Origin of the sequence: Citrobacter sp. Cf088 (genome assembly GCF_030334295.1) — a bacterium.
GTDB lineage: Bacteria > Pseudomonadota > Gammaproteobacteria > Enterobacterales > Enterobacteriaceae > Citrobacter > Citrobacter freundii.
In genome coordinates, this window is sequence record NZ_JAOWEE010000037.1 from 1 (window position 1) to 57,671 (window position 57,671).

General features: G+C 52.0%; 50 protein-coding genes, 2 pseudogenes and 1 other annotated feature (1 of these 53 running past the window's edge). Of the genes and pseudogenes, 31 read left to right on the top strand and 21 right to left on the bottom strand.

Features of this window, described 5'->3' with window-relative positions; all coding sequences use genetic code 11:
• Positions 1-7 precede the first annotated feature (7 nt).
• Both OGV71_RS04200 and OGV71_RS04205 read right to left on the bottom strand, forming a co-directional pair.
• Positions 8-1,159 carry an IS30-like element IS30 family transposase gene (locus OGV71_RS04200; RefSeq protein ID WP_001254932.1) on the bottom strand — a complete coding sequence of 384 codons (1,152 nt, stop codon included), beginning with the start codon at positions 1,157-1,159 and terminating at the stop codon, positions 8-10.
• Positions 1,156-1,236 (bottom strand): annotated as a pseudogene (locus tag OGV71_RS04205) (hypothetical protein); the annotation flags it as partial. The gene OGV71_RS04200 and the pseudogene OGV71_RS04205, both read right to left, overlap by 4 nt.
• On the opposite strand from OGV71_RS04205, the gene yjjY reads away from it, so the two are divergent.
• The 6 genes from yjjY to thrC all read left to right on the top strand — a co-directional run bounded on the left by yjjY (position 1,215) and on the right by thrC (position 7,471).
• Positions 1,215-1,346: a YjjY family protein gene (yjjY, locus tag OGV71_RS04210; protein WP_137348086.1), complete on the top strand. Its 132-nt coding sequence runs from the start codon at positions 1,215-1,217 to the stop codon at positions 1,344-1,346. The pseudogene OGV71_RS04205 and the gene yjjY sit on opposite strands and share 22 nt — an antisense overlap.
• Positions 1,347-1,744: 398 nt before the next feature.
• On the top strand, positions 1,745-2,431 hold the full coding sequence (locus OGV71_RS04215; protein WP_003018988.1) for a tRNA/rRNA methyltransferase: 687 nt from the start codon (positions 1,745-1,747) through the stop codon (positions 2,429-2,431).
• A 206-nt stretch (positions 2,432-2,637) separates the two neighbouring features.
• Positions 2,638-2,764, top strand: a sequence feature (Thr leader region).
• Positions 2,643-2,708, top strand: coding sequence for a thr operon leader peptide (thrL, locus tag OGV71_RS04220; RefSeq protein ID WP_032337689.1), 66 nt, complete (start codon positions 2,643-2,645; stop codon positions 2,706-2,708). It overlaps the preceding feature by 66 nt.
• A 23-nt stretch (positions 2,765-2,787) precedes the next feature.
• On the top strand, positions 2,788-5,250 hold the full coding sequence (gene thrA, locus OGV71_RS04225; RefSeq protein ID WP_204584141.1) for a bifunctional aspartate kinase/homoserine dehydrogenase I: 2,463 nt from the start codon (positions 2,788-2,790) through the stop codon (positions 5,248-5,250).
• 1 nt (position 5,251) lies between these two features.
• Positions 5,252-6,181: a homoserine kinase gene (thrB, locus tag OGV71_RS04230; RefSeq protein ID WP_048219758.1), complete on the top strand. Its 930-nt coding sequence runs from the start codon at positions 5,252-5,254 to the stop codon at positions 6,179-6,181.
• A gap of 3 nt (positions 6,182-6,184) precedes the next feature.
• Positions 6,185-7,471, top strand: coding sequence for a threonine synthase (gene thrC / locus OGV71_RS04235; RefSeq protein ID WP_204584139.1), 1,287 nt, complete (start codon positions 6,185-6,187; stop codon positions 7,469-7,471).
• Positions 7,472-7,555: 84 nt separating this feature from the next.
• Here the strand turns inward: thrC and yaaA are convergent, their stop codons facing one another.
• Positions 7,556-8,329, bottom strand: coding sequence for a peroxide stress protein YaaA (gene yaaA, locus OGV71_RS04240; protein ID WP_003018978.1), 774 nt, complete (start codon positions 8,327-8,329; stop codon positions 7,556-7,558).
• Positions 8,330-8,406: 77 nt separating this feature from the next.
• Complete coding sequence (locus tag OGV71_RS04245) at positions 8,407-9,837, bottom strand: alanine/glycine:cation symporter family protein (RefSeq protein WP_003018976.1); 1,431 nt, start codon at positions 9,835-9,837, stop codon at positions 8,407-8,409.
• Between the two features lie 274 nt (positions 9,838-10,111).
• On the opposite strand from OGV71_RS04245, the gene tal reads away from it, so the two are divergent.
• From tal to OGV71_RS04260, 3 genes are all read left to right on the top strand, one after another.
• Positions 10,112-11,065, top strand: coding sequence for a transaldolase (tal, locus tag OGV71_RS04250; protein ID WP_003018974.1), 954 nt, complete (start codon positions 10,112-10,114; stop codon positions 11,063-11,065).
• A gap of 110 nt (positions 11,066-11,175) precedes the next feature.
• Positions 11,176-11,763 carry a molybdopterin adenylyltransferase gene (gene mog, locus OGV71_RS04255; protein ID WP_003018973.1) on the top strand — a complete coding sequence of 196 codons (588 nt, stop codon included), beginning with the start codon at positions 11,176-11,178 and terminating at the stop codon, positions 11,761-11,763.
• Between the two features lie 124 nt (positions 11,764-11,887).
• A complete protein-coding gene (locus OGV71_RS04260; RefSeq protein WP_204584137.1) occupies positions 11,888-13,195 on the top strand; it encodes an MFS transporter in 1,308 nt (435 codons plus the stop codon).
• Positions 13,196-13,229: 34 nt separating this feature from the next.
• On the opposite strand, the gene satP is transcribed toward OGV71_RS04260, so the two are convergent.
• From satP to OGV71_RS04275, 3 genes are all read right to left on the bottom strand, one after another.
• Positions 13,230-13,796 (bottom strand): acetate uptake transporter, encoded by a 567-nt coding sequence (satP, locus tag OGV71_RS04265; protein ID WP_003018969.1) that lies wholly within the window; start codon positions 13,794-13,796, stop codon positions 13,230-13,232.
• A gap of 185 nt (positions 13,797-13,981) precedes the next feature.
• The gene (msyB, locus tag OGV71_RS04270; RefSeq protein ID WP_204584135.1) at positions 13,982-14,695 is read right to left on the bottom strand and encodes an acidic protein MsyB; all 714 of its coding nucleotides are present in this window, start codon (positions 14,693-14,695) and stop codon (positions 13,982-13,984) included.
• 33 nt (positions 14,696-14,728) lie between these two features.
• Positions 14,729-15,133 carry a DUF2541 family protein gene (locus OGV71_RS04275; protein WP_003018965.1) on the bottom strand — a complete coding sequence of 135 codons (405 nt, stop codon included), beginning with the start codon at positions 15,131-15,133 and terminating at the stop codon, positions 14,729-14,731.
• Positions 15,134-15,516: 383 nt separating this feature from the next.
• Here OGV71_RS04275 and dnaK point away from each other — a divergent pair, with 383 nt between their 5' ends.
• From dnaK to nhaR, 8 genes are all read left to right on the top strand, one after another.
• A complete protein-coding gene (dnaK, locus tag OGV71_RS04280; protein WP_003018959.1) occupies positions 15,517-17,439 on the top strand; it encodes a molecular chaperone DnaK in 1,923 nt (640 codons plus the stop codon).
• 85 nt (positions 17,440-17,524) lie between these two features.
• Positions 17,525-18,658, top strand: coding sequence for a molecular chaperone DnaJ (gene dnaJ / locus OGV71_RS04285; RefSeq protein WP_003018956.1), 1,134 nt, complete (start codon positions 17,525-17,527; stop codon positions 18,656-18,658).
• A 352-nt stretch (positions 18,659-19,010) separates the two neighbouring features.
• Positions 19,011-19,775 (top strand): outer membrane protein OmpK, encoded by a 765-nt coding sequence (locus tag OGV71_RS04290; protein WP_071696564.1) that lies wholly within the window; start codon positions 19,011-19,013, stop codon positions 19,773-19,775.
• A 20-nt stretch (positions 19,776-19,795) separates the two neighbouring features.
• Complete coding sequence (locus tag OGV71_RS04295; RefSeq protein ID WP_286532711.1) at positions 19,796-21,289, top strand: sulfatase family protein; 1,494 nt, start codon at positions 19,796-19,798, stop codon at positions 21,287-21,289.
• A gap of 102 nt (positions 21,290-21,391) precedes the next feature.
• Positions 21,392-22,591 carry an anaerobic sulfatase maturase gene (locus tag OGV71_RS04300; RefSeq protein ID WP_071696634.1) on the top strand — a complete coding sequence of 400 codons (1,200 nt, stop codon included), beginning with the start codon at positions 21,392-21,394 and terminating at the stop codon, positions 22,589-22,591.
• Positions 22,592-22,617: 26 nt separating this feature from the next.
• The gene (locus OGV71_RS04305; RefSeq protein WP_286532714.1) at positions 22,618-23,877 is read left to right on the top strand and encodes an IS1/IS1595 family N-terminal zinc-binding domain-containing protein; all 1,260 of its coding nucleotides are present in this window, start codon (positions 22,618-22,620) and stop codon (positions 23,875-23,877) included.
• Between the two features lie 131 nt (positions 23,878-24,008).
• The gene (gene nhaA, locus OGV71_RS04310) at positions 24,009-25,175 is read left to right on the top strand and encodes a Na+/H+ antiporter NhaA (protein ID WP_003018952.1); all 1,167 of its coding nucleotides are present in this window, start codon (positions 24,009-24,011) and stop codon (positions 25,173-25,175) included.
• Between the two features lie 38 nt (positions 25,176-25,213).
• Positions 25,214-26,113: a transcriptional activator NhaR gene (gene nhaR / locus OGV71_RS04315; RefSeq protein ID WP_204584133.1), complete on the top strand. Its 900-nt coding sequence runs from the start codon at positions 25,214-25,216 to the stop codon at positions 26,111-26,113.
• A gap of 49 nt (positions 26,114-26,162) precedes the next feature.
• On the opposite strand, the gene OGV71_RS04320 is transcribed toward nhaR, so the two are convergent.
• The 3 genes from OGV71_RS04320 to rpsT all read right to left on the bottom strand — a co-directional run bounded on the left by OGV71_RS04320 (position 26,163) and on the right by rpsT (position 30,343).
• Positions 26,163-28,202, bottom strand: coding sequence for a glycoside hydrolase family 31 protein (locus tag OGV71_RS04320; RefSeq protein WP_204584131.1), 2,040 nt, complete (start codon positions 28,200-28,202; stop codon positions 26,163-26,165).
• A 40-nt stretch (positions 28,203-28,242) separates the two neighbouring features.
• Positions 28,243-29,616, bottom strand: a complete 1,374-nt coding sequence (locus tag OGV71_RS04325; RefSeq protein ID WP_204584129.1) for an MFS transporter — start codon at positions 29,614-29,616, stop codon at positions 28,243-28,245.
• 463 nt (positions 29,617-30,079) lie between these two features.
• Positions 30,080-30,343, bottom strand: a complete 264-nt coding sequence (rpsT, locus tag OGV71_RS04330; RefSeq protein ID WP_003018940.1) for a 30S ribosomal protein S20 — start codon at positions 30,341-30,343, stop codon at positions 30,080-30,082.
• A gap of 117 nt (positions 30,344-30,460) precedes the next feature.
• On the opposite strand from rpsT, the pseudogene OGV71_RS04335 reads away from it, so the two are divergent.
• From OGV71_RS04335 to OGV71_RS04375, 9 genes and pseudogenes are all read left to right on the top strand, one after another.
• Positions 30,461-30,664: pseudogene (locus OGV71_RS04335) on the top strand (DUF2575 domain-containing protein).
• Positions 30,665-30,671: 7 nt separating this feature from the next.
• Positions 30,672-31,610 (top strand): bifunctional riboflavin kinase/FAD synthetase, encoded by a 939-nt coding sequence (gene ribF, locus OGV71_RS04340; RefSeq protein WP_003837336.1) that lies wholly within the window; start codon positions 30,672-30,674, stop codon positions 31,608-31,610.
• 37 nt (positions 31,611-31,647) lie between these two features.
• A complete protein-coding gene (gene ileS, locus OGV71_RS04345) occupies positions 31,648-34,464 on the top strand; it encodes an isoleucine--tRNA ligase (RefSeq protein ID WP_016149528.1) in 2,817 nt (938 codons plus the stop codon).
• Positions 34,464-34,961, top strand: coding sequence for a signal peptidase II (lspA, locus tag OGV71_RS04350; protein WP_003018932.1), 498 nt, complete (start codon positions 34,464-34,466; stop codon positions 34,959-34,961). Before ileS ends, lspA begins: the two co-directional genes overlap by 1 nt.
• A 117-nt stretch (positions 34,962-35,078) precedes the next feature.
• Positions 35,079-35,528: an FKBP-type peptidyl-prolyl cis-trans isomerase gene (gene fkpB / locus OGV71_RS04355; RefSeq protein WP_003018929.1), complete on the top strand. Its 450-nt coding sequence runs from the start codon at positions 35,079-35,081 to the stop codon at positions 35,526-35,528.
• A gap of 1 nt (position 35,529) precedes the next feature.
• On the top strand, positions 35,530-36,480 hold the full coding sequence (gene ispH / locus OGV71_RS04360; protein ID WP_032948486.1) for a 4-hydroxy-3-methylbut-2-enyl diphosphate reductase: 951 nt from the start codon (positions 35,530-35,532) through the stop codon (positions 36,478-36,480).
• 65 nt (positions 36,481-36,545) lie between these two features.
• Entirely contained in the window at positions 36,546-37,460 is a 915-nt protein-coding gene (rihC, locus tag OGV71_RS04365; protein WP_003018923.1) for a ribonucleoside hydrolase RihC, read from the top strand.
• A 97-nt stretch (positions 37,461-37,557) separates the two neighbouring features.
• Entirely contained in the window at positions 37,558-38,121 is a 564-nt protein-coding gene (locus OGV71_RS04370; protein WP_003837342.1) for a glucose-6-phosphate isomerase family protein, read from the top strand.
• Positions 38,114-38,896 (top strand): glucose-6-phosphate isomerase family protein, encoded by a 783-nt coding sequence (locus OGV71_RS04375; RefSeq protein WP_286532724.1) that lies wholly within the window; start codon positions 38,114-38,116, stop codon positions 38,894-38,896. The genes OGV71_RS04370 and OGV71_RS04375 overlap by 8 nt, the downstream gene beginning before the upstream one ends.
• A 40-nt stretch (positions 38,897-38,936) precedes the next feature.
• Here the strand turns inward: OGV71_RS04375 and OGV71_RS04380 are convergent, their stop codons facing one another.
• The 5 genes from OGV71_RS04380 to OGV71_RS04400 are packed head-to-tail and all read right to left on the bottom strand — an operon-like array spanning position 38,937 to position 43,250.
• Positions 38,937-39,755, bottom strand: a complete 819-nt coding sequence (locus OGV71_RS04380) for a PTS system mannose/fructose/sorbose family transporter subunit IID (protein WP_003837346.1) — start codon at positions 39,753-39,755, stop codon at positions 38,937-38,939.
• Complete coding sequence (locus OGV71_RS04385; RefSeq protein WP_286532727.1) at positions 39,755-40,555, bottom strand: PTS mannose/fructose/sorbose/N-acetylgalactosamine transporter subunit IIC; 801 nt, start codon at positions 40,553-40,555, stop codon at positions 39,755-39,757. Before OGV71_RS04385 ends, OGV71_RS04380 begins: the two co-directional genes overlap by 1 nt.
• Positions 40,556-40,565: 10 nt before the next feature.
• Positions 40,566-41,060, bottom strand: coding sequence for a PTS sugar transporter subunit IIB (locus OGV71_RS04390; protein WP_003837349.1), 495 nt, complete (start codon positions 41,058-41,060; stop codon positions 40,566-40,568).
• A gap of 11 nt (positions 41,061-41,071) precedes the next feature.
• The gene (locus OGV71_RS04395; protein WP_286532730.1) at positions 41,072-41,500 is read right to left on the bottom strand and encodes a PTS sugar transporter subunit IIA; all 429 of its coding nucleotides are present in this window, start codon (positions 41,498-41,500) and stop codon (positions 41,072-41,074) included.
• Between the two features lie 4 nt (positions 41,501-41,504).
• A complete protein-coding gene (locus OGV71_RS04400; RefSeq protein ID WP_286532733.1) occupies positions 41,505-43,250 on the bottom strand; it encodes a class I mannose-6-phosphate isomerase in 1,746 nt (581 codons plus the stop codon).
• Between the two features lie 189 nt (positions 43,251-43,439).
• Here OGV71_RS04400 and OGV71_RS04405 point away from each other — a divergent pair, with 189 nt between their 5' ends.
• From OGV71_RS04405 to caiF, 5 genes are all read left to right on the top strand, one after another.
• The gene (locus OGV71_RS04405; RefSeq protein ID WP_286532735.1) at positions 43,440-44,447 is read left to right on the top strand and encodes a LacI family DNA-binding transcriptional regulator; all 1,008 of its coding nucleotides are present in this window, start codon (positions 43,440-43,442) and stop codon (positions 44,445-44,447) included.
• Positions 44,448-44,580: 133 nt separating this feature from the next.
• Complete coding sequence (dapB, locus tag OGV71_RS04410; RefSeq protein WP_003018920.1) at positions 44,581-45,402, top strand: 4-hydroxy-tetrahydrodipicolinate reductase; 822 nt, start codon at positions 44,581-44,583, stop codon at positions 45,400-45,402.
• Between the two features lie 456 nt (positions 45,403-45,858).
• A complete protein-coding gene (carA, locus tag OGV71_RS04415) occupies positions 45,859-47,007 on the top strand; it encodes a glutamine-hydrolyzing carbamoyl-phosphate synthase small subunit (protein WP_003018918.1) in 1,149 nt (382 codons plus the stop codon).
• A gap of 18 nt (positions 47,008-47,025) precedes the next feature.
• Positions 47,026-50,253 (top strand): carbamoyl-phosphate synthase large subunit, encoded by a 3,228-nt coding sequence (carB, locus tag OGV71_RS04420; RefSeq protein ID WP_204584127.1) that lies wholly within the window; start codon positions 47,026-47,028, stop codon positions 50,251-50,253.
• 273 nt (positions 50,254-50,526) lie between these two features.
• A complete protein-coding gene (gene caiF / locus OGV71_RS04425) occupies positions 50,527-50,922 on the top strand; it encodes a carnitine metabolism transcriptional regulator CaiF (protein ID WP_003018912.1) in 396 nt (131 codons plus the stop codon).
• Positions 50,923-50,997: 75 nt separating this feature from the next.
• On the opposite strand, the gene caiE is transcribed toward caiF, so the two are convergent.
• From caiE to caiT, 6 genes are all read right to left on the bottom strand, one after another.
• Positions 50,998-51,594, bottom strand: coding sequence for a carnitine operon protein CaiE (gene caiE / locus OGV71_RS04430; RefSeq protein WP_003018909.1), 597 nt, complete (start codon positions 51,592-51,594; stop codon positions 50,998-51,000).
• A gap of 6 nt (positions 51,595-51,600) precedes the next feature.
• The gene (gene caiD, locus OGV71_RS04435; protein ID WP_048233926.1) at positions 51,601-52,386 is read right to left on the bottom strand and encodes a crotonobetainyl-CoA hydratase; all 786 of its coding nucleotides are present in this window, start codon (positions 52,384-52,386) and stop codon (positions 51,601-51,603) included.
• A 54-nt stretch (positions 52,387-52,440) separates the two neighbouring features.
• Complete coding sequence (caiC, locus tag OGV71_RS04440; RefSeq protein ID WP_204584125.1) at positions 52,441-53,994, bottom strand: crotonobetaine/carnitine-CoA ligase; 1,554 nt, start codon at positions 53,992-53,994, stop codon at positions 52,441-52,443.
• A gap of 61 nt (positions 53,995-54,055) precedes the next feature.
• The gene (caiB, locus tag OGV71_RS04445; RefSeq protein WP_204584347.1) at positions 54,056-55,273 is read right to left on the bottom strand and encodes an L-carnitine CoA-transferase; all 1,218 of its coding nucleotides are present in this window, start codon (positions 55,271-55,273) and stop codon (positions 54,056-54,058) included.
• Positions 55,274-55,379: 106 nt separating this feature from the next.
• The gene (caiA, locus tag OGV71_RS04450) at positions 55,380-56,522 is read right to left on the bottom strand and encodes a crotonobetainyl-CoA dehydrogenase (RefSeq protein ID WP_003018898.1); all 1,143 of its coding nucleotides are present in this window, start codon (positions 56,520-56,522) and stop codon (positions 55,380-55,382) included.
• Positions 56,523-56,556: 34 nt separating this feature from the next.
• A protein-coding gene (caiT, locus tag OGV71_RS04455) for an L-carnitine/gamma-butyrobetaine antiporter (protein WP_003018896.1) crosses the window boundary here: on the bottom strand, positions 56,557-57,671 show its 3' portion. The gene runs 403 nt beyond the window's last position; the window shows 1,115 of its 1,518 coding nt (coding positions 404-1,518); its start codon lies off the right edge, out of view; its stop codon occupies positions 56,557-56,559.

A 57,671-nucleotide genomic window follows, 5' to 3' on the forward strand; every position in this document is an offset into this window, starting at 1 on the left:
TGTAGATTCAATCTGTCAATGCAACACCCCTTTCAATTATCTCTTTCGGTGTTTTGAACTTCAGTGTCTTTCTCGGTCTGTTGTTTAGCTGAGCAGCAACCAGATCTAGTTCATGTTGAGTATATTGGGCAAGACATGTCTTTTTAGGAAAGTACTGCCGAATTAGCCCATTTGTGTTCTCATTTGTTCCCCGCTGCCAAGGACTCTGAGGATCGCAGAAGTAAACTTTAACGCCGGTGCTGACAGTAAATTCTAGATGTCTGGCCAGTTCCATTCCTCTGTCCCATGTCAGTGATTTTCTGAGTTCTGACGGTAAACTCAGGAATTTGTCGGTAAGAGCCTGATTTACTGAGACAGAATCTTTGCCCCTGAGTCTAAGGATGATCGTATAACGTGATTTTCGGTCTACAAGTGTGGCTATATGAGAGTTTTTTGTACCTGAGACTAAATCGCCCTCCCAATGCCCCAGAGAGCGTCTGTTATCGATATTTCGGGAACGTTCGTGAATTGGTGTTCCGTTCACTATGTTAATCGTACCTCTTTCGCCTTTGCGGGTATGACGCCTGCCATGGCGAAGGCTATGCGACCGTCGCAGATGCTGTATATTCAGGTGGTGTAGCGCTTCACGGCTACGAAAGTACAGCGTTTTATAAATTGTCTCAGGTGATATTCGCAGCGTTTTTTGACGTGGTTTTGTTCGCCTTAACCATCCTGATATTTGCTCTGGAGACCATTTCATCTCCAGCTTTTCCAGAACAAGCTTTCGCAATGGTAAATTTTGATCCAGTAAGCACGGTTTTGGCCTTTTCGCCATTCTGTTGGCTCGGTTATTAGCATCAACAGCTTTGTAATAGCGTCTGCCCCGATTACGCTGAACTTCACGTGAGATCGTCGAAGGACTGCGATTCAGCGCAGTAGCTATCGCACGAATGCTCATTTTGGCTGACAAACCAGCTCGTATCTCCTCGCGCTCAGACAGTGTCAGGTGAGCTACAGCCCGCTTACGCTCATGGGGTTTTATGCCGCCAGTATCCCTTAACATAGTGAAGATCGTTCCGGGTTTTGAACCCAGGATATTCGCTATTTCACTGAAGCCTGTTCCGTTCTTCCATAGTTCAAAAACAGAGGCTTTTTCCTCTGCTGTAAATGTTCGTCTCATTCAAAAAACCTCCGCAACCCCATGTTTTCACATAACTGTTGCGTTGACCAATTGAATCTACAATTGCGTTCTTGATGCACTTTCCATCAACGTCAACAACATCATTAGCTTGGTCGTGGGTAGTTTCCCTCTGGACCCGACAGTGTCAAAAACGGCTGTCATCCTAACCATTTTAACAGCAACATAACAGGCTAAGACATGCCGGACACCCAATAAAACTACGCTTCGTTGACATATATCAAGTTCAATTGTAGCACGTTAACAGTTTGATGAAATCAACGTATCCAAATGTTTGCTTTCATCACAAAATTGCAATATTACAACTAGTTGCACGCGCTAATTAATAAATGTAATGAATCCAACCAATGCGATCCATTTTAAATTAAATTATCATGGATAAACAGAAGGATATGCAACTTTTGTTAACATAAAGGGCAATAGTTCAGTCTGGAAATAGTTTAGCATTTTTTACCGGATGCGAAATGCTTTTTCAGTGATTCCTGTTAAAAATATGTAAATTCGCGCTGCGTAATATGTTGATGCATGTCACATTATTACCTGCACACAGGCCAAAAGAGTATCGAAATGCGTTTAACAATTATTCTGGTTGCCCCCGCCAGAGCGGAAAATATTGGTGCGGCAGCCCGTGCGATGAAGACCATGGGATTCACCCAGTTGCGAATCGTTGACAGCGAGGCCCACCTGGAACCCGCCACGCGATGGGTTGCGCATGGTTCGGGTGATATTATTGATAATATTAACGTTTTTCCAACGTTAGCCGAGGCGCTTCACGACGTGGATTTTACCGTCGCGACCACGGCGCGCAGCCGCGCGAAGTTTCATTATTACGCTACGCCGGTCGAACTGGTTCCCCTGTTGCAGGAAAAATCAACGTGGATGGATCACGCCGCGCTGGTTTTTGGTCGTGAAGATTCGGGGCTGACCAACGAAGAATTGGCTCTGGCGGATGTCCTCACCGGGGTACCTATGGTGGCTGACTATCCATCACTCAATTTGGGGCAGGCGGTGATGGTATATTGCTATCAATTAGCAGGTTTAATACAACAACCGGCCAGAAACATTGAGATGACGGATGAGCATCAGCTACAGGCATTGCGCGAACGTGTTTTGCGTTTATTAGCCACGCTGAACGTTTCTGACGACATTAAGTTGACGGACTGGCTGCAACAGCGAATGGGTCTGTTAGAGCAGCGAGACACGGCAATGTTGCACCGTTTTTTACATGATATAGAAAAAAATCTAACAAAATAAAGTATTGATAAATGTTTGTTGTGTGGTGTTTTACTCTGGTTTCAAGTGGGCGAGACATACTGTATTGGTTGAAAGTAAAAGGGCAAGCAGTCGCTCATGAACAAGTGTCGGAATGTGATCAATTTAAAAATTTATTGACTTAGGTCAGCAGATACTTTAACCCTAAAAGAATACAAGACAGACAGATAATAATTACAGAGCACACAACATCATGAAACGCATCAGCATCACTATTACCACAACCATCACCATTACCACAGGTAACGGTGCGGGCTGACGCGTACAGGAAACACAAGAAAAAGCCCGCACCTAAACAGTGCGGGCTTTTTTTTCGACCAAAGGCAATGAGGTAAACCATGCGAGTGTTGAAGTTCGGCGGTACATCAGTGGCAAATGCAGAGCGCTTTCTGCGGGTTGCCGATATTCTGGAAAGCAATGCCAGACAGGGGCAGGTCGCGACCGTGCTCTCTGCCCCCGCAAAAATTACCAACCATCTGGTGGCGATGATTGAGAAGACCATCGGTGGTCAGGATGCTTTAGCCAATATCAGCGACGCCGAACGTATTTTCTCTGAGCTGTTGGTGGGTTTGGCCGCTGCGCAGACGGGTTTTCCGCTGGCTCCGCTCAAAGCCTTTGTTGAACAAGAGTTTGCCCAGATTAAACACGTCCTGCATGGCATCAGCCTGTTGGGACAGTGCCCGGACAGCATCAATGCCGCGCTTATCTGCCGCGGCGAAAAAATGTCGATCGCCATCATGGCTGGCCTGCTGGAAGCGCGCGGGCACAACGTGACGGTCATCGATCCGGTGGAGAAATTGCTGGCAGTCGGCCATTACCTCGAATCTACCGTTGATATCGCCGAATCTACGCGCCGCATTGCCGCCAGCCGTATTCCTGCGGACCACATGATTTTGATGGCCGGATTTACCGCCGGGAATGAGAAAGGTGAGTTAGTGGTGCTGGGGCGTAATGGCTCCGACTACTCTGCCGCCGTACTGGCCGCCTGTTTGCGCGCGGATTGTTGTGAGATCTGGACCGATGTTGACGGCGTATATACTTGCGATCCGCGTCAGGTACCCGACGCCCGACTGCTGAAGTCGATGTCTTATCAGGAAGCGATGGAGCTTTCTTACTTCGGCGCCAAAGTGCTGCACCCGCGCACCATTACCCCTATTGCCCAGTTCCAGATCCCTTGCCTGATTAAAAATACCGGGAATCCACAAGCGCCTGGCACGTTGATTGGCGCCAGCAGTGATGACGACGATTTGCCGGTAAAAGGTATTTCTAATCTCAATAACATGGCGATGTTTAGCGTTTCCGGCCCAGGAATGAAAGGCATGGTGGGTATGGCGGCACGCGTTTTTGCCGCAATGTCGCGTGCGGGCATCTCGGTAGTGCTGATCACCCAATCCTCTTCCGAATACAGCATCAGCTTCTGCGTCCCGCAGGGCGACTGCGCGCGTGCGCAACGCGCGATGCAGGATGAATTCTACCTCGAACTGAAAGAAGGCCTGCTGGAGCCGCTGGCGGTGACTGAGCGTCTGGCTATCATCTCTGTTGTTGGCGATGGTATGCGTACTCTGCGTGGCATTTCGGCGAAATTCTTTGCCGCGCTGGCTCGTGCGAACATCAATATCGTGGCGATCGCCCAGGGTTCGTCTGAGCGTTCTATTTCAGTGGTGGTGAACAACGACGACGCGACTACCGGCGTTCGCGTGACCCATCAAATGCTGTTCAACACCGACCAGGTGATTGAAGTGTTTGTGATTGGTGTAGGCGGCGTGGGCGGTGCGCTACTGGAGCAGCTTAAACGTCAGCAAACCTGGCTCAAAAAGAAGCATATCGATCTGCGCGTGTGCGGCGTGGCGAACTCGAAGGCCCTGTTGACCAACGTCCACGGACTGAATCTGGAAAACTGGCAGTCGGAGCTGGAAAGTGCGAAAGAGCCTTTCAACCTTGGGCGCTTAATTCGCCTGGTGAAAGAATATCATCTGCTTAATCCGGTGATTGTCGACTGTACGTCAAGCCAGGCGGTGGCAGATCAGTATGCTGATTTCCTGCGCGAAGGCTTCCATGTGGTTACGCCGAACAAAAAGGCCAACACCTCGTCGATGGATTACTACCATCAGCTGCGTTTTGCCGCCGCGAAGTCCAGGCGTAAATTCCTCTACGACACCAACGTGGGCGCAGGCTTGCCGGTAATTGAAAACCTGCAAAACCTGCTCAGCGCAGGTGATGAATTGCAGCGTTTCTCCGGTATTCTTTCCGGCTCGCTGTCGTTTATTTTCGGCAAGCTGGATGAAGGCATGAGCTTCTCGCAAGCCACCACCATGGCGCGTGAGATGGGCTATACCGAGCCCGATCCGCGTGACGATCTTTCCGGCATGGATGTGGCACGTAAGCTGTTGATCCTCGCCCGTGAGACCGGTCGTGAGCTGGAGCTTTCAGACGTGGTCATTGAACCAGTTCTGCCAAAAGAATTTGATGATTCCGGTGATGTATCCGCGTTTATGGCGAAATTACCGCAGCTGGATGACGTGTTTGCCGCGCGCGTGGCGAAAGCCCGTGATGAGGGAAAAGTATTGCGTTATGTTGGCAATATCGAAGAGGACGGCGTTTGTCGCGTGAAAATTGATGCAGTAGACGGCAACGATCCGCTGTTTAAAGTGAAAAACGGTGAGAACGCGCTGGCATTCTATAGCCACTACTATCAGCCGTTACCGTTGGTTCTGCGCGGATATGGCGCGGGTAACGACGTGACGGCAGCGGGCGTCTTTGCCGACCTGCTACGCACCCTTTCATGGAAGTTAGGAGTCTGACATGGTGAGAGTTTATGCCCCGGCTTCCAGTGCCAATATGAGCGTCGGGTTTGATGTGCTCGGTGCGGCGGTAACTCCGGTGGACGGTTCGCTGTTGGGCGATGTGGTGACCGTTGAGGCGGCTGATCAGTTCAGCCTGAACAACCTTGGGCGCTTTGCCAACAAGCTGCCGTCAGAGCCGCGCGAAAATATTGTCTATCAGTGTTGGGAGCGATTCTGCCAGGAGCTGGGTAAAACGGTTCCGGTGGCGATGACGCTGGAAAAAAATATGCCGATTGGCTCCGGGTTAGGCTCCAGCGCCTGTTCCGTCGTGGCGGCATTAGTCGCTATGAACGAACACTGCGGTAAGCCGCTCAACGATACGCGCCTGTTGGCGATAATGGGCGAGCTGGAAGGGCGTATCTCCGGCAGTATTCATTACGATAACGTTGCCCCGTGCTTTTTGGGCGGCATGCAGTTAATGATTGAAGAAAACGGCATTATTAGCCAGCAGGTGCCAGGCTTTGATGAGTGGCTATGGGTACTGGCGTATCCGGGGATTAAAGTGTCCACGGCAGAAGCGCGGGCGATTCTACCTGCGCAGTATCGCCGTCAGGACTGTATCGCCCACGGGCGACATCTGGCTGGATTTATCCATGCCTGCTATTCCCGTCAGCCTGGGCTTGCCGCGAAGCTGATGAAGGACGTCATTGCTGAGCCGTATCGTACCCGCTTGCTACCAGGCTTTAGTCAGGCGCGTCAGGCGGTAACAGAAATTGGCGCGCTGGCCAGCGGGATCTCCGGGTCAGGGCCGACGCTGTTCGCCTTGTGCGATAAGCCGGATACGGCGCAGCGCGTAGCAGATTGGCTGAGTAAAAATTACCTGCAAAATCAGGAAGGCTTTGTTCATATTTGCCGGCTGGACACGGCGGGCGCACGGGTACTGGGATAATCAATGAAACTGTATAATCTGAAAGATCATAACGAGCAGGTCAGCTTTGCGCAGGCCGTCACGCAAGGGCTTGGCAAGAATCAGGGATTGTTTTTTCCGCACGATCTACCGGAATTCAATCTGACAGAAGTGGATGAGATGCTGAACCAGGACTTCGTTAGCCGCAGCGCGAAGATCCTGTCCGCATTTATTGGTGATGAGATCCCTCAGGAAATTCTGGAAAAACGCGTGCGTGCTGCATTTGCTTTTCCGGCACCGGTTGCTCAGGTTGCTGCAGATATCGGTTGTCTGGAACTGTTCCACGGCCCTACGCTTGCATTTAAAGACTTTGGCGGACGCTTTATGGCGCAAATGCTGACGCACATCAGCGGCGACAAGCCGGTAACCATTCTGACGGCGACCTCAGGTGATACTGGCGCGGCGGTTGCACATGCCTTTTATGGCCTGAAAAACGTGCGCGTGGTGATCCTCTACCCGAATGGCAAGATCAGCCCATTACAGGAAAAATTGTTCTGTACGCTGGGCGGCAATATTGAAACTGTCGCCATCGACGGTGATTTTGATGCCTGTCAGGCGCTGGTTAAACAGGCGTTTGATGACGAAGAGCTGAAGGTGGCTCTGGGACTGAACTCGGCTAACTCAATCAACATCAGCCGTCTGCTGGCGCAAATTTGTTACTACTTTGAGGCCGTGGCGCAACTGCCGCAAGAGGCGCGGAATCAGCTGGTGATTTCTGTTCCCAGCGGTAACTTTGGCGATTTGACCGCCGGGCTGCTGGCGAAATCACTGGGCCTGCCGGTGAAGCGTTTTATCGCCGCGACCAACGTCAACGATACGGTTCCACGCTTCCTTGCACAAGGCGAGTGGGCACCGAAAGCAACCCAGGCGACGTTGTCGAATGCGATGGATGTCAGTCAGCCGAACAACTGGCCGCGCGTGGAAGAACTGTTCCGCCGTAAAATCTGGCGTCTGAATGAGCTGGGTTACGCCGCCGTTGACGATGTCACGACACAGGAAACGATGCGCGAGCTGCATGAGTTAGGCTACACCTCTGAACCGCATGCGGCGGTGGCTTACCGTGCGCTGCGTGATCAGCTAAACCCTGGCGAGTATGGCCTGTTCCTCGGTACTGCGCATCCGGCGAAGTTTAAAGAAAGCGTTGAGGAGATTCTTGATCTGAAGCTGGCTCTGCCAAAAGAGCTGGCGGAACGCGCAGACTTGCCGCTGCTTTCGCATCATCTGCCAGCTGATTTTGCGCAACTGCGTAAGCTGATGATGACCCGCAGTTAACGGTGGTGCCCGCTGGCGCTTTGCTTAGCGGGCCTACAAAACCTGTAGGCCGGATAAGGCGTTAGCCGTCATCCGGCATGTAAATTATTGCTCGTGGCGTTTAAACACCAGTTCGCCGTTTCCTGACGCTTCTTCATCAAAGAAATAGCCTTCGCTGTTAAATGCGGTCAGCTGTTCCGGCTGCGTTAAGCGGTTCTCAATGATGTAGCGGCTCATCAGGCCGCGCGCTTTCTTGGCATAAAAGCTGATGACTTTGAACTTGCCGTTTTTCTCGTCGAGGAAGACTGGTTTAATCAGCTCGGCATTGAGCTTTTTCGGCTTCACGGATTTAAAATACTCATCCGAAGCGAGATTAATCACCACGCTGTCGCCTTGTGCTTCAAGTGCTTCATTAAGTTTATCGGTGATGATATCTCCCCAGAACTGGTAGAGATCTTTACCCTTCGCATTGGCCAAACGAATGCCCATCTCCAGACGATAAGGCTGCATCAAATCCAGTGGACGTAGAACGCCGTACAGTCCTGACAACATCCGTAAATGCTGCTGAGCGAAGTCGAAATCCGCCTCGCTGAAGGTTTCAGCCTGCAGCCCGGTATACACGTCGCCCTTAAATGCCAGAATGGCCTGGCGCGCATTGTCCGGCGTGAAGTCAGGCTGCCAGTCATGGAAACGCGTGGCATTCAAATCCGCCAGTTTGTCGCTAATTCCCATCAGCTTGCCAATCTGCGGCGCAGAGAGCTGGCGCGCCACATGGATAAGCTGCTGAGAGTGATCCAGCAGTTCGGGTAGCGTATGGCGTGTTGTTGCCAGCGGACTTTGGTAGTCGAGCGTTTTTGCAGGTGAAATCAGAATCAGCATATCCAGTCCTTGCAGGAAATTTACTGCGACTTTAGCAAAAAAAACGACAGATTTGATCGATGGTTGTGATTGCCGCGCTATCCGCGCGGCGTTTCATCCCAGCTTTCGGGGGCAAGCTGTTGTCTGATATCAGGATAACGGTGCGGATCGAATTCCGGGCGCACCCCGAGTTTACGCTGGCGCAGATAGTCGCTGGCGATGGTATGGACAACCGGAGAAAGCAGCAGAATCGCTGTCAGGTTAGTAATGGCCATACAAGCCATAATGATATCGGCCAACTGCCAGACCAGCGGGAAGCTGACAAACGTTCCGCCGATAATGGTGCTAATGGTAGCGATTCGCAATAGCCAGATGACGCGCATATTGTCCAGTTTCAGAAAGACGAGATTGTTCTCCGCATAGATGTAGTTGGCGACGATCGAGCTAAAGGCAAAGAGAATCACAATAAAAGCCACGAATCCGGCTCCCCATTCTCCCGTCAGCGTTACCATTGCTTTTTGAAGTAACTGGATGCCTTCCATTGGCACATAGCTGGTGCCATTGCCTGCCAACAGAATAATCATCGCGCTAGCCGTACAGACCACGAGAGTGTCGCCTAATACCCCAATCATTTGCACAATGCCTTGTGCCGCAGGATGCGGTGGCCAGGAGGCGGCCGATGCGGCTGCATTCGGCGTAGATCCCATTCCGGCTTCGTTAGAAAACATGCCGCGTTGAAAACCGTTGGCAATAGCCTGGCTTAGCGTATATCCGGCCGCACCCGCTGCTGCTTCCTGCCAGCCAAAGGCGCTTTTTATAATGGTGACGATAATGTCGGGAAGCTGCCCGATATGCCACAGACAGATGATGATGCTACTTCCAACCCACAGCAGTGCCATCATCGGAACGAACCATTGCATCAGGCGTGCGACGCCTTTAATACCGCCGACGATGACCAGTAATGACACTATTGCCAGTGCGATACCGGAGAAGAGGGGAGGGATGTCAAAAGCAAAGGTCAACGCACGAGAGACCGAGTTCGCCTGAACGCTGTTAAAAATCAGTCCATAGGCAATCAGTAAAAAGATGGCAAAAAGGACGCCCATCCAGCGCATGCCCAGACCACGTGCCATATACCACGCAGGACCACCGCGGAACTGTCCTTTGCTATCGCGTTCTTTATACAGTTGGGCAAGTGAGCACTCGGCGAATGACGTTGCCATACCAATGACCGCTGAGACCCACATCCAGAAAATGGCTCCAGGGCCGCCAGCGGCGATCGCCAACGCTACGCCGGCCAGGTTCCCGCTACCGATACGCGCGGCAAGGCTGGTGCACAGAGCCTGAAAGGAAGTTAAACCGCCCGGCTGCGGGCTAATGCTGTTTTTAAGACTTGTGCCAAACTGGCGAATGTAGCGGAACTGCACGAACCCTGTACGCCAGGTGAACCAACATCCTGCGCCAAGCAGGAGGTAGATCATCACCGATCCCCAGAGTATTTCATTAATAAATGAGAAAAAATCAGGCATTAACATCCCTCTTGTTGATGCCGGTAAGCGCGAAGATTTCCGTGTAAGCGCTACCAATAATCGACCAGTATATACCTTGTCATGAGAGTGATTGCGGGAGTTTATCATAACAATCGTTATATCCCGCAATTGCGCATCACAGGCTTTGAGATGCGTAATCAGGGCTGAGCAGCGGGTCGGACAATCCAGGCGGTTGCGCTGAGAGTGCGTCGTGCTATCATCAGGGAAGATCGGTTACATCCCCCTAACAAGCTGTTTAAAGAGAATCGCTATCATGACGGACAAATTGACCTCCCTTCGTCAGTTCACCACAGTAGTGGCCGACACCGGAGACATCGCGGCAATGAAGCTGTATCAGCCTCAGGATGCCACAACTAACCCTTCTCTCATTCTTAACGCAGCGCAGATCCCAGAATACCGCAAGCTGATTGATGACGCTGTAGCCTGGGCTAAGCAGCAGAGCAACGACCGCGCACAGCAGATCGTCGACGCGACCGACAAACTGGCAGTAAATATCGGTCTGGAGATCCTGAAACTGGTCCCGGGTCGTATCTCTACTGAAGTTGACGCTCGTCTGTCTTACGACACCGACGCGTCCATCGCGAAAGCAAAACGTCTGATCAAGATGTACAACGACGCTGGCATCAGCAACGATCGCATTCTGATTAAACTGGCTTCAACCTGGCAGGGCATCCGTGCCGCTGAGCAACTGGAAAAAGAAGGCATCAACTGTAACCTGACTCTGCTGTTCTCCTTCGCGCAGGCACGTGCATGTGCAGAAGCTGGCGTATACCTGATTTCTCCGTTCGTTGGTCGTATTCTTGACTGGTACAAAGCCAACACCGACAAGAAAGAGTATGCACCGGCAGAAGATCCAGGTGTGGTTTCCGTAACGGAAATCTACGAGTACTACAAACAGCACGGTTACGAAACCGTGGTGATGGGTGCGAGCTTCCGTAACATCGGCGAAATCATTGAGCTGGCAGGCTGCGATCGTCTGACGATTGCTCCGGCACTGCTGAAAGAGCTGGCGGAAAGCGAAGGCGCTATCGAACGTAAACTGTCCTTCTCCGGCGAAGTGAAAGCGCGTCCTGCACGCATCACCGAAGCTGAGTTCCTGTGGCAGCACAACCAGGATCCGATGGCTGTAGATAAACTGGCGGACGGTATCCGTAAGTTTGCTGTAGACCAGGGTAAACTGGAAAAAATGATCGGCGATCTGCTGTAATCATTTAAGCGTGGCCCTGATATGGGTCACGCTACCTCTTCTGAAACCTGTCTGTCCTTCCTTTCGCAGTGTATCATTCTGTTTAACGAGACTGTTTAAACGGAATAATCATGAATACTTTACGCATTGGCCTGGTTTCCATTTCTGACCGTGCTTCCAGCGGCGTTTACCAGGATAAAGGTATCCCGGCCCTTGAAGAGTGGCTGGCATCTGCCCTTACCACCCCTTTTGAGCTGCAAACGCGACTGATCCCGGATGAACAGGCGATCATCGAACAGACCTTATGCGAGCTGGTGGATGAAATGAGCTGTCATCTGGTGCTGACTACCGGCGGAACGGGTCCGGCACGTCGCGACGTGACCCCCGATGCTACGCTTGCCGTCGCTGACCGCCAGATGCCAGGCTTTGGCGAACAGATGCGCCAGATAAGTCTGCACTTTGTGCCAACGGCTATTCTCTCCCGCCAGGTCGGTGTGATTCGCAAACAGGCGTTGATCCTGAATCTGCCTGGGCAGCCGAAATCGATCAAAGAAACGCTGGAAGGCGTGAAAGATGCCGACGGTAAGGTTATCGTACCGGGTATTTTTGCAAGTGTACCGTATTGTATACAGTTGCTGGATGGGCCGTATGTGGAAACCGCACCGGCTGTTGTAGCATCTTTTCGTCCTAAAAGCGCAATTCGCGACACAAACGCCTGAAAGTAGCCCGATCGTGACATAAGTGCCAATCACAGTGGAGTATTGAATTGTTTACGATATAGTAATTTTTGCTTTACATGTATCGACAGACAGATTTAATAATTCCACTGACTGATGGTTTGCTATGTCACAACACACTCGACCGCTGAATCGCCAGGATTATAAAACTCTTACGCTTGCTGCCCTCGGCGGTGCGTTTGAGTTTTATGATTTCATTATCTTCGTCTTCTTTGCCGCTGTTGTTGGTGAACTGTTCTTTCCGGCAGATATTCCTGAGTGGCTACGTCAGGTGCAAACCTTCGGCATTTTTGCCGCCGGATATCTGGCGCGTCCGCTGGGTGGCATCATCATGGCGCACTTTGGCGATCTGGTCGGGCGTAAGAAAATGTTCACCCTGAGCATTTTGCTGATGGCGATACCGACGCTGGCGATTGGTCTTTTGCCTACCTACGCCTCAATGGGGATCCTCGCACCGCTGCTGTTACTGCTGATGCGCATTTTGCAAGGCGCTGCCATCGGCGGAGAAGTGCCGGGCGCGTGGGTGTTCGTGGCGGAGCATGTACCGGAGCGCCGCATCGGCATTGCCTGTGGCACGCTGACCGCCGGGCTGACGGTGGGGATTCTGTTGGGATCGGTGGTTGCGACGCTGGTGAATACCAACCTGACGCAACAGGCGGTGCATGACTACGGCTGGCGTATCCCGTTCCTGTTGGGGGGCGTTTTTGGGCTGGTGGCGATGTACCTGCGTCGCTGGTTGCAGGAAACGCCCATCTTCCTAGAAATGCAGCAGCGTAAAGCACTTGCGCAAGAGCTACCGGTGAAGTCGGTGGTGAGTAAGCATAAAAAAGCGGTGGTTATTTCAATGCTGCTGACCTGGTTGTTATCGGCCGGGATTGTGGTGGTGATCCTGATGTCACCAGTCTGGTTGCAGAAGCAGTATGGCTTTGCACCCGCGCTAACGCTACAGGCCAACAGTGTCGCTACCATTATGCTGTGCGTCGGCTGTCTGCTGGCTGGATTTATTGTCGACCGGGTCGGCGCCAGCAAAACCTTTATTGTCGGCAGCCTGCTGCTGGCCTGTTCGAGCTGGTTTTTCTATCACCTGACCGGCGGCCATCCTCAGCACTTGTTCCTGTTATACGGGCTGGTGGGATTATGCGTTGGCGTGGTCGGCGCAGTGCCTTATGTCATGGTGCGGGCGTTTCCGGCGGAAGTCCGTTTTACCGGTATTTCCTTTTCCTATAACGTCTCATATGCCATTTTTGGTGGTCTGACGCCAATCGCCGTGACGATGTTAATGAGTGTGTCGCCAATGGCTCCGGCCTGGTATGTGCTGGCGTTATCGCTGGTGGGGTTAGGTCTGGGGATTTGGCTGCGACAGGATATTTATCATCGCGATACGAGCGTACAGGGAGAGTTACAGCGTTTGTAAGGAATATCCCCCCTGAAGGGGGGATATTGTCAGATTAGTGCGCTTCACCAATCGGCAGGATGGTACGGCCAAACTGTTCGTTCAGCACTTCACCCATCGCCAGGTAAATGGCGCTTGCACCACACACTAAGCCAACCCAACCCGCTACGTGAATGATTGCTTCGTTACCTGCAATGTTGCCAACGGCCAGCAGGGCGAACAGCACTGTCAGGCTCAGGAACACGAACTGCAGCATGCGCGCGGCTTTCAGCGTACCGAAGAACATGAACAGAGTGAACACGCCCCACAGACCCAGGTAAGCGCCCAGGAACTGACCATTGGTTGCATCCGCGAGGCCCATTTTCGGCATCAGCAGAATCGCAACCAGCGTCAGCCAGAACGAACCGTAGGAGGTAAAGGCGGTTAAACCGAAGGTGTTGCCTTTTTTATATTCCAGAAGACCGGCAAAAATTTGCGCGATACCGCCGTAGAAAATGCCCATCGCCAGAATAATAACGTCTAAAGCGAAGAAACCCGCGTTATGCAGGTTAAGCAGAATGGTGGTCATGCCAAAGCCCATCAGGCCCAGCGGTGCCGGATTAGCCAACTTAGTGTTGCCCATAATTCCTCAAAATCATCATTGATTGAATGGTGAAATAGTTTCCCCGAATAACGATCGCTGTCTTCGGGGCGCGGCATAATAATCAGGGGAGAGGGCACTGTCTATGATCTAACGAAGGGAAAACGAATTATTTTCCCTGTGATGCCCATCACAGGGAAAACGAATTATTTTCCCTGTGATGGGCATCACGCTTGTGCGTGGTTGAGCATTCTGCGCAGGCAGGCAATGTGGAGTACAACCGGGATCGTCACGCGATAAGCGCTGCCGCTCACCGCTTTAACCCCGTTTAAAGCCGCACCTACCGGGCCGCCAAGTCCGGCTCCGCGCAGTAATCCGTGCCCTATTACGCTGACGGCGGCGTGGGTTCGCAGAATTTTGGTTAACTGGCCGGAGAGCAGGTGAGAGACGCCTTTTGCCAGGTGACGATCCTTCAATAATAACGGTAGCAGTTCTTCCAGTTCAGAAACTTTTGCATCGACAGCCTGCAGAAATTCCTGCTTTTGTCCGGCATCCATTTTTTGCCAGGCGTTGCGTAAAAAGTGCTCCAGCAGAGACTGTTCAATTTCGAACGTGGACATCTCTTTATCAGCTTTAATCTTCAGACGCTTCGAAACGTCCAGCAAAATCGCCCGATACAGTTTTCCATGTCCACGGAGTTTATTGGCAATGCTGTCGCCCCCATAATGCTGCAGTTCGCCAGCAATCAGTTGCCAGTTGCGGCGGTGCTGTTCCGGATGTCCTTCCATCGATTTAAATAAATCGTTGTGGTTGAGAACGCTCGACAGACGGGCTTTCCCCTTTTCATTATGTGTAAGCAGGCGGGTAATATTGGCGAGCTGCTCCTCGCTGCAATGCTGAAGAAAATCGAGATCGTCGTCATTCAAATAGGTGACATTCATGTTTCTATGGCTTTTGAATAAAAGTATGGGGAATTAGTCGTCGCCGATGATTTTCAGCGTCGCCATATCAGAAGAGTTCACCGTATGGCCGGAGAAGGTAATTTTTTTCACGCAGCGCTTATTGTCGTTGTCGCTATTGATGTTGATCCAATTGGTCGTTTGCCCTTCTTTGATGGAGGAAGGCACGTTCAGACTCTGGCTGGACATGCGGGCAGCTTTGAAATAAACCGATGCACCACTGAGCTGTAAATCACCATGATCGGCCGTAAGTTGAATGCGTTTCACCACGCGGCAAACGGGAAGTTTCAGCGTCAGATCGTTGGTTTCATTACGGGGCATGGCGATCACGCCGAGGACTTTATGATCGTTAGCGTGTGCGGCGCTGCTCAGCAGCAGGCCCATAAGCAGGCTGGCGGAAAGGGTTAATACGGATTTCATGGAATTTCTCTTTGACGGCTGTAAAAGTGTGTCGTTTCAGACCATCTTACCGCTGTCAGAATCATGATTCATGCTTGTAATCTTTTCTTTTTATTACAATTTTTATGTGAATGGCTGTGCTGAATTTATCTGTTTTATGAATTAATTTTGATTTGAGACTATTCATTTTTTAATCTTTTAGCCTTTTTTCTGCGATTTTATTGCCACAAGGCTAAAAAAAATTTTCATGCCCCCCTTGATGACGTGGGTTACGACCCCATCTTGTAAGCAACCGCAGTGGTGAGTCTGAAAAAAAACGATTCAGGGTAGTTGAAACCGCACGTTTCGCCCTTATTACAGATTCACAACCACATGATGACCGAATTTTTAGTGGAGACGTTTAGATGGGTAAAATTATTGGTATCGACCTGGGTACTACCAACTCTTGTGTAGCGATTATGGATGGCACTACTGCACGTGTGCTGGAGAACGCCGAGGGCGATCGCACCACGCCTTCTATCATTGCTTATACCCAGGATGGTGAAACTCTGGTTGGTCAGCCGGCTAAACGTCAGGCAGTGACAAACCCGCAAAACACCCTGTTTGCGATTAAACGCCTGATTGGCCGCCGCTTCCAGGACGAAGAAGTACAGCGTGATGAAGCCATCATGCCGTACAAAATCATCGGTGCTGACAACGGTGATGCATGGATTGACGTAAAAGGTCAGAAACTGGCACCGCCGCAGATTTCTGCTGAAGTGCTGAAAAAAATGAAGAAAACGGCTGAAGATTACCTGGGTGAGCCGGTAACTGAAGCAGTTATCACCGTACCTGCATACTTTAACGATGCTCAGCGTCAGGCAACTAAAGACGCCGGTCGTATCGCAGGTCTGGAAGTAAAACGTATCATCAACGAACCAACCGCAGCTGCGCTGGCTTACGGTCTGGATAAAGAAGTTGGCAACCGTACTATCGCGGTATATGACCTCGGTGGTGGTACTTTCGATATCTCTATTATCGAAATCGACGAAGTTGACGGCGAAAAAACCTTCGAAGTTCTGGCAACCAACGGTGATACCCACCTGGGTGGTGAAGACTTCGACAGCCGTATGATCAACTACCTGGTTGACGAGTTTAAGAAAGATCAGGGTATCGACCTGCGTAATGACCCGCTGGCGATGCAGCGTCTGAAAGAAGCCGCTGAGAAAGCGAAGATCGAGCTGTCTTCCGCTCAGCAGACCGACGTGAACCTGCCGTACATCACTGCAGACGCGACCGGTCCGAAACACATGAACATCAAAGTGACCCGTGCGAAACTGGAAAGCCTGGTTGAAGACCTGGTTAACCGTTCTATCGAGCCGCTGAAAGTTGCTCTGCAGGATGCTGGCCTGTCCGTATCTGATATCAACGACGTTATCCTCGTTGGTGGTCAGACGCGTATGCCGATGGTGCAGAAGAAAGTCGCTGAGTTCTTCGGTAAAGAACCGCGTAAAGACGTTAACCCGGACGAAGCCGTAGCAATCGGTGCTGCTGTTCAGGGTGGTGTATTGACCGGTGATGTTAAAGACGTGCTGCTGCTGGACGTAACCCCGCTGTCTCTGGGTATCGAAACCATGGGTGGCGTAATGACTCCGCTGATCGCGAAAAACACCACTATCCCGACCAAGCACAGCCAGGTGTTCTCTACCGCTGAAGACAACCAGTCTGCGGTAACCATCCACGTGCTGCAGGGTGAACGTAAACGCGCTGCTGATAACAAGGATCTGGGTCAGTTTAACCTGGATGGCATCAGCCCGGCTCCGCGCGGTATGCCGCAGATCGAAGTTACTTTTGACATCGATGCCGACGGTATCCTGCACGTTTCCGCGAAAGACAAAAACAGCGGTAAAGAGCAGAAGATCACCATCAAGGCTTCTTCTGGTCTGAACGAAGAGGAAATTCAGAAAATGGTTCGCGAAGCAGAAGCGAACGCAGAATCTGACCGTAAGTTTGAAGAGCTGGTTCAGACCCGTAACCAGGGTGATCATCTGCTGCACAGCACTCGCAAGCAGGTTGAAGAAGCAGGCGACAAACTGCCGGCTGACGACAAAACTGCCATCGAGTCTGCACTGACCGCGCTGGAAACTTCTCTGAAAGGTGAAGATAAAGCGGATATCGAAGCGAAAATGCAGGCGCTGGCACAGGTTTCCCAGAAACTGATGGAAATCGCTCAGCAGCAGCACGCACAGCAACAGGCTGGTGCAGCAGGCGCTGATGCTTCTGCAAATAATGCGAAAGATGACGACGTTGTCGACGCCGAGTTTGAAGAAGTGAAAGACAAAAAATAATCGCCCTTTGAACGGGTAATTACTGGCACGGGCGAAGAGGTTTCCTCTCCGCCCGTGCACGCATGTTAGGGGCAGATAAAAAGAGATGGCTAAGCAAGACTATTACGAGATTTTAGGCGTTTCCAAATCAGCGGAAGAGCGTGAAATCAAAAAGGCCTACAAGCGCCTGGCCATGAAATATCACCCGGACCGCAACCAGGGTGATAAAGAGGCCGAAGCCAAGTTTAAAGAGATCAAAGAAGCGTACGAGATCCTGACCGATGCGCAAAAACGTGCGGCCTACGATCAGTACGGTCATGCTGCGTTTGAGCAAGGCGGCATGGGCGGCGGCGGCGGTTTTGGCGGCGGGGCTGATTTCAGCGATATCTTTGGTGACGTGTTTGGCGATATCTTTGGCGGCGGTCGTGGTCGTCAGCGCGCCTCACGTGGTGCTGATTTACGTTACAACATGGATCTCACTCTGGAAGAAGCCGTGCGTGGCGTCACCAAAGAGATCCGTATTCCGACTCTGGAAGAGTGTGACGTCTGCCACGGTAGCGGCGCGAAGGCGGGCACTCAGCCGCAGACCTGTCCAACCTGTCACGGTTCTGGTCAGGTACAGATGCGTCAGGGCTTTTTTGCCGTACAGCAGACCTGTCCACACTGTCAGGGCCGCGGTACGCTGATCAAAGATCCGTGCAACAAATGCCACGGGCATGGTCGCGTTGAGAAGAGCAAAACGCTGTCTGTTAAAATCCCGGCAGGGGTTGATACCGGCGACCGTATCCGTTTGTCTGGTGAAGGCGAAGCCGGTGAGCATGGCGCGCCAGCAGGTGATTTGTACGTTCAGGTGCAGGTAAAACAACACCCAATTTTCGAACGTGAAGGCAATAACCTCTACTGCGAAGTGCCGATTAACTTTGCGATGGCTGCTCTGGGCGGCGAGATTGAAGTCCCGACGCTGGATGGTCGCGTGAAGCTAAAAATTCCGGGCGAAACGCAGACCGGCAAACTGTTCCGCATGCGTGGAAAGGGCGTCAAGTCTGTACGCGGTGGCGCTCAGGGCGATCTGCTGTGCCGTGTAGTTGTTGAAACCCCGGTTGGTTTGAACGACAAGCAGAAGCAGTTGCTGAAAGATCTGCAGGAAAGCTTCGGCGGTCCTACCGGCGAAAACAACAGCCCGCGTTCCAAAAGCTTCTTCGACGGTGTGAAGAAGTTCTTTGACGATCTGACTCGCTAACGACAAGCCAAAAAACTTTCTCGTTTGAAAAAACCGGTATTCCCTTTTAAGGGAATACCGGTTTTTTATTGTCAAGGATAAAAGTGAGTTGAATGGTCTTGAATGTGAGTTTTCTAACATGTCAGGTAAATATATTAGGGGTGGTTTAGTTAGAAGATATTGATGCGCTTACTAACAAATATGAACTTATCATATCTACAGCAACATTATTTGACACATTATTTTAAGCAGTCATTATCTATTCTGATGTGAGATTTACATCACTATCTTGTAATTACATTTGTTTAATATTTATCACCGCAGCGAACCTTCATTCATTGATGAAAAAATATAATTATGGGGAATAAATTCAATGCCTCGGATAAAGGAAATACTACTGGCTAGTCTTGTATTAGCCACTCCAGCTCTTTTTAGCCAAAATGTACAAGCTCTGGAATATAAAAACTCTTTTGGGTCAATTAACGCTGGTTATGCAGACTGGAATAGCGGTTTTGTGAATGTGCACCGCGGTGAAGTTTGGAAAGCAACGGCTGATTTTGGCGTCAATTTTAGAGAAGCTGAATTCTATTCTTTTATTGAAAGCAACGTATTAAACCATGCAGTGGCGGGCCGTAACCATACCGTCTCTGCTATGACCCATGTGCGTCTTTTTGATTCTGACTATACCTTCTTTGGCAAGATATACGGTCAATGGGACAACTCATGGGGTGACGATCTGGATATGTTTTATGGACTCGGTTATCTGGGGTGGAGTGGAGATTGGGGTTTCTTTAAACCTTATATCGGCTTGCATAACCAATCAGGTGACTATGTATCACCGAAATATGGACAGACCAGTGGATGGAATGGATATGTTATTGGTTGGACTGCTGTTTATAACTTCTCTTTATTTGGTGAAAGCTTTGTTTTATCTGACTGGAATGAAGTCGAGATTGATAGAAATGATGCTTACACGGAGCAGCAATTCGGTCGAAATGGTTTAAATGGAGGATTAACGCTGGCATGGAAGTTTTATCCACGATGGAAGGCATCTGTAACGTATCGTTATTTTGAGAACAAATTAGGTTATGACGGATATGGGGATCAGATGATTTATATGGTCGGATATTCATTTTAATTAAAATTAAAGGAACTGAAATGAAAAGAACAGTCATTGCCAGCATGATTGGGCTGGCACTGTGCGCCGGGAGCACATTACAAACCGCGCAGGCTGCTGCGGATAAACGCCCTAATTTAGTCATCATTCTTGCGGATGATTTGGGTTATGGCGATCTGGCGGTTTATGGTCATCAAATCGTTAAAACACCGAATATCGATAAATTGGCTCAGGATGGTGTGAGATTTACGGATTACTATGCGCCAGCTCCGCTGTGCTCCCCTTCTCGTGCTGGGTTATTGACTGGACGTATGCCGTTCCGCACGGGGATCCGTTCTTGGATCCCGGAAGGGAAAGATGTGGCATTGGGCCGTAATGAGCTGACGATTGCTAATCTGCTGAAAGCGCAAGGCTACGACACGGCGATGATGGGTAAATTACACCTCAATGCCGGCGGTGATCGAACAGACCAACCGCAAGCTAAGGATATGGGGTTTGACTATGGCCTGGTGAATACAGCCGGATTTGTGACCGATTCCACTTTAGATAACGCGAAAGAGCGCCCACGCTATGGCACCGTGCATCCGACCGGATTCGTGCGTAATGGCAAACCGATTGGCAGAGCAGAAACATTTAGCGGTGAACTGGTTAGTTCAGAGGTTGTTAACTGGCTGGATAACAAGAAAGACGATAAACCGTTCTTCTTATACGTTGCATTTACCGAGGTCCATAGCCCGCTGGCCTCACCGAAAAAGTACCTCGATATGTATTCGCAATATATGAGTGTCTACCAGAAACAGCATCCGGATCTGTTCTACGGTGATTGGGCTGATAAACCTTGGCGTGGCACAGGTGAGTATTACGCCAACGTCAGTTATATGGATGCTCAGGTTGGTAAAGTAATGGATAAGATAAAGGCAATGGGTGAAGAAGATAACACAATTGTTATCTTTACTAGTGATAACGGACCTGTCACTCGTGAAGCGCGTAAAGTGTATGAGTTAAACCTGGCGGGTGAAACGGATGGTCTTCGCGGTCGTAAAGATAATCTGTGGGAGGGCGGGATCCGCGTTCCGGCAATTATCAAATATGGTAAGCATATTCCGCAGGGAATGGTGACAGATACGCCTGTCTATGGCCTCGACTGGTTGCCGACGCTGGCAAACATGATGAACTTCAAGCTCCCTACCGATCGCACCTATGATGGGCAGTCTTTGATTCCATTGCTGGAACAGAAAACCTTAAAACGTGAAAAACCGCTGATTTTCGGTATCGATATGCCATTCCAGGATGACCCTACTGATGAATGGGCTATTCGTGATGGCGACTGGAAAATGATCATCGATCGTGAGAATAAACCCAAGTACCTCTATAACCTGAAAAAAGATCGTTTCGAGACACTGAACCAGATCGGCAAACAGCCTGATATTGAGAAACAACTCTACGGTAAATTCCTGAAATATAAACAGGATATTGATAACGACTCGTTAATGAAAGCACGCGGTGATAAGCCTACGCCGGTCACCTGGGGCTAATCGAATAATTATAAGAAATACCATGTATGCCACTTAGGGCTCTGCCCGCCTGGCTCAGCGTTTTAGCTCTGAGCCAGGTTCTTTTATTTATAGGCTTGAATGATGATGAGCAGGAAAAGTTGCCAGGTCATGATTAAACCGACGGGTTCGGTATGCAATCTGGATTGTAAATACTGTTTTTACCTGGAGAAAGAGAAGCTCTATCCCCAGAGAAAAGCCAATTACAGGATGTCTGAAGATACGCTTGAATTGTTTATCAAACAGCATATCGCCGCGCAGGATGTGGATGAGGTGATTTTTGCCTGGCAAGGAGGGGAGCCAACGTTGATGGGGCTGCCATTTTTTCGACGGGCGGTCGAACTTCAGCAGATATACGCGGGTGAAAAGACAATAATCAATACGTTCCAGACCAACGGTATTTTGATTGATAACGAATGGGCTATTTTTTTTAAGCAACACGCCTTCCTGGTGGGCGTTTCTATTGATGGTGATGCCGCGTTACATGATGAATGGCGGGTTACTCGTTCGGGTAAACCAACGCATGAGAGAGTTGAACGGGCCGTTAAATGCCTGGTACGCCACGGTGTGGAATTTAATACGCTGACGGTAGTGAATCACACGAATATGCATCACCCATTGCAAGTCTATGACTATCTGAAAAGCATCGGCAGTCGTTATATGCAATTTATTCCGCTTGTCGAAAGAAGCGCTGAAGGAGACGGTATTGGTCTGACGCATCCTGAAGACGGACAAACGAGAATGATGCCGTGGTCGGTTGATTCACTGCAATTTGGTCATTTTCTCAACGCTATTTTTGATGTCTGGATCCGTAACGATATTGGCGATATCGGCATACAGATGTTTGAGCAGACGCTTGCCGCGTGGTGTGGTTTACCGCCGCAGGTATGCGTGTTTGCATCAACCTGCGGTAGCGCATTTGCCATGGAAATGAATGGCGATGTGTATAATTGCGATCATTTTGTCTATCCGCAGAACAAGTTGGGGAATATTCAAGATTCGACGCTGCGCGCGATGAACAATAGCGAACAAAACCGGCAGTTTGGCGAAGATAAAAATCGCACAATGGCACAAGAATGTTACTCCTGCCAATGGCAGTTCGCCTGTTATGGCGGCTGCCCTAAGCACCGCTTCTTGCCGTCAACGTCAGGTAAAAGAAATCACAACTATTTGTGTGCGGGTTATAAGGCGTTTTTCTCTCATACTGCAATGACGATGAGCGCCATGAGAACACTCTATGAAAATGGTTTTTCACCTGTAGAAATAAAATCAGTATTTGCTTGAACGTATCGTATTCGCAGGGAGTGAATATGTTTTCTTGGGTTAATGTCGATAGCTGCAAAACGCCTGGTTGCAAAAATGTGGGCGTGTTGAACAGCCCGGATTACCAACATCAGGGGAGAAATATACTCTGCCGGGCCTGCGGTTTTCTCTTCCCCATTATTTCGGAACGGTCACTCAACCGCTTTCGTCAGTCGGTCAATCAGGCATGGAAAGGGTTGATTAAATCCTGCCCCTATTGCGGGGGGATTTCACTTAAAAAGTACGGTTTTTCCGCGCAAGGAGAACCGCGTATTTACTGTCAGCGCTGTCATAAAACATTTATATCTCCTGTCAGGCAGAAAACAGATGCACGTCAGGGTTATCTCGCCACGCTGATTCAGGAAGGCGCGACACTGGCGGATATTCGCACCACGCTTGCGCTGGATAGCACCGGGTTAAGCCGGGAGTTACGGAAACTCTCTCGCAGTGCAAATCTGGTAGAACGCGAATTTATTTTTCCTACGTTCGATATCACTATGAGCACGCGCGCTTTTCGGATCAAATTTAACGGCGGTGATAGTTTCCTGTATGTGTTGGTCACTGCAGAAGAAAATACCGGTCGAATTGTTGCCGTGACCACAAATTACTCAGCTCATCCCGTAGAAGCTGAGTATCAGTATCATTCTGACTATGAAGAACGCCTGCCTCCCGGTACGTTGGCGCATATTGTGCAACGTAAAGAAGTGATAACGATGCGGCGGGAGATTCTTTTTGATGTGGATTACGGCCCCGCAATATTGCACAAAAATGATCCGGGGATGTTAGTTAAACCCGTTTTACCCGCTTATCGTCATTTCGAGTTGGTTAAAATGCTTACGGATGAACGCTCTCTCAACATTCAGCATTACCTCGATCAGGAATGTTTTATCCTGGGAGGATGCATGATGGCGAATATACAGCATGTTCAGCAAGGGCGTTGTCATATTGCTTTTGTGAGAGAACGCGGAGAATCAGCACCGCAAAAAGATATTCCGCCAAGGCTGTTCCTGGGAGGCGGCATCCGTAATAACGTTTGGCGAACATTCTCCACGCGTGACTACGCGCTGGCGGTATGTAACTTAACGGAGAACCGGAAAACGAGTATGCAGCGCAGCGCCACGCTTGCGAGTGCGACCCGTTTTATCCATTTTATCGATACACATCCTTTTCTGGCACACCTCAACCGTATGTCTCCGGCAAATGTGACGGCAACGCTGGACCATCTCAGATACGCGTTTAATGCGCGACATCACCCAAGTGAAGGTTAACTGATACAGCATTCTCTTATTATAAAGCTCGAGAAAAACGATCTATTCATCATGAATAATCTAATTTTAACGAGCTTTTTGGGGGTGTAAGATAGTATTTACGAAGTATTCACCCAATAGAGAGAATAAAAGTGAAACATCTGCATCGTTTTTTTAGTAGTGACGCCTCGGGGGGGATCATCCTGATCATCGCAGCCGTCGTCGCTATGTTGATGGCAAACATCGGAGTAACCAGTGGATGGTACCACGCCTTTTTGGAAACGCCCGTTCAACTGCGGGTTGGCGCGCTTGAGATCAACAAAAATATGCTGCTGTGGATCAACGACGCGTTGATGGCGGTGTTCTTCCTGTTGATTGGTCTGGAGGTGAAGCGCGAGTTGATGCAAGGCTCGCTGGCCAGTCTGCGTCAGGCAGCGTTTCCGATCATTGCCGCTATCGGGGGCATGATTGTCCCGGCGCTGCTGTACCTGGCATTCAACTATGCCGATCCCATCACCCGTGAAGGGTGGGCGATCCCGGCGGCAACGGATATCGCTTTTGCATTAGGCGTGCTGGCGCTGTTGGGCAGCCGTGTACCGCTGGCGTTGAAAATATTCCTGATGGCGCTGGCGATTATCGATGACCTCGGTGCTATCGTAATTATCGCGCTGTTCTATACCAGCGATCTCTCGCTGTTGTCGCTGGGGGTTGCCGCGTGCGCGATCCTCGTTCTGGCGGCATTGAATCTGTGCGGAGTGAGACGTACCGGGATTTATATTCTGGTTGGCGTGGTGCTGTGGACTGCCGTACTGAAGTCGGGCGTGCATGCAACTTTGGCGGGTGTGATCGTGGGCTTCTTTATTCCGTTGAAGGAAAAACACGGGCGTTCACCGGCGAAGCGACTGGAGCATGTTCTGCATCCATGGGTGGCATACCTGATCCTGCCACTGTTTGCCTTCGCCAACGCGGGCGTTTCACTGCAGGGCGTCACTATTGATGGACTGACCTCGGTATTACCGCTGGGGATCATTGCTGGTTTGTTGATCGGTAAACCGTTGGGTATCAGTCTGTTTTGCTGGCTGGCGTTACGCCTCAAGGTGGCGCAATTGCCAGAGGGAACGAATTTCCAGCAGATTATGGCGGTCGGCATTCTGTGCGGCATTGGCTTTACGATGTCGATTTTTATCGCCAGCCTGGCGTTTGGGAACGTCGATCCTGAGCTGATTAACTGGGCGAAACTGGGGATCCTGATCGGCTCCTTACTGTCGGCGGTAATTGGTTACTGCTGGTTACGCACCCGGTTGAACGCGTCAGCCTGACGGGATAGCCCTTTCGTGACAATTTTCAGGGAGAGAGTATGTCTCATATAAATTACAACCACCTGTACTACTTTTGGCATGTCTATAAAGAAGGTTCGGTGGTTGGCGCAGCTGAAGCGCTTTATCTGACACCGCAGACCATTACCGGGCAGATTAAAGCGCTTGAGGAACGTTTGCAGGGAAAGCTGTTCAAGCGCAAGGGGCGTGGACTGGAGCCTAGTGAGTTAGGCGAATTGGTTTTTCGTTATGCGGATAAGATGTTCACCTTAAGCCAGGAAATGCTGGATATCGTGAACTACCGCAAAGAGTCTAATTTACTGTTTGATGTCGGCGTGGCGGATGCGCTATCGAAGCAGCTGGTCAGTAGCGTGTTGGATGCCGCTGTGGTTGAAGATGAACAAATCCATCTGCGTTGTTTTGAGTCAACACATGAGATGCTGTTGGATCAACTCAGCCAGCATAAGCTGGATATGATTATCTCCGACTGCCCGATCGATTCTACACAGCAGGAAGGGCTGTTCTCGGTGCGGATAGGCGAATGCAGCGTGAGTTTTTGGTGCACCAAACCGCTGCCTGAAAAAACCTTCCCGGCCTGCCTTGAGGAGCGTCGATTACTGATCCCTGGACGTCGTTCAATGCTCGGTCGTAAGCTGCTGAATTGGATCAACTCACAAGGATTGAATGTCGAAATCCTCGGCGAGTTTGATGACGCTGCGCTGATGAAAGCGTTTGGCGCAACGCATAATGCCATTTTTGTTGCGCCTACGCTGTATTCACACAATTTCTATGCCGATGATTCTATTGTTGAAATTGGACGCGTAGAGAATGTGATGGAGGAGTATCACGCCATATTTGCGGAAAGGATGATCCAGCATCCGGCGGTGCAGCGTATTTGCAATGCGGACTACTCAGCACTGTTCAAGTCGCCACAGGTCTAAACGCCTTCATGTTGCCGGCTGCGGTGTACTAACCGCAGCCGGACTGTGACTACAGTTTCAACATATTACGATACTGCCCGCCTTCGCGGATAAATACCGGAATTCTGTTCAGGGGAGCGTCATAGCTCAGCGTTTGTCCTCCCTGATAGCTCTCGCCGGTTGCAAGATCCGTCCATGTTTCCCCTTCCGGTAGCCAAACGTCACGCTCGCGCATGCCTTCATGCATCACCGGAGCAATCAGCAGATCGGGACCAAAACAGTACTGATCGGTAATCTCCCAACTCCTTGTCTGTTCTGGGAATTCAAAAAACAGGGTGCGCATAACCGGGGCATTGCGTTGGTGTGTTTCCGCCATCACCGCTTTGATGTACGGCCTTAACTTTTCTCGCAACGTCAGACAGCCAGTCAACACTTCGCACACCTCTTCACCATAGCTCCACACTTCGTTTGCCGCACCGGTCGGACACTGGGCAATACCATCACGGTAAGGATGTTCTGGTAAAATTTGCGGATCGCGGTTGCCGTGCAGGCGCATCACTGGGCTAAACACGCCCCACTGGAACCAGCGAATCAGCAACTCATGAAAGTGTGGGTCGTGAATATTGCCGCCATGAAAGCCGCCAATATCTGTTGTCCACCACGGGATACCTGCAATCCCCATATTCATCCCGGCGGCAAACTGATTGCGCAGAGAACGAAACGATGAGTGGATATCACCTGACCAGACCAGCGCGCCGTATTTCTGACTTCCGGCCCAGGCGCAGCGCAGCAGGTTGATCACCTGGTCTTCGCCATCGGCTTTCATGCCGTCAAAAAAGGTTTTGGCGTACATTCGCGGGTAGATATTGCCCACTTCCAGCACCGGTCCGGCGTGGTAGCGATAATTATCGTAGTCGTAAACGCTGAACTCCGGCTCGGCTTCGTCTAGCCAGAAGAGCTTCACGCCTTTATCGTAATAGTTGCGTTTTGCTTTACCCCAGACGTAGTCGCGAGCGCCGGGATGGGTGGCATCAAAGAAAGTGGTATTGCCGAGGAAATCCATATTGATCGGTAATCCGCGCTCTGTTTGCACCAGCCAGCCGTTTTCACGCATCTCCCGATAGCTTTCGGTGCGGTTGTCTACCGTTGGCCACACGGAGACCATTAGCTCAATACCCAGCGATTTTAGCTCGGCGATCATGGCATCGGGATCGGGCCAGTCCCGCGAGTCGAACATCCAGTCCCCCTGATTTGGCCAGTGGAAGAAATCGATCACGATGACCGAGATGGGGAGGTTGCGCCGTTTGTACTCGCGGGCGACGGCGAGCAACTCCTCCTGAGTGCGATAACGTAACTTGCACTGCCAGAAGCCCATGGCGTAATCCGGCATCATTGGTGGCGTGCCCGTGGCGAGCGCATACGCCCGGCTAATTTCTGCCGGGGTATCGCCAGCGGTGATCCAGTAGTCCAGCTGCTCGCTGATTTGAGCTTCCCACTCGGTCACGTTGTGGGCGAACGTCACGCGGCCGACCGCCGGGTTGTTCCATAAAAATCCGTAGCCCAGGCTTGAGAGCATAAAGGGCACCGAGGCCTGAGAGTTGCGCTGGGCCAGTTCGAGCACGCATCCTTTGAGATCCAGATTGGCCTGTTGATACTGCCCCATACCGTAAATTTTTTCCCCTTCGGTGGCTTCGAAGCGGGCTTTAAGTGAATATTTCCCACCCTGAATAGGGCGGAATTCGCGTCCCTCAAGGTTGAGTGCGCTGACGTACTGGCCGTGAGAAGATTCATCCTCGCCAATTTCGCCCCGCAGGCGCCAGAACTCCTGCAACAGGGGTTTGTGTGGATGACGGTAAAAGGTAACTTGTCCTTTTTGATTGACGATAGCGATAATTTTGCCGTTGGTCAGTGTCGCCTGGTGGTGCTCATAATCGATGTGGCAGTGGCTTTCTGCGACTGGCTCAGTCAATGCCCAGTCTTCATTTCTCATTACCGGCAGATGACGACCACTGCGTACGCGCAGGCTGTTCTCGCCCCAGGGTTCAATCCACAAATAGCGATCGTTTTGCTGCCAGACCAGACGACGCGGGTCATGTTGCACAAATGGCATGGTGGTGCCTCCCATATTTTGAGGGTAAAGATTAAGAAAGTTATTGGGTGATGGTTTCCAGATCGTGGCGAATCGTCTCTTCCATTGCTTCGTACTTACGGAAGAAAAGTAGCGGGATCGCCGCGAGTGCGAAGAGTAGGGCGGGCGCCCAGATAAAAGCCCAGATAATGCCTTCCAGGCCCGCAGCGCTTTGGGCATGGTTCGGGACATAGCCAAAACTGTTCATGATCCAGGCGGCGAAAGCGGTACCCAGACCACTGCCCATCTTGATGCAGAAAGTACTGCCGAAGGCGATAAGAATGCCCGTGGCCTTAATGCCCGTTTTCCAGGCACCGAAGTCGACGGCAAAGCCCAACATGGCAAACGGCATTGAGCAGGCGATTCCGCTACCGATATTGCCGAGCACCCAGGCCGCGATGAGGAAAGGTATGTTGTCCGCCGCCAGCCACATCAAGACGCCGCCGAACGTGGCGACCAGCAAGCCACCTACCCATATCCAGGTTTTAGCCAGGAATTTGCTAAAGAAAGGGATGGCGATGATGAACAGGATCTGAATCGTCGCCAGACTGTTAATCAGCGGAACCAGGTCTTTGCGATCGAGGTTGTAGGTCAGATAATAAACAATGGTTGTGGACCGCTGTTGCAGGGCAATCCAGAAGATCAGATTGGCCAGCACCATCAGGATCCATGGCCAGTTACCTTTCATTGCCGTGAAACTTTTTTTCATCGGCAGTTTGGGTTCTTGCTGTATTTTATCCGCATCCATTTCGCGGATATTTTTAAAGGCGAAAAGCGTTAGCGAACAGGATATTGCAGCAAACAGAATCGCTGTGTAAATAAACCCAGCATGATCATTTCCGTTACCTAAAAATGCAACCAGGGGTAATGCTGTGGCATTCATTAATAAAACCCCAATTTGTCCCCCGGTCATTCTCCAGGAATTTAATACCAGCCGTTCCTTAGGGGACAGCGTCATTAGAGGTAATATTGCGCTGAGCGGTGTGTTGAGTCCGGTAAATAAAATGCTGGCAATCATGTAGGATATTGCTGCATATATGGCTTTTCCTGTCATACTGATATCTGGAGACCAAAATGACAGCGCGCTGAATACACCAAAAGGCAGCGGCAGCCATAAGAACCAGGGACGACATTTACCGTAACGTGAACGTGTTTTATCGATAATGATCCCCCAGATTGGGGCATCTATACCATCTACGATACGCGCCAACAGCAGGATGACACCTGCTACGGCGAGACTAATACCCGCAACGTCAGTGTAGAAATATAAGATGTAGGTTGAGCCGAAACAGTACAGTAGATTACCTGCCACATCCAAAGAGCCGTAGCTAATACGCTGTAGTAAAGATAATGATGCTGACCCGCAAGACTGGGTATCCTCAATAACAGAACTCATAATAATAACTCCGATATTGGTGCGATACGCCCAGAAAAACAACTTTTACTTTCCAAGCAAGTTTTAAATATTATTTTTTATGTCGTTACTGAATTTAACCTCAGATTAAAATGAGTGAGTAAGGTGTACATGGAAAGTAGTTGACCCTACCGCAGCAATCAATTATCAAATCTTACATCAGGATTGCGTTTATTCGTTTTTGAATGAGCGATGTTTCTATTTGCTAAGGTGGTCACAGTTTTTTTAATAATGAAATAAAAAAAGGAAAACAGTGAAAGAAAATAACTTTCAAGTATTACGCGACGCGACTAACTAAGGGAGGGATAGCTGAAAAAACAGGCTGGTCAGGAAGAGCGCGGGCGAGTGAGAACAACATCAGTGGTTGAAGAGAAAAACGCCAGATAGCAGGCATAAAAAAACCCGCTTTCGCGGGTTTTTTCACAAAGCGTCAACAAGCAGGCGATTAAGCCAGTTTGTTGATCTGTGCAGTCAGGTTTGCTTTATGACGTGCAGCTTTGTTTTTGTGGATCAGACCTTTAGCAGCCTGACGGTCCACGATTGGTTGCATTTCGTTAAATGCTTTCAGTGCAGTAGCTTTGTCGCCAGCTTCGATAGCTGCGTATACTTTCTTGATGAAAGTACGCATCATAGAGCGACGGCTAGCGTTGTGCTTGCGGGCCTTTTCAGACTGAACGGCGCGCTTCTTAGCTGATTTGATATTAGCCAAGGTCCAACTCCCAAATGTGTTCTATATGGACAATTCAAAGGCCGAGGAATATGCCCTTTTAGCCTTCTTTTGTCAATGGATTTGTGCAAATAAGCGCCGTTTAAATTCCAGCACTCGTTGCGTAGTGATGGCGCAGGATTCTACCAGCTTGCGTGGCGTGAATACAGCTTTTCGACGAGAAAAATTGCATTGGTGTACCCGTGAAGGGCGTCAATTTGTTTCATAACAATGAAAACCATCCTCTTTCTGTTTCGTAGAAACAATCGCCGGTTAACCTTGACCGCGGTACAGGGTATACTTTCACGATTTTCACTGTTTTGAGCCAGACATGAAGCTGATACGAGGCATACATAATCTCAGCCAGGCCCCGCATGGGTGTGTGCTGACTATTGGTAATTTCGACGGTGTGCACCGTGGCCACCGTGCGTTGCTGCAAGGCTTACGGGAAGAAGGGCGCAAACGCAATTTACCGGTGGTGGTAATGATTTTCGAGCCACAGCCGCTGGAACTGTTTGCGACGGACAAGTCACCTGCGCGCCTTACCCGCCTGCGGGAAAAACTGCGTTATCTGGCCGAATGCGGTGTGGACTACGTGCTGTGTGTGCGTTTTGACAGGCGTTTCGCCGCATTAACGGCGCAGACCTTCATCAGCGATCTGCTGGTGAAGCGCCTTGGTGTACAATTTCTTGCCGTTGGCGATGATTTCCGCTTTGGCGCTAGCCGTGCGGGCGATTTCTTGTTATTACAGGAAGCGGGCGCTGAGTATGGTTTTGATATCACCAGCACCCAAACCTTCTGTGAAGGCGGTGTGCGTATCAGCAGCACCGCAGTACGTCAGGCGCTGGCCGAAGATAACCTGCAACTGGCCGAAAGCCTGCTTGGGCATCCTTTTACTATCTCAGGACGCGTCGTTCACGGTGATGAGTTAGGGCGCACCATCGGTTTTCCGACGGCAAACTTACCGCTTCGTCGTCAGGTTTCTCCGGTGAAAGGTGTTTATGCGGTTGAAGTGATGGGACTGGGTGACAAACCGTTGCCCGGCGTCGCCAACATCGGCACCCGCCCGACGGTAGCAGGCGTACGCCAGCAGTTGGAAGTGCATCTATTGGACGTTGTAATGGACCTGTATGGTCGCCATATAGATGTAGTACTGCGTAAAAAAATACGCAGCGAACAGCGATTTGCCTCGCTGGATGAACTAAAAGCGCAGATTGCGCGTGATGAGTTGACTGCCCGTGAATTTTTTGGGCTAACAAAACCGGCTTAATGCCTATACGAGTTTTAAATACGGAACCGAGAATCTGATGAGTGACTATAAATCAACCCTGAATTTGCCGGAAACAGGGTTCCCGATGCGCGGCGATCTCGCCAAGCGCGAACCGGGAATGCTGGCGCGTTGGACTGATGATGACCTGTACGGCATCATTCGTGCGGCCAAAAAAGGCAAAAAAACCTTCATTCTGCATGATGGCCCTCCTTATGCGAATGGCAGCATTCATATTGGTCACTCGGTTAATAAGATTCTGAAAGACATTATCGTGAAGTCCAAAGGACTCACGGGCTATGACTCGCCGTACGTTCCGGGCTGGGACTGCCACGGTCTGCCGATCGAGCTGAAAGTAGAGCAGGAATACGGCAAGCCGGGCGAGAAGTTCACCGCTGCTGAGTTCCGCGCCAAGTGCCGTGAATACGCAGCGACCCAGGTTGATGGTCAGCGTAAAGACTTTATCCGTCTTGGCGTACTGGGCGACTGGTCGCATCCGTACCTGACCATGGACTTCAAAACTGAAGCCAACATCATTCGTGCGCTGGGTAAAATCATCGGCAACGGTCACCTGCACAAAGGTGCGAAGCCGGTACACTGGTGCGTTGACTGCCGTTCCGCGCTGGCGGAAGCGGAAGTTGAGTATTATGACAAAACCTCCCCGTCCATCGACGTGGCGTTCCACGCTGCCGATCAGGATGCGGTGAAAGCGAAATTTGGCGTTTCTGACGTCAACGGCCCGATCTCTCTGGTTATCTGGACCACTACCCCGTGGACGTTACCGGCGAACCGCGCAATCTCTCTGGCACCTGATTTTGACTATGCGCTGGTGCAGATTGACGGCCAGGCTGTGATTCTGGCGAAAGATCTGGTTGAAAGCGTCATGCAGCGTATTGGCGCGGCTGAATACACCATTCTCGGCACCGTGAAAGGCGCTGAGCTGGAACTGCTGCGCTTTACCCATCCGTTTATGGGCTTTGACGTGCCGGCTATCCTTGGCGATCACGTTACGCTGGACGCGGGTACCGGTGCGGTCCATACCGCTGGCGGTCACGGTCCGGATGACTACGTCATCAGCCAGAAATACGGCCTGGAAATCGCTAACCCGGTTGGCCCGGACGGCGCATACCTGGCGGGTACCTATCCGGATCTGGACGGTGTGAACGTCTTTAAAGCCAACGACAAAATCGTTGCGCTGCTGAGCGAAAAAGGCGCGCTGCTGCACGTTGAGAAGATGCAGCACAGCTACCCATGCTGCTGGCGTCACAAGTCACCGATCATCTTCCGTGCGACCCCGCAGTGGTTCGTCAGCATGGATCAGAAAGGCCTGCGCGCGCAGTCGCTGAAAGAGATCAAAGGCGTACAGTGGATTCCGGACTGGGGCCAGGCGCGTATTGAATCGATGGTTGCCAACCGTCCTGACTGGTGTATCTCCCGTCAGCGTACGTGGGGTGTGCCGATGTCTCTGTTTGTTCACAAAGACACCGAAGAGCTGCATCCGCGCGCTATCGAACTGATGGAAGAAGTGGCTAAACGCGTTGAAGTTGACGGCATCCAGGCGTGGTGGGATCTCGATCCGAAAGATATCCTCGGCGACGAAGCTGACCAGTATGTCAAAGTCCCGGATACGCTGGACGTGTGGTTCGACTCCGGTTCAACCCACTCATCCGTCGTGGATGTGCGTCCTGAGTTTGCGGGCCATGCGGCAGATATGTATCTGGAAGGTTCTGACCAGCACCGTGGCTGGTTCATGTCTTCCTTGATGATCTCCACCGCCATGAAAGGCAAAGCACCTTATCGCCAGGTACTGACCCACGGTTTCACCGTTGATGGTCAGGGCCGTAAGATGTCCAAATCTATCGGTAACACCGTTTCTCCGCAGGACGTGATGAACAAACTGGGCGCGGATATTCTGCGTCTGTGGGTTGCTTCTACCGATTACACCGGTGAAATGGCCGTTTCTGACGAAATCCTGAAACGTGCTGCCGACAGCTATCGTCGTATCCGTAACACCGCGCGCTTCCTGCTGGCGAACCTGAACGGGTTCGATCCGGTTAAAGACATGGTGAAACCGGAAGAGATGGTGGTGCTGGATCGTTGGGCGGTAGGTTGTGCGCAAGCGGCGCAGGACGAAATCCTGAAAGCCTATGAAGCCTATGACTTCCACGAAGTGGTACAGCGCCTGATGCGCTTCTGCTCCGTAGAAATGGGTTCGTTCTACCTCGACATCATCAAAGACCGTCAGTACACCGCGAAAGCGGACAGCGTGGCGCGTCGTAGCTGCCAGACTGCTCTGTTCCATATTGCAGAAGCGCTGGTTCGTTGGATGGCGCCGATCATGTCCTTCACCGCCGATGAAATCTGGGGCTACCTGCCGGGCGATCGTGAGAAGTACGTCTTTACCGGTGAATGGTACGAAGGTCTGTTTGGCTTAGGCGAAACCGAAGCGATGAACGATGCCTACTGGGACGAGCTGCTGAAAGTGCGTGGCGAAGTGAACAAGGTTATCGAGCAGGCGCGTGCGGATAAGAAAGTCGGCGGTTCTCTGGAAGCGGCAGTGACCCTGTACGCTGAACCTGAGCTGGCGGCGAAACTGACCGCGCTGGGCGAAGAGTTGCGCTTTGTTCTGCTGACCTCCGGCGCGACGGTTGCAGATTATGCGGCTGCTCCTGCTGATGCTCAGCAGAGCGAACTGCTCAAAGGTCTGAAAATCGTACTGAGCAAAGCCGAAGGTGAGAAATGCCCGCGCTGCTGGCATTACACTACCGACGTCGGCCAGGTGGCGGAACATGCAGATATCTGCGGACGCTGTGTCAGCAACATCGCCGGTGATGGCGAACAACGTAAGTTTGCCTGATGAGTAAGCCTCTTTGTTCAACAGGACTACGCTGGCTGTGGCTGGTGGTAGTCGTGCTGATTATCGATTTAGGCAGCAAATACCTGATCCTCCAGAACTTTGCTCTGGGGGATACGGTGTCGCTGTTTCCGTCGCTTAATCTGCATTACGCGCGTAACTATGGTGCGGCGTTTAGCTTCTTAGCTGATAGCGGCGGCTGGCAACGCTGGTTCTTTGCCGGTATCGCCATCGGTATTTGCGTCATCCTGATGGTGATGATGTATCGCTCGAAGGCGACGCAGAAGCTGAACAACATCGCGTATGCGTTAATCATTGGCGGTGCGCTGGGCAACTTGTTCGATCGCCTGTGGCACGGCTTCGTGGTTGATATGATTGACTTTTACGTCGGCGACTGGCATTTCGCGACCTTCAATCTGGCCGATACAGCTATTTGTATCGGGGCGGCATTGATTGTTCTCGAAGGCTTCCTGCCGTCGAAAGAGAAAAAAGCCGCATAAAAAAATGCCGGATGGCGCTATGCTAATCCGGCCTACAATTTACTGCGATCCTTGTAGGCCCGGTAAGCGTAGCGCCACCGGGCAGACAGGCGGCAGCAATTTTAAAGAGCAACCTGCATGTCTAAATCAGTACAGAGTAACAGTGCGGTGCTGGTGCACTTCACCCTTAAGCTCGACGATGGCTCCACCGCAGAGTCAACCCGCAATAACGGCAAGCCTGCGCTGTTTCGCCTGGGCGACGGTTCTCTGTCTGAAGGACTGGAGCAACACCTGCTGGGGCTAAAAGAAGGCGATAAAACCACCTTTGCTCTGGAGCCGGATGCCGCCTTTGGCGTATCAAGTCCGGACTTAATTCAGTATTTCTCGCGTCGGGAATTTATGGACGCGGGCGAGCCAGAAATTGGCGCTATCATGCTCTTTACCGCAATGGACGGCAGTGAGATGCCTGGCGTGATCCGTGAAATCAACGGTGACTCGATCACGGTTGATTTCAACCATCCGCTGGCTGGGCATACCGTTCATTTTGATATTGAAGTGCTGGAAGTCGAACCGGCACTGGAGGCGTAAAATGCAGATCCTGTTGGCCAACCCGCGCGGTTTTTGCGCTGGCGTAGACCGCGCTATCAGCATTGTCGAAAACGCGTTGGCTATTTACGGCGCGCCGATTTATGTCCGTCATGAAGTGGTACATAACCGTTATGTGGTGGATAGCCTGCGCGAGCGCGGCGCTATTTTTATCGAGCAAATCAGCGAAGTGCCGGATGGCGCGATCCTGATTTTCTCCGCTCATGGCGTGTCTCAGGCGGTGCGTAACGAAGCCAAAGGCCGCGACCTCACGGTTTTTGATGCAACCTGTCCGCTAGTCACGAAAGTGCATATGGAAGTTGCCCGCGCCAGCCGTCGTGGCGAAGAATCCATTCTGATTGGTCACGCCGGTCACCCGGAAGTCGAAGGCACGATGGGCCAGTACAGCAACCCGCAAGGGGGAATGTACCTGGTTGAATCACCGGAAGATGTGCTGAAACTGAATGTGAAAAATGAAGGCAAATTATCCTTCATGACGCAGACCACGCTCTCCGTTGACGACACTTCTGACGTTATTGATGCTCTGCGTCAACGCTTCCCGAAAATTGTCGGACCACGCAAAGATGATATCTGTTATGCCACCACCAACCGTCAGGAAGCGGTTCGCGCGCTGGCGGAACAGGCTGATGTTGTGCTGGTGGTCGGCTCGAAGAACTCCTCTAACTCCAACCGTCTGGCTGAACTGGCACAGCGAATGGGGAAAGCGGCGTATTTGATTGACGATGCGACCGACATCCAGGAAGCGTGGGTGAAAGAGGCGAAGTGCGTAGGCGTGACGGCCGGAGCATCGGCGCCGGATATCCTGGTGCAAAACGTGATTGCTCGCCTGCAGGAGCTTGGCGGTGGGGAAGCTATTCCGCTGGAAGGCCGCGAAGAGAACATCGTTTTCGAAGTGCCGAAAGAGCTGCGTGTGGATGTTCGTGAAGTAGAGTAAGTCTTTCCGGTTACGATTATGAGAAGATGCCAGACTTAACGTCTGGCATTTTTTATGGAGAAACCATGCGCTTACCGATCATTCTTGATACCGATCCCGGCATTGATGATGCCGCCGCCATTGCTGCCGCGCTGTTTGCCCCTGAGCTGGATCTGCAACTGATGACCACGGTAGCAGGCAATGTGTCGGTGGAAAAAACCACCCGTAATGCGTTGCAACTGCTGCACTTCTGGAATGCGGATGTTCCACTGGCGCAGGGAGCATCAATGCCGCTGGTGCGGCCACTGCGTGATGCCGCTTCCGTGCACGGCGAGTCCGGTATGGAAGGGTATGAATTTGTCGAACACGACCGCCAGGCGATGGCAAAACCCGCCTTCCAGGCGATTCGCGATGCGCTGATGCATGCCCCGCAGCCCGTGACGCTGGTGGCAATTGGCCCGCTGACCAACATTGCGCTGCTGCTGACCCATTATCCTGAATGCGTATTCAACATTCACCGTCTGGTGATTATGGGCGGCTCTGCCGGGCGCGGGAACTTCACACCCAACGCCGAGTTTAATATTGCTATCGATCCCGAGGCTGCCGCGAAAGTCTTCCAGAGCGGGCTGGATATTGTGATGTGTGGGCTGGATGTTACTAACCAGGCCATGCTCGCCCCGGACTATCTGGCGACGCTCCCCCAGCTTAACCAGACGGGAAAAATGCTGCACGCGCTGTTTAGCCATTACCGTAGCGGCAGTATGAATACGGGGCTGCGAATGCACGATCTGTGTGCCATTGCCTGGCTGGTGCGTCCGGAACTGTTTACCCTGCAGTCGTGTTTCGTGGCGGTTGAAACCCAGGGCGAATATACCTCAGGTACGACGGTGGTGGACATCGAAGGACGTCTGGGGCATCCAGCAAATGCGCAGGTTGCGCTGGGTCTGAACGTTGAAGGTTTCCAGCAGTGGGTGGCAGAGGTGCTTGCACTGGCCCCTTGAGGCTGTGATCCGGCCCGCAATATGCAGACAGAATTAGCAGGTTAATCGATTAATCTGCTAATCTGATCCTGTTGTTCTCCTCGGGCCGGAGACACATATGAACCTTTCTTTTATCCAGCCACCGCAGGTGGCGTGGGCAAGCGGCGCTTTGGCCGATGGCCCGTTATTGCGCAAATCTACCCGTATTCAGGATCTTACTGACGTTTTTGCCGATGAAAACGCCCGTCAGCAATTGGCTGGTGAGCAGGTCGTGTATGACGTTGAGATGCTGGATACGTCTTCCGCTGAAGGTGAACTCTACACCGGCGTTACCCATCTTTATCCTGGCCGGGTCGGCTGCGAGTATTTTATGACCCGCGGGCATTTCCATGAGCGCCGCGAACAGGGGGAAGTCTATTTCGGTCTGCGTGGCGCTGGTTTGCTGCTGTTGCAAACCGAACAGGGCGACACGAGGCTGGAAAAGGTATTCGCCGGATCCATCCACATTATCCCCGGCTTTACCGCGCACCGGTTAATCAACACCGGGGAAGAGGTACTGTCGGCGCTCGCCGTATGGCCGGGGATTGCGGGTCATGATTATGCGGCGCTCGCCAGGGGCTTCAGAATAAGAGTCTTTGAGGAAAATAATCGGGTTCAGGCGAAGGAGGTACAGAATGGCTGACTTAGCGCATTCTTACGGCCTTGATATGACGGTTCATCATCGCCCGCTTGGCTTTAGCTATGGGGATGAGGTTACCGGGCCGATGCCGGAAATTCGTCAACTCGATGACATCCGCGCCTCGCTGCGCGATCCGCACTGTGAAGGGCCGCAAGAGGTGTATGCCATTGCGATGGATGTGGCGCGAATGCAGGATCGCGAAGAGTTGAAAAAGCGGATGCTGTTATTTGGCGTGGTGACTTATGCGGCGGGACGACTGGGGGAAGAGCCGGTGCGTAGTCAGGGACATATTCATCGTATCAGTCAGCACAGCGGCTGGTCCCCGCCGGAGCTTTACGAAATCTGGCAGGGAAAAGCGATAATCTATATGCAGGAGTATGTTGAGGATGATCCTGGCCGCTGTTTTGCTGTAATTGCCGGACCCGGTGAGAAAGTGTTGGTACCGCCCGGCTGGGGGCATGCGACCATATCCGCAGATCCGGATGTCCCGTTAACTTTTGGCGCGTGGTGCGATCGTGAATATGGTTTTGAGTACGACGCCGTGCGTGCGCATAAAGGGTTGGCGTGGTACCCGTTACTGCAGGGAAACAACGTTATCTGGCAGCATAATCCGCGTTATATTCCCGGACGATTGCAGGCCGTAACGCCCCGACAATATACGGAGTTCTCAATTAGTTCTGCACCTGTTTACCAGCAGTTCATCAAGGACCCGGCGCGCTTTCAATTTATCTCACGCCCGGACAAATATCCCGAGCTGTGGCAAAACTTTCACCCATAAAGAGCCGGGGCATAGCCCCGGTTGTATCGTTTTCTGTGTATTACCCCGCAAACAGGCCCGTGGCGACGCCAAGCGCCGCCAGGACCAGCAGCAATACCATCGCTTTCACTGGCGACACACCACGCTTGGCCATCAGATACCAGGTGCCAAGTACCACTATCAGCGGCAGTAACTGCGGGAAGATACCGTCCAGCATTTGTTGAACATGGATATTCACCCCATCTTTGGTAATAAATTCCAGCCCGGTACCAAGCTTAACGTAACTTGCCGCCACGCCCCCCATGACAAACACGCCCAGCAGCGATAATGCTTCACGCAGACGGGCGGACTTGCTACTCACCAGCATTTCCACCGAGCCGGAACCCATCTTGTAGCCTTTCAGGAACAGGAACCACGAGCCGGGAATTATGATAGCCAGCCAGGCAACGGTATAAAACAGCGGCCCCAGAATATTACCGCCGGCCGCCAGGGCCATGCCGATGCTGAGCAGGATAGGGATCAACATGCCGGGGATCATTGAATCGCCGATCCCGGCAATAGGGCCCATCAGACCAACCTTCAAGGTATTGATGGTCTCGCCATCGATCGGCTCACCGTTCGCTTTTTTCTCTTCCAGCCCCAGCACCATGCCATTTACGATCGCGCCTATCTGGGGTTCCGTATTATAAAACGAGGCGTGGCGGCGCAGCATCTCTGTACGTTGGGTTGCGTCGGGATAGAGCTTTTTCGCCACCGGGAGCATACTCAGGCAAAAGCCAAAAGACTCCAGACGCTCAAAGCTCATCGATGACAAGTTGTGCATCATCCATGCGCGCCAGCAGCGGCGAAGATCTTTACGCGTAAGTGTACGTTCTTCCATCAGAATTCATCCTCATCATCATCGGCTACCGACTTTGCAGTCGCGGCCTGCGGCGGTTCCGGTTTGTAGTTGTAATGGATCAACGCCAGCAGCGAACCGACGATCACCAGCGCGACCATGTTGAGTTTTAAAAAGACGATGCAGACAAAACCGACGAGGAAGTAGATCAGCATGGTGTAGTTTTTGATGATCTGCTTGAGCAAAATCGCGATCCCGACTGCAGGTAAAATGCCGCCCAGTACGTTCATCGTCGACAGAACAATTTTCGGTAAACTGTCCATAAAGCCGCTGATGTATTGTGCCCCGAAGTAAACCGCAATAAAGGTCGGTACAAAACGCAGGACAAAGTTTGTCACCTGTGGCCAGATGGCGCTGTTCAGGTAAATGCCGCGTTCGTCGCCCCGTTCCAGCGCCACATCTGCCCGGTGATTCCAGAAGGAGTTCAGTACCATCATCAAGTTAAACAAAATGGTTCCGGCTATACCGATAGTTGCCGCCAGCGCGACCGCGACCTCGGGGCCTTTTCCGGAAAGGATCCCTAAAGCAATTGCCGGGTAAGCCACAAAGTTGAGGTCGGCGGGCATCGAACCGCCGGGTGTAACCATCGCGATATACACCGCCTGAACCGCGACGCCAATCATGATCCCGGTTTTAATGTCGCCGAGGATAATCCCGACCAGCATTCCGGAAATCAGCGGGCGGGTGATCAGGTACCAGCCGCCGGTCAGTCCCAGCAACCAGGGGCTGCTGAGGGCGCCGAGATAGCAAAGTATGCCAATCAACGTAGCTTCGATAATCATCGTGCGCTCCTTATTTCAGCTTCTGACGTGCGTCCTGCCAGCTGTAGCAACTGGCATCAGGCACCAGGCGAAACTCAACCAGGTGGCCATGCTGTGTCAGCCAGTCAAAGGCGGCAATTTCATCCCCGTTGACCGACTGATTCGGGCCGATGGTGGTGGTATCAGCACGAGCACTCATTGGACCCACATTAATCTTGCCGTTGGCATTTTTCAGGCTGATACCAGCTTCTTCAATGCGTTTGAGCGTCACGGGGGATTTGCCAATGACGAAATAACGTTTCTCGCTGGCAATGACTTTCGGCAGTTTTTCAATTGCGGTGGCCGTATCAAACAACCAGACTTTGGTGTCCTGCACAGCACCTTTCATCACCGAAGAGAGCAGAGGGTCGGCCGCGACGGCGTCGTCTATAGCGACAATTCCGTCACAGGGCAGCTCTTTGGCCCAACGTGTCACGAGCTGCCCATGGATTACGCGGTCATCGATACGTACAAAAGAAATACTCATAGTGGTTTCCTTTAAAAATCGTCGGACTGAACGGATAAAACCGGGACGGCTTTAATCAGCGTGGGTACCGTCAACGTCAACAGCTCGACGGCTGCGGCATGAACGTCCGTTAAATGGCAGATCTCTTCGCTTTGTAACAACATTGGGAAATTGACTCCCGCCACAACGGCAACAGGAGGAACCGTTTGTGCAGAAAACGCATGATGGCAGGCGACATTCCAGGGAGTACCGCTTTGCATGTCACACAGCACCAGAACGCCGTCAGCGCCTTTCCCGGCACTTGCGAGAACTTGAGAAAACGTCTGCTTAAACCCTTCGATACCTGCCTGTTCACTCAGCGTGACGGGATAAACATGCGGTAATTCTCCGTAAACCATACGACCGCTGGCGAGAAGCGCTTCCGCCAGGGGACCATGGGTGGCAACAATAACGTTAATCATGCGCTTATCCTCTGACCCAGGCTTTAATCGTGGCAAGCTGTTGACCGATGCCTTTGCCAAACGGCGAAATGCGATACTCTCCAACGGCGGCTGGGATGATAAAGGTCTCTGCATAGTTGACGACAAACGGGGCAAACGCGCCGCTCGGGCTTTCGACAACGGCCTGAGCTCCTTCGACAAGGTTAAGGACGTTTACGCCGCCATGGGTATGGTGAGTGACCGGTGCCGTAAACCAGTGGCGACGCGTTTCGATAAATTCGCGTTCGTGCATCCCGGTTCTTTCTTCTCGCCAACCTTCTCCTTCAGCGATGGGGTCAATACGGTTGACCAGATTGTCGTGTACCCATTGCGTGTCACGTTGCCAGTCAATAACCTGTTGGCCGTGATCCAGATGCACCGGACGCGGTAAGCCGTCTAATCCTAAGCGACCCCAGTCCCACAGTTTGAAGGTGAAAATATACGGCGTTGCGCTGATCTCCAGCACCATGGTGCCTGCTCCTGAACAGTGGACGGTTCCGGCGGGGATCAGGAAGTGATCGTGTTTATGCGCAGGGATCTGGTTCACGAATCGTTCATCATCAAACGTTTTTTCACCACGCCCCGCTGCCCGGAGATCGTCGAGCATATCTTGCGGCGCGATCCCGGTTTTGGTGCCGAGATACACCACGGCGTCCGGCTCGGCTTCGAGGATGTAATAGCTCTCATCCTGGGTATAGTGCATGCCAAACTGCTGCTGAATGTATTCGGTGAGCGGATGAACCTGAAAGCTCAAATTCTGGCCGCCAATGGTGTCAAGAAAGTCAAAACGGATCGGGAATTCCGCGCCAAAGCGCGCATGGACTTTTTCGCCCAGCAGGGGGCGGGGACAGGTCAGCACCAGATCCTGAGAGGGGATCTCGATCCGCACGTTGCCAAAACGCAGTAACAGGCTGTTTTCCTCGGGCACGCAATCAAAACACCACGCGTAATTGGGGGCTGAGGGATCGAGATCGAAGCGTTGTTTCATCCATTGCCCGCCCCAGACGCCAGGGTCAAAGAAAGGGACAACGCGAAACGGTTGTTGGGTGGTTTGTTGCAGACCGGCGCGTAGCGCGTCGCCGCTGACCATCGCGGGACTATTTTCTACCGTGGTATCGAGCAAATAATCGGCACGTTTGAGTAACGGCGTTTTGTGTTTGTCGAAGACCCGCCATTCAATGAAAAAAGCACGTTTGTAACGACGAAGAATATCTTCATCCTGGTTTTTTGCCCCCCAGTTACCCAGCCCGTCATGGCGCATGCGCTGCTGAATTTCCCAGCGCGGAAGGTCAGCATAAACCAGCACGTCACCCGGGTGTGCCAATGCAGCGCCAGAGCCGTATACCACGACCAACCCTTCACTAATGGCATCAATCTGTTGGCGGAGCTGGCTGAGTTTGTCGCTATCAAAAAATTCATCCAGGTGATGACAGGAAAGCACGCCGAATACGCGATCGTCGGTCAGGTTACGCGCCAGTAAATCATGCAGGGCCTGCTCATCGCGGCGGGCGGATTCAATATTCAGCACCAGTGCGGCATCTAATGTCGTAACGAGCTGTTGCTCCAGCTCGTCAAGCCGCACGCCCGGATAGCAATCCACGATCAATACGGTTTTGGCTGCGCCAGATACTTTGGTGTTAATCACTGAATGGATCGACGACCAACCCAGCCAGGCGTGGTTGTCATAGCCCTGAATGATAACCTCAGGGAATTTATTATAGGTTGTACGCATTTTCTGTCTCCGTGTTGGCTTATTTAAGATTAATCGATTAACCTTATTTTCATAGTGTGGTTAACGCGATTAACCCGCCATATTCAGGATCCAGCGCGGTGAAAAGCACGTTAGCGTGATGTGAATCACACGTAAAAAGACAAGATTTCGGTTATTCGATTAACCTTTGCAATAAATTCAGGAGAAGTCATGACAACAGTCACGTTGGCGCAGGTAGCGGAACGCGCGGGAGTCTCCACGGCAACCGTTTCAATGGTATTGCGTAACCGGGGGCGCATTTCTCAGGCCACGCGTGACCGCGTGCTCAAAGCGCTGGACGATACTGGCTACGTTTATAATCAAACCGCCGCCAACCTGCGTAACCGGAGCAGTAATCAGGTCGGATTGTTGTTACACGATATCACTAACCCTTTTTACGGTGAGATGACGGCAGGGCTGAGCCATGAGATGGAGCGGCATGACCTGCTGCTGTTTCTGGCAAACAGCGAAGAGTCAGGAGAACGGCAGCAAAAATTTGTCGACTCGTTGATGCGCAATAATGCCTGCGGCATGGTGCTCTGCGCGGCTCGTGAAACGCCGACATCCTTCTTCGAAGCGCTGAAACGGCGCAATATTCCCGCCATCATGGTGGTCCGTCCCCTTAGCGATCCTGATTTTGATTTTGTGGGCACCGATAACTTTCTCGGTACGCAAATGGCCACCACCCATTTAGTCAAAATGGGGCACAAGAATATTGCGTTTATTGGGGGGAGCCCAAGTTCCGGGAGCCGGGCGCAGCGTATAGGTGGATTCACCAGCACGTTGCTGGAGCATAGAATATCGCCTAATCCGGAATGGATAGTGGCGACGCAGGCCAGCCAAATTGATGGCGCAAAAGCGGCGGAGTCTCTTCTTCTGCGCTTCCCGCAAATTACCGCTGCCGTTTGTTATCAGGATATCGTGGCGCTTGGGGTCATGCAGGCATTACGTAAAATGGGGCGTGAACTAGGGCGCGATTTTGCGCTGGTGGGGTTCGACGACATCACCGAAGCGGCGCTGGTACAACCTGCGCTCACCACTGTGTCGGTGGCGGCAAAAGAGATTGGTCGCAAGGCCGGGGAGCTGCTTTACAGTCGCATTCAGGGAAATGACGAACCACCGAAACGTATTATTCTGCCACCTGCGCTGGTGGTCAGAGAATCATGTGGTTTTAGCTGATCGTCATGCCTTTTACTGATATCTCTGCCTGTTTATCATTAAATTCTAATTATCGACGTTTTCGGCTGGCGGCGCAGCGTTGCGCTGGTTAATCTGAAAACGATTTACGTAAAATTAACAAAAGAGAATAGCTATGCATGATGCACAAATCCGCGTTGCCATCGCGGGAGCCGGAGGACGCATGGGGCGTCAGTTGATTCAGGCCACTCTCGGCATGGAAGGCGTACAGCTGGGCGCGGCGCTGGAGCGCGAAGGTTCCTCCTTATTAGGAAGCGATGCCGGAGAGTTAGCGGGAGCCGGGAAAACGGGCGTTACCGTACAAAGTAGCCTTGAAGCGGTGAAAGATGATTTCGATGTTTTCATCGATTTTACCCGCCCGGAAGGCACGCTGACGCATCTGGCGTTTTGCCGCCAACACGGTAAAGGGATGGTGATTGGCACCACCGGCTTTGATGACGCGGGTAAACAGGCTATTCGTGATGCCGCGCAGGAGATTGCTATTGTTTTCGCCGCGAACTTTAGCGTCGGCGTGAACGTTATGCTTAAGCTGCTGGAGAAAGCGGCGAAAGTGATGGGCGATTACACCGATATTGAGATTATTGAAGCCCACCACCGCCATAAAGTTGATGCGCCGTCAGGCACTGCGCTGGCGATGGGCGAGGCGATTGCCGGGGCGCTGGATAAAGATCTGAAAGACTGCGCAGTCTATTCGCGTGAAGGTTACACCGGCGAGCGCGTACCGGGCACGATCGGCTTTGCCACGGTGCGGGCGGGGGATATCGTTGGTGAGCATACCGCGATGTTTGCTGATATTGGCGAGCGTATTGAGATCACGCATAAAGCGTCCAGCCGCATGACTTTTGCTAACGGCGCGGTGAGATCGGCAATTTGGCTAAAATCAAAGTCAAATGGTCTTTTTGATATGAAAGATGTGCTTGATTTACGTAATTTATAGCTTTTACTACCCTTCGTGATGTGGTTATTGTAATCATAATTAATTGATTACATGGGGCAATATTTTATTGCCCTTTTATTTTTTAGCTTTTGAATGTGTTTTTTCTTTTAAATGAGTGTTTGTATATGTTTTGTTGGGTGTTTATGTTATCTCAATGTAAATTTTGACCAAATGGTCCACTTTTTTCTCTCCTGTATTCTGTTTTTACACTCTTTGCCTACCGCAAGCGTTTTCTACCCCGAGTTAGCTGATCTTTTTGCCTGTTAAATCGTATGATTTATCCCAGTGGCGCAAAATAATAATAAAAATTACCCTTTTGGGTAGACTTTTACGTGGGCTATCTCTAGAATGCCGCCGTTTGCCAGAAATCCATAGGTAAGCAAATTTGCATTGATTCATGAGGTGTTAATGAATTAATATGCAAATAAAGTGAGTGAATATTCTCTGGAGGGTGTTTTGATTAAGTCAGCGCTATTGGTTCTGGAAGACGGAACCCAGTTTCACGGTCGGGCCATAGGGGCAACAGGTTCGGCGGTTGGGGAAGTCGTTTTCAATACTTCAATGACCGGTTATCAAGAAATCCTCACTGATCCTTCCTATTCCCGCCAAATCGTCACTCTTACTTATCCTCATATCGGTAATGTCGGCACCAATGAAGCCGATGCAGAATCTTCACAGGTACATGCGCAAGGACTGGTCATCCGCGACCTGCCGCTGATTGCCAGCAACTTCCGCGATACCGAAGACCTCTCTTCTTACCTGAAGCGCCATAACATTGTGGCGATTGCTGATATCGATACCCGTAAGCTGACGCGTTTGCTGCGTGAAAAGGGCGCACAGAACGGCTGCATCATCGCGGGCGATAACCCGGATGCGGCGCTGGCACTGGAGAAGGCAAAAGCTTTCCCTGGCCTGAACGGTATGGATCTGGCGAAAGAAGTGACCACCGCGGAGCCTTATAGCTGGACGCAGGGGAGCTGGACGCTGGCGGGTGACCTGCCGGAAGCAAAATCTGCCGATGAACTGCCGTTCCACGTTGTGGCTTACGATTTCGGCGCTAAACGTAACATTCTGCGTATGTTAGCGGACCGCGGCTGCCGCCTGACGGTTGTACCGGCGAAAACCTCAGCAGAAGACGTTCTGAAGATGAACCCGGACGGTATCTTCCTGTCCAATGGCCCTGGCGACCCGGCGCCGTGCGACTATGCGATTACCGCGATTCAGAAATTCCTCGAAACCGATATTCCGGTATTTGGCATCTGCCTCGGCCATCAGCTGTTGGCGCTGGCGAGCGGTGCGAAGACCATTAAGATGAAGTTTGGCCACCACGGCGGCAACCATCCGGTAAAAGATATTGATAACAACACCGTGATGATCACCGCGCAGAACCACGGTTTTGCTGTAGATGAAGCCTCCATGCCTGCCAACCTGCGCGTGACCCACAAGTCACTGTTCGACGGCACCTTGCAGGGGATTCATCGTACCGACAAACCGGCGTTCAGCTTCCAGGGCCACCCAGAGGCGAGCCCAGGCCCGCACGATGCGGCACCGCTGTTCGACCACTTTATCGAGCTTATTGAGCAATACCGTCAGTCCGCGAAATAATCAGGAGTAATAAGAGCCATGCCAAAACGTACAGACATAAAAAGTATCCTGATTCTGGGCGCGGGCCCGATTGTTATCGGTCAGGCGTGTGAGTTTGACTACTCCGGTGCCCAGGCGTGTAAAGCGCTGCGCGAAGAGGGCTACCGCGTCATTCTGGTGAACTCCAACCCGGCCACCATCATGACCGACCCGGAAATGGCCGATGCCACCTACATCGAGCCGATTCACTGGGAAGTGGTGCGTAAAATCATCGAAAAAGAGCGCCCGGATGCGGTGCTGCCGACCATGGGCGGCCAGACCGCGCTGAACTGTGCGCTGGAGCTGGAGCGTCAGGGCGTGCTGGAAGAGTTCGGCGTGACCATGATTGGTGCTACCGCTGATGCGATTGATAAAGCAGAAGATCGTCGCCGTTTCGACGTAGCGATGAAGAAAATCGGCCTCGACACCGCGCGCTCCGGTATCGCGCACACCATGGAAGAGGCGCTGGCGGTTGCCGCTGACGTCGGCTTCCCATGCATCATCCGCCCAAGCTTCACCATGGGCGGCACCGGTGGCGGTATCGCCTACAACCGCGAAGAGTTCGAAGAAATCTGTGAACGCGGTCTGGATCTCTCGCCAACCAACGAGCTGCTGATTGATGAATCGCTGATCGGCTGGAAAGAGTACGAGATGGAAGTGGTGCGTGATAAAAACGACAACTGCATCATCGTCTGCTCTATCGAAAACTTCGATGCGATGGGCATCCACACCGGTGACTCCATCACCGTGGCGCCAGCGCAGACCCTGACCGACAAAGAATACCAAATCATGCGTAACGCCTCGATGGCGGTACTGCGTGAAATCGGCGTAGAAACCGGCGGTTCTAACGTGCAGTTCTCGGTGAACCCGAAAGACGGTCGCCTGATTGTTATCGAAATGAACCCGCGCGTATCCCGCTCCTCGGCGCTGGCCTCGAAAGCGACCGGCTTCCCGATTGCTAAAGTGGCTGCCAAGCTGGCAGTGGGTTACACCCTCGATGAACTGATGAACGACATCACCGGCGGCCGTACCCCGGCTTCCTTCGAGCCGTCCATCGACTACGTTGTGACGAAGATTCCACGCTTCAACTTCGAGAAATTCGTTGGCGCTAACGACCGTCTGACCACGCAGATGAAATCTGTCGGTGAAGTGATGGCGATTGGCCGCACGCAGCAGGAATCCCTGCAGAAAGCGCTGCGCGGTCTGGAAGTGGGCGCGACCGGCTTCGACCCGAAAGTAAGCCTCGATGACCCTGAAGCGCTGACCAAAATCCGCCGCGAACTGAAAGACGCGGGCGCTGAGCGTATCTGGTACATCGCCGATGCCTTCCGCGCGGGCCTCTCCGTCGACGGCGTGTTCAACCTGACCAACATCGACCGCTGGTTCCTGGTACAGATTGAAGAGCTGGTGCGTCTGGAAGAGAAAGTGGCTGAAGTGGGCATCAATGGCCTCGACGCTGACTTCCTGTTCCACCTGAAACGCAAAGGCTTTGCCGATGCGCGTCTGGCAAAACTGGCGGGCGTCCGCGAAGCGGAAATCCGCAAGCTGCGTGACCAGTACAACCTGCACCCGGTCTACAAGCGTGTGGACACCTGTGCGGCGGAATTTGCTACCGACACCGCTTACATGTACTCCACCTATGAAGAAGAGTGCGAGTCCAATCCTTCCGTAGACCGCGATAAAATCATGGTCCTCGGCGGCGGCCCGAACCGTATCGGTCAGGGTATCGAATTTGACTACTGCTGCGTACACGCCTCGCTGGCGCTGCGTGAAGACGGTTACGAGACCATCATGGTCAACTGTAACCCGGAAACCGTCTCTACCGACTATGACACTTCCGACCGCCTGTACTTCGAGCCGGTAACCCTGGAAGACGTGCTGGAAATCGTGCGCATCGAGAAGCCGAAGGGCGTTATCGTACAGTACGGCGGCCAGACTCCGCTGAAGCTGGCGCGTGAACTGGAAGCCGCAGGCGTACCGGTTATCGGCACCAGCCCGGATGCTATCGACCGCGCAGAAGACCGTGAGCGCTTCCAGCATGCGGTTGACCGTCTGAAGCTGAAACAGCCAGCCAACGCCACCGTGACCGCGATTGAACAAGCGGTTGAGAAGGCAAAAGAGATTGGCTACCCGCTGGTGGTGCGTCCGTCCTACGTTCTCGGCGGCCGTGCGATGGAAATCGTCTACGACGAAGCTGACCTTAAGCGCTACTTCCAGACCGCCGTCAGCGTTTCCAACGACGCGCCGGTGCTGCTGGACCGCTTCCTGGACGATGCGATTGAAGTCGACGTCGACGCTATCTGCGACGGCGAAATGGTGCTGATTGGCGGCATCATGGAGCACATCGAGCAGGCTGGCGTTCACTCCGGTGACTCCGCGTGTTCCCTGCCAGCCTACACGCTGAGCCAGGAAATTCAGAACGTGATGCGTGAGCAGGTGCAGAAGCTGGCCTTCGAGCTGCAGGTTCGCGGCCTGATGAACGTGCAGTTCGCGGTGAAAGACAACGAAGTCTACCTGATTGAAGTCAACCCGCGTGCGGCGCGTACCGTACCGTTCGTCTCCAAAGCGACCGGCGTACCGCTGGCGAAAGTGGCGGCGCGCGTGATGGCAGGGAAAACCCTGAAGCAGCAGGGCGTGACCGAAGAAATCATCCCACCGTACTACTCGGTGAAAGAAGTGGTGCTGCCGTTCAACAAATTCCCAGGCGTTGACCCACTGTTAGGGCCAGAAATGCGCTCTACCGGGGAAGTGATGGGCGTAGGCCGTACCTTCGCGGAAGCGTTCGCTAAGGCTCAGCTCGGCAGTAACTCCACCATGAAGAAACAGGGCCGTGCGCTGCTCTCCGTTCGCGAAGGCGACAAAGAGCGCGTGGTTGACCTGGCCGCTAAGCTGCTGAAACAGGGCTTCGAGCTGGACGCAACCCACGGTACCGCGATTGTACTGGGTGAAGCGGGTATCAACCCGCGCCTGGTGAACAAGGTGCATGAAGGTCGTCCGCACATTCAGGACCGTATCAAGAATGGCGAATACACCTACATCATCAACACCACCGCAGGTCGTCAGGCGATTGAAGACTCTAAGCTGATTCGCCGTAGCGCCCTGCAGTACAAAGTGCATTATGACACTACCCTGAACGGCGGTTTCGCGACGGCGATGGCGCTGAATGCCGATGCCACTGAGAAGGTGACCTCGGTACAGGAAATGCACGCGCAGATCAAAAAGTCATAAACAAAGAGTCCGGTGATAATTGCGTTAACCGGACCTGCAATATAATCTTGAAAGGGTTTCTGTAAAGAAACCCTTTTTTTATCTCTCGTAAGGTCATTCCTGGCCAAATGCAGTTTCATAACCACATTTTCAATGTAATAAGCACGATATTGCTCACACTAATCAACATTCAAGTCGCATACTATCTTTTATATCCACAATTTTAATATGGCTTAGTTTTTATTAATTTGGACAGGCCGTAGCCAGACTTTTAATTTGTGAAATGGTGTGCTTATGTGTGAAAAATATGTTGAAAGACCGCTTTATTTGTTAATTGCTGACTGGATGATGGCTGAAGATCGTTGGATCACCGCAAAAGAAATTTCCCGCCATTTTGATATTGAACACTGCAAAGCAATTAATACGCTCTCTTATATTCTGTCGGAAGTGGGAGAAATTGTTTGTGAAGTTAAGATGATCCCTAATCAGATTGCAGGCCGGGGCTGCCAGTGCCAGCGTCTGGTAAAAGTCATCAGTATTGATTCTCACCTCTACAACCGATTGAGCCACAATTTGCAGGAAAAAAAGGTGAGTGTGGCGAAAACGCCGCGGCTGTCTGCCGTTCCCCCAACAGAGCTCAACCGTGAGCAGAAATGGCAGATGATGCTCTCCAAGAGTATGCGTCGCTAATTGTCAGTTGCCTGATGGCGGCATAAACGGTGGTTGACGCGTAGGCCGGATAAGCGTGAGCGAATCCGGCATCAATTACTGTGCTGATTTGGGTTTTACGTCCGTCGTGCCTTTCAGGCGCGGCCGGTGTTCTTCGACCCGCGTTAATGGCTGCGTTTCGCGTAAACCTGCCCGGCAGCGGACCGCAAGATCCTGATACTCTTTGGTGTTTAACCGTTTCCAGTGCAGTTCCTGGTCCGTGACTTCACGCAATACGCGAGCGGGTGAGCCCACCAGCATCTGCCTTGCCTCCCCCTGAAATCCGGCTTTGACAAAGCTCATGGCGGCGACAATGCTCTCTTCACCAATCGCTGCGCCGTCCATAATGACGCTGTTCATGCCGATCAGCGCATCTCTGCCCACCACGCAACCGTGCAGGATTGCGCCATGGCCGATATGCCCATTCTCATGCACGATGGTGTCAGTGTCGCAATAACCGTGCATGATGCAGCCATCCTGCAAGTTAGAACCTGCCTCCAGAATCAGGCGACCATAGTCACCGCGCAGTGAGGCATGCGGGCCGACGTAGACGCCAGCCCCCACGATTACATCACCAATCAACACGGCGCTGGGATGAACATACGCCTCTGGATGCACTACCGGAATCAGGCCTTCAAAGGCGTAATAGCTCATCGGTTATCAGCGTCCTTTCCACTCCGGATCGCGTTTTTCTGCAAACGCCTGCGGTCCTTCAAGCGCATCTTCGGAGTGCAGCACTGACGGATAGTGCTTCAGCACGCCGCTGCGGATGTAGCGGTAGCCTTCTTCCACCGGCATTTCGCTGGTCGCACGATAAATCTCTTTCAGCGCGGCGATCGCCAGCGGGGCGCTATTCACTAGCTGCTGCGCCAGTTCGCGCGCACTATCCATCAGTTCGCTCTGGCTGACAACGCGGTTGACGATACCCCAACGCAGCGCTTCTTCGGCACTCATTCGTCTGCCGGTCATCATCATTTCGTTGACGATAGCCGGTGGCAGTAGCTTCGGCAGACGTAGAACGCCTCCGCTGTCAGGTACGATCCCGAGCTTGGCTTCCGGTAGCGCGAAGCTGGCATTTTCCGCGCAGACGATAAAATCCGCCGCCAGCGCTAATTCAAAACCACCGCCAAACGCATAGCCGTTTACCGCAGCGATGACCGGTTTATTAAGGTCGAAAATTTCGGTTAAACCGGCAAAGCCGCCTGGGCCAAAATCGGCATCCGGCGCTTCACCTTCAGCCGCTGCTTTTAAGTCCCAGCCCGCAGAAAAGAATTTCTCACCGCCGCCGGTGATTATCGCTACGCGTAATTCCGGGTCATCACGAAAATTAAGAAACGCTTCACCCATGGCAAAACTGGTTTTTGCATCAATGGCATTGGCTTTAGGCCGGTCGAGGGTAATTTCCAGAATCGGGCCGTTACGGGTCAGATGTAATGATTCACTCATAGTTCATCTCCAGATAAATAGATTTCCCGGCAGGAGGAATTCCTACCGGGAGGGTTATTTCAGATTTTTTTTGATTATTTTTCCTGAACAATTGCGCGGCAGGTCGGTTCTTATCTCCATAAACGAGGGAACCTTGAATTTCGCCATATTGTTTTCGCAGAAGCTGAAGAACTCGGCCTCGCTTAATGTTTCACCTTCATTAAGGACGATAAACGCTTTAATGGCTTCATCACGGATTGAATCTTTAATACCGACAACCACAATGTCCTGAATTTTCGGATGCGCAGAAATAATATTTTCCAGCTCGACGCAGGAGACATTTTCTCCGCCGCGTTTAATCATGTTGCAGCGTCTGTCGACGAAATAAAAATAGCCATCCGCATCCTGATAGCCCGAATCTCCGGTATGTAACCAGCCTTCAGGTTCCAGTGCTTTGGCGGTAGCCTCCGGCTGGGCATAGTACTCTTTGAAGATTGTTTTGCCCGGCACGCCTTTAATACAGATTTCGCCAATTTCTCCGGCGGGCAGGGGACGGTTGTGATCGTCACGGATTTCGGCTTCATAGCTAAATCCCACGCGGCCAATGGAGGGCCAGCGTCGTTTGTCACCGGGACGGTCGCCGATAATACCGACGATGGTTTCAGTCATACCGTAGGAGGTCAGCAGCCTGACGCCAAAGCGTTCGGTAAAGGCGTCTTTTTCCTGTGCGGATAAATTGAGATAGAACATTACTTCGCGTAGGTGATGCTGTCTGTCGGTTGGCGCGTCAGGTTGTACCATCAGCGTTCTGATCATCATCGGAATGCATTCGGTAACCGTCGCCTTATATCTATGCACCTGATTCCAGAACGCCCTGGCACTGTACTTCTCTAGCAGCACAAAGGTGCTGCCAGCGGAGAATGCGGGCATTGCGGCGGTACACTGACAGTCGATATGAAAAGCGGGCATCACCGTCATGTAGACGTCATCATCGCGCAGAGCGATTTGCCAGGAAGTGTAGTAGCCTGCAAAACGCAGGTTGTAGTGGGTAATCACCACCCCTTTAGGCCGTGAAGTGGTGCCTGAGGTAAACAGAATTTCCGCCGTATCGTCAGTGGATAACGCAGGTGTATAGCACAGCGTGGCGGACTGGCGGGATTGCAGTTGGGTAAAGTGGCTCACGCCGTCGTCAACCGGAAGCTGTTCGCCAATCAGGCAGATATGATTAAGCGGTGTGGTATTTTCCAGCCGTATCTGGCGGTACATAGGATAAAACTGGGCGCTGGTGACCAGCAGACTTACCTGGCTGTTTTGCAGGATCCAGGCACTTTCTTCGCCCAGTAAGCGGGCATTAATCGGTACCATAATGGCGCCAATTTTTGCCAGCCCAAACCAGCAAAAAATGAATTCCGGACAGTTATCCAGATGCAATGCGACCTTATCGCCCTTGCGGATCCCTAAGGAATGGAAAAGGTTTGCCGTGCGGTTAATCTCTTCATTGAGCGAGGCATAGCTAAACTGCCGAACGACTCCTTCGCAGGATTCGAAAATTAACGCCGTTTTATCTCCGTACACCCCGGCCAGGTCGTCCCACATCTGACGTAAGTTTTGTCCGCCAACGATATCCATATTGCTTTATCCACTGAAATCAGGCGTGAGCGCTAACCAATGAGCGGTCAGCGCGTCGCGTTTATTCCTCAACTCTGGCCAGGCCTTTGCCGACCAGCTCATTTATGTCTGCTTCGCTATAACCAATGTTTTTCAGAATGGCGGCAGTATCCATGCCATGTGACGGCATGCCACGCCAGATTTTCCCCGGGTTGTTTTTAAATTTCGGCATGATGTTCGGACCTTTGCAGGTGCGGCCATCCATTGTTTGCCACTGAGTAATGGATTCACGGGCAACGTACTGCGGGTTGCCTTCCAGTTCCGGAATGGTCAGCACCTTCGCGCAGGCGATATTCAGCTCAGCAAAGCGCGCCTGGACTTCGGCGATGGTGTGCGTTGCCAGCCAGGCGTCCAGTTTCTCTTCCACGAGCGGGCCGTAAGGGCATTCCACGCGATGGATAAGCTGGGTACCTTCCGGAACTTCCGGCGTGCCAAGAATGTGGGCGAGGCCAATATCTTTGAAGCACTCGTTGATTTGCGTGATGCCGACCAGCTCCATGACGATATAGCCATCGGCGCATTTATACAGGCCGCAGCCAGCGTAATACGGGTCTTTGCCTTTGGTCATGCGTGGGCAAATTTCGCCGCCGTTGAAGTAATCCATCATGAAATACTGACCCATGCGCAGCATCACCTCGTACATGGCGATATCGATGCTTTCACCTTTACCCGTTTCGCGGACTTTGTGCAGAGCCGCCAGCGCCGCTGTCGTCGCGGTCATCCCGGAGAAGTAATCGGCGGTGTACGGGAAGGCTGGCATTGGCTGATCCACGTCACCGTTTTGGATCAGATAGCCGCTAAATGCCTGTGCGATGGTGTTATACGCTGGAAGATTGGTGTACTCCTCGGTACCAAACTGGCCGAAGCCGGAAAGGTGGGCGATAACCAGTTTCGGGTTATGTTCCCACAGCACTTCATCGGTAATACCGCGGCGGGCAAAGGCCGGGCCTTTACTGGCTTCAATGAAAATATCGGTGGTTTCCATCAGCTTCAGAAACGCTTCCCGGCCTTCATCTTTGAAAATATTCAGCGACAGGGCATGCAGATTACGGCGTGAGAGCTGCGGATAGTTAGGTTGCACACGGATGGTATCGGCCCATGCGACGTTTTCAATCCAGATAACCTCAGCACCCCATTCGGCGAACATCTGTCCGGCGAACGGACCGGCAATTTCGATCCCTGAAAAGACAACGCGTACCCCGGAAAGCGGGCCGAAGGCTGGCATTGGTAAATGATGCATCATTTTTCTCCTGGCATTTTTTTTGTAGGCCCGGTAAGCGCAGCGCCACCGGGCATATTGCCGGATGGTGGCGTAAACGCCTTATCCGGCCTACGAAACGAACGAATCAACGGTATTGCTTCAATACCGCACGACCCAACGTCAGGATCTGCATTTCGTCAGAACCACCAGAAACACGGTCAACGCGCAGGTCACGCCAGAAGCGCGTGATGCGATGGTTACCCGCGATACCCACGCCACCCAGCACCTGCATGGCGGTGTCTACCACTTCAAATGCCGCGTTGGCGCAGAAGTATTTGCACATGGCCGCGTCGCCCGAGGTAATAGTGCCGTTATCCGCTTTCCATGCGGCTTCCAGCAGCATGTTTTTCATGGAGTTCAGTTTGATCGCCATGTGCGCGAACTTCTCCTGAATCAGCTGGAAACGGCCGATCGTTTCACCAAACTGTACGCGTTGGTTGGCATAACGCGCTGCGTCTTCAAAAGCGCACATTGCCGTACCGTAGTTGGTCAGTGCGACGAGGAAGCGTTCATGGTCAAACTCTTCTTTCACGCGGTTGAAGCCATTACCTTCCCGACCGAACATGTCTTTCTCGTCCAGTTCAACGTCATCAAAGGTGATTTCACAGCAGCTATCCATGCGCAGACCGAGTTTCTCCAGTTTGTTGACCTTGATACCCGCTTTGCTCATGTCAACAAACCACTCGGTATAAACAGGTTTATCCGGTGATGCACCATCTCTCGCCATCACTACAATGTACGGGGTATAGGCGCTACTGGTGATAAAGCACTTACTGCCATTAAGATAAACCTTACCATTTTTGCGTGTATAAGTGGTTTTCAGACTGCCAACATCCGATCCCGCTCCCGGTTCGGTAATTGCAGAGTTCCACATCTGCTTACCTGTTCCCTGGAACGCCATGATTTTATCAATTTGCTCTTGGGTACCTTCACGCAGAAAAGTGTTAAAACCCCCCGGTAACTGGTACAGCACATAGGTTGGTGCGCCAAGACGTCCGAGTTCCATCCAGACGGCGGCAACGGTGACAAAACCGGCTTCCAGCCCGCCGTGTTCTTCCGGGATCAACAGGCTATCGATGCCCATATCTGCCAGTGCTTTTACAAAACGCTCAGGGTAGACGCTGTCGCGATCGCACTCGGCAAAATAAGCTTCCCAGTTCTCACTGGCCATCAGTTCACGAATACCGGCGACAAACAGTTCCTGCTCGTCATTTAAGTTGAAATCCATCTTTCAGCCTCTTGATCAATTGGGTTAATAAGAATTACTTGTCTTTCCAGTGCACTTTGGCGTCTTTAATAAAGGACAGCGTCACCATGATGTTGACGAAGAACAGCGGACATCCTCCGGCGATAATTGCGGTCTGAATGGGCTTCAGCCCACCCAGCGCCAGCAGAACGATGCCGATGACGCCGACCAGAACGGACCAACCGATACGCACCAACAGCGGCGGTTCTTCACCATCACGAACTTCGCGACAGGTGGACATCGCCAGGGTGTAGGAGCAGGCGTTAATTAGCGTGACGGTGGCAATAAAGCAGAGGATAAAGAAGCCCCACATGGTGGCGGTGCTGAATGGCAAGGCGGCCCAGGTTTCGATAATGGCGCGCGCCACGCCGTGTTGTTCAATCAGCTGCGGGATGTTGAGAATGTTTTTATCCATCAGCAGCAGCGTGTTGCTGCCAAGGACTGTCCACAGGATCCAGGTGGAAGCGGTCAGGCCCAGCACCATCCCAAAGCACAGTTCACGTACGGTACGACCTCGAGAAATACGCGCCAGGAAGATACTCATCTGGATGGCGTAAATGACCCACCACGCCCAGTAGAAAACAGTCCAGCCCTGCGGGAATCCGCCTTTACCGATGGCATCGGTATAGAACAGCATGCGCGGCAGATACATCAGCAGCATGCCGACCGAGTCGGTGAAGTAGTTCATGATGAAGCTGGCGCCGCTGACGATAAACACCCAGCCCAGCATCAGGAAGCTCAGGTAGCTACGCACGTCGCTGGCGATTCTGACTCCTTTTTGCAGGCCACAGGCTACGCAAATGGCGTTCAGAATGATCCAGCAGGTAATGATGATGGCGTCGAGTTGCAGCGTATGCGGAATACCGAACAGCCATTGCATACACTCGGTTACCAGCGGCGTCGCCAGACCGAGGCTGGTACCCATCGCGAAGATCAGCGCCACCAGGTAGAAGTTATCAACGATGGTGCCGAACAGCCCTTTCGCATGCTTTTCGCCCACTAACGGTACGAGCGTGGAGCTGGGACGGATGACGTCCATCTTGCGCACAAAGAAGAAATAGGCGAAGGCCACAGAAAGGAAGCTGTAGGTTGCCCACGGCAACGGCCCCCAGTGGAACAGGCTGTACGCCA

Coding starts and splice junctions, on each gene's coding strand:
- tal (WP_003018974.1), top strand. CDS start 10,112: ATGACGGACAAATTGACCTCCCTTCGTCAGTTCACCACAGTAGTGGCC.
- lspA (WP_003018932.1), top strand. CDS start 34,464: ATGAGTAAGCCTCTTTGTTCAACAGGACTACGCTGGCTGTGGCTGGTG.
- ribF (WP_003837336.1), top strand. CDS start 30,672: ATGAAGCTGATACGAGGCATACATAATCTCAGCCAGGCCCCGCATGGG.
- caiA (WP_003018898.1), bottom strand. CDS start 56,522: ATGGATTTCAACTTAAATGACGAGCAGGAACTGTTTGTCGCCGGTATT.
- nhaR (WP_204584133.1), top strand. CDS start 25,214: ATGTCTCATATAAATTACAACCACCTGTACTACTTTTGGCATGTCTAT.
- OGV71_RS04385 (WP_286532727.1), bottom strand. CDS start 40,555: ATGATTATCGAAGCTACGTTGATTGGCATACTTTGCTATCTCGGCGCC.
- caiF (WP_003018912.1), top strand. CDS start 50,527: ATGTGTGAAAAATATGTTGAAAGACCGCTTTATTTGTTAATTGCTGAC.
- thrA (WP_204584141.1), top strand. CDS start 2,788: ATGCGAGTGTTGAAGTTCGGCGGTACATCAGTGGCAAATGCAGAGCGC.
- OGV71_RS04320 (WP_204584131.1), bottom strand. CDS start 28,202: ATGCCATTTGTGCAACATGACCCGCGTCGTCTGGTCTGGCAGCAAAAC.
- thrC (WP_204584139.1), top strand. CDS start 6,185: ATGAAACTGTATAATCTGAAAGATCATAACGAGCAGGTCAGCTTTGCG.
- OGV71_RS04390 (WP_003837349.1), bottom strand. CDS start 41,060: ATGAGTATTTCTTTTGTACGTATCGATGACCGCGTAATCCATGGGCAG.
- OGV71_RS04290 (WP_071696564.1), top strand. CDS start 19,011: ATGCCTCGGATAAAGGAAATACTACTGGCTAGTCTTGTATTAGCCACT.
- thrB (WP_048219758.1), top strand. CDS start 5,252: ATGGTGAGAGTTTATGCCCCGGCTTCCAGTGCCAATATGAGCGTCGGG.
- carB (WP_204584127.1), top strand. CDS start 47,026: ATGCCAAAACGTACAGACATAAAAAGTATCCTGATTCTGGGCGCGGGC.
- caiB (WP_204584347.1), bottom strand. CDS start 55,273: ATGCATCATTTACCAATGCCAGCCTTCGGCCCGCTTTCCGGGGTACGC.
- ileS (WP_016149528.1), top strand. CDS start 31,648: ATGAGTGACTATAAATCAACCCTGAATTTGCCGGAAACAGGGTTCCCG.
- rihC (WP_003018923.1), top strand. CDS start 36,546: ATGCGCTTACCGATCATTCTTGATACCGATCCCGGCATTGATGATGCC.
- OGV71_RS04200 (WP_001254932.1), bottom strand. CDS start 1,159: ATGAGACGAACATTTACAGCAGAGGAAAAAGCCTCTGTTTTTGAACTA.
- OGV71_RS04380 (WP_003837346.1), bottom strand. CDS start 39,755: ATGGAAGAACGTACACTTACGCGTAAAGATCTTCGCCGCTGCTGGCGC.
- OGV71_RS04305 (WP_286532714.1), top strand. CDS start 22,618: ATGTTTTCTTGGGTTAATGTCGATAGCTGCAAAACGCCTGGTTGCAAA.
- mog (WP_003018973.1), top strand. CDS start 11,176: ATGAATACTTTACGCATTGGCCTGGTTTCCATTTCTGACCGTGCTTCC.
- OGV71_RS04370 (WP_003837342.1), top strand. CDS start 37,558: ATGAACCTTTCTTTTATCCAGCCACCGCAGGTGGCGTGGGCAAGCGGC.
- yaaA (WP_003018978.1), bottom strand. CDS start 8,329: ATGCTGATTCTGATTTCACCTGCAAAAACGCTCGACTACCAAAGTCCG.
- caiC (WP_204584125.1), bottom strand. CDS start 53,994: ATGGATATCGTTGGCGGACAAAACTTACGTCAGATGTGGGACGACCTG.
- OGV71_RS04375 (WP_286532724.1), top strand. CDS start 38,114: ATGGCTGACTTAGCGCATTCTTACGGCCTTGATATGACGGTTCATCAT.
- caiD (WP_048233926.1), bottom strand. CDS start 52,386: ATGAGTGAATCATTACATCTGACCCGTAACGGCCCGATTCTGGAAATT.
- dnaK (WP_003018959.1), top strand. CDS start 15,517: ATGGGTAAAATTATTGGTATCGACCTGGGTACTACCAACTCTTGTGTA.
- OGV71_RS04215 (WP_003018988.1), top strand. CDS start 1,745: ATGCGTTTAACAATTATTCTGGTTGCCCCCGCCAGAGCGGAAAATATT.
- OGV71_RS04395 (WP_286532730.1), bottom strand. CDS start 41,500: ATGATTAACGTTATTGTTGCCACCCATGGTCCCCTGGCGGAAGCGCTT.
- msyB (WP_204584135.1), bottom strand. CDS start 14,695: ATGAATGTCACCTATTTGAATGACGACGATCTCGATTTTCTTCAGCAT.
- OGV71_RS04260 (WP_204584137.1), top strand. CDS start 11,888: ATGTCACAACACACTCGACCGCTGAATCGCCAGGATTATAAAACTCTT.
- OGV71_RS04405 (WP_286532735.1), top strand. CDS start 43,440: ATGACAACAGTCACGTTGGCGCAGGTAGCGGAACGCGCGGGAGTCTCC.
- fkpB (WP_003018929.1), top strand. CDS start 35,079: ATGTCTAAATCAGTACAGAGTAACAGTGCGGTGCTGGTGCACTTCACC.
- caiE (WP_003018909.1), bottom strand. CDS start 51,594: ATGAGCTATTACGCCTTTGAAGGCCTGATTCCGGTAGTGCATCCAGAG.
- satP (WP_003018969.1), bottom strand. CDS start 13,796: ATGGGCAACACTAAGTTGGCTAATCCGGCACCGCTGGGCCTGATGGGC.
- OGV71_RS04300 (WP_071696634.1), top strand. CDS start 21,392: ATGATGAGCAGGAAAAGTTGCCAGGTCATGATTAAACCGACGGGTTCG.
- OGV71_RS04400 (WP_286532733.1), bottom strand. CDS start 43,250: ATGCGTACAACCTATAATAAATTCCCTGAGGTTATCATTCAGGGCTAT.
- OGV71_RS04275 (WP_003018965.1), bottom strand. CDS start 15,133: ATGAAATCCGTATTAACCCTTTCCGCCAGCCTGCTTATGGGCCTGCTG.
- OGV71_RS04325 (WP_204584129.1), bottom strand. CDS start 29,616: ATGAGTTCTGTTATTGAGGATACCCAGTCTTGCGGGTCAGCATCATTA.
- dapB (WP_003018920.1), top strand. CDS start 44,581: ATGCATGATGCACAAATCCGCGTTGCCATCGCGGGAGCCGGAGGACGC.
- OGV71_RS04295 (WP_286532711.1), top strand. CDS start 19,796: ATGAAAAGAACAGTCATTGCCAGCATGATTGGGCTGGCACTGTGCGCC.
- ispH (WP_032948486.1), top strand. CDS start 35,530: ATGCAGATCCTGTTGGCCAACCCGCGCGGTTTTTGCGCTGGCGTAGAC.
- OGV71_RS04245 (WP_003018976.1), bottom strand. CDS start 9,837: ATGCCTGATTTTTTCTCATTTATTAATGAAATACTCTGGGGATCGGTG.
- dnaJ (WP_003018956.1), top strand. CDS start 17,525: ATGGCTAAGCAAGACTATTACGAGATTTTAGGCGTTTCCAAATCAGCG.